We start from the raw sequence: 57,671 nt of genomic DNA, 5'->3' as shown, positions 1-57,671 counted from the left end.
TCGAGTCCCGTCTTCCACCCCAGTCCCAAGTTGCGGCACAATACGCAGCTTGAGCCGTGACGAGCGGCAAGAAGTTAATGAAGTGGGCCGTTAGCTCAGTTGGTAGAGCAGCTGACTCTTAATCAGTAGGTCCAAGGTTCGAATCCTTGACGGCCCACCACTTCTTCCTCCCTCCCATCGTGGGCGGACCTCTCCGGGGATCAAAGCCGAGCGAAAGTGGCGGAACTGGTAGACGCGCTGGATTTAGGTTCCAGTGGGGCAACCCGTGAGAGTTCGAGTCTCTCCTTTCGCACCAGCTTCGATCACCTCGCGCTGAGGTTCCGTGTTTGAGGTGGACTTCGATTCGCTTCGTCCGGCAACGATTTTCGTGTCGATCCATCGCAATGGTTCGACGGTTGCCCCAGGAGCTGTCATGCAAGTTTCGGTTGAACACCTCAGCAATCTCGAGCGCAAGCTCACCGTCAGCGTTCCGGCCGATCGCCTGGAATCGCGAATCAGCGAGCGTCTGCGCGAGATTTCCCGCACCGTGCGCCTGAAAGGCTTCCGTCCCGGCAAAGTGCCGGCGAAGGTCGTCGAGCAGCGCTTTGGCGCCCAGATCCGCAACGAAGCCATGTCCGAGGTGATTCAAGACAGCTTTGGCGAAGCGCTGCGCCAGGAGAATCTGCGTCCGGCCGTGCCGCCTTCGATCCAGACCGATGGCAAGCCCAAGGATGGCGAATTCAGCTATGTCGCCACCTTCGAAGTGATGCCGGAACTTGGCCCGATCGATGTGTCGAGCCTGAAGGTGAAGCGCCCGACCGCTGAAGTTGCAGACGCCGACATCGACCAGATGATCGAGACCCTGCGCCTGCAGCGCCGTACCTGGAACCCGGTGGAGCGGGCGGCCAAAGACGGCGATCTGGTGATGTTTGAGTCCTTCGTCACCGTCGGTGAGACCCGCGTGCCCGCCGAGGGCATGGAGCGTTCTGGCACCGTGCTGGGCAGCAAGGCGATGATGCCCAAGGTCGAAGAAGCCCTGGTCGGCATCGCCACTGGCGATGAACGCAATGTCGAGATCGACTTCCCGGCTGAGCATCGCAATGCTGACCTGGCCGGCAAGACCGGCACCATGACGGTAAGGGCCGTGCGCGTGTCGGAGCCGGTGCTGCCGGCCGTAGACGATGCCTTCATGGCCAGCTTCGGTGTCGCCGAGGGCGGCATCGAGAAGTTCCGGCAGGAGGTCAAGGCAAACCTGGAGCGTGAGCTGAAGGGTGCCCTGATGGCGCGCTTGAAGAATGACGTGGTCAGCCGCTTGCTGGAGAAGTTCAGCGAGCTGGAACTGCCCAAGCGTATGGTCGAAGCCGAAGCCGTTGGCCTGGCCAATCAGGCCGAGCAGCGCGCCCAGCAGCAGGGTCAGAAGGGCGCCAAGGTAGCGCCGGAAGCGTTTGCCGGCGTGGCCAAGCAGCGTGTCGCTGCGGCGGTACTGCTGGGTGAGCTGGCGCGTCAGAACCAGATCAAGCTGGATCAGGGACGCGTGGCCGAGATGATGGCCAGCATCGCCTCGACCTACGAGGACCCGCAGCAAGTGTTCGAGCTGTATCGCGGTGACGAGCAGCTGATGCGCAGCCTTGAAAGTCGCGTGGTTGAGGACCAAGTCATCGATTGGATTGCCGATCACGCCGACCTTACCGAAGAGGCGTTGAGCTTCGCCGAGGTCATGCGCCCCGGCAACGCCCTGTAAGCTAGCGTTTGGCAGCACCCCGGAGCCGCCCACAGCGGTTTCAGGGCTGCTGGATGTTGCCCTCACGCCGCTTGCCGCCAAGTCGAGCGGTGCGCGGCTGATCCGGCGTAGCATGCTGACAGGCCTCACCCATAACGGACCCAACGCCCATGACGATCAAGAACCTCAACCTCGTGCCGATGGTGGTCGAGCAGACCAGCCGCGGTGAGCGGGCTTACGACATCTACTCGCGGCTGCTGAAGGAGCGGGTGATCTTCCTGGTCGGGCCGATTGACGACCACATGGCCAATCTGGTGGTGGCGCAGCTGCTGTTCCTCGAATCGGAGAATCCCGACAAGGACATCAGCCTGTACATCAACAGCCCAGGCGGTGTGGTCACGGCCGGCATGGCAATCTACGACACCATGCAGTTCATCAAGCCCGACGTGGCGACCATGTGCATTGGTCAGGCCGCTTCCATGGGGGCGCTGCTGCTGGCTTCAGGCACCAAGGGCAAGCGCTATGCGCTGCCGCATTCGCGGGTGATGATTCATCAACCGCTGGGTGGCTATCAGGGTCAGGCCACCGATATCGAGATTCACACCCGTGAAATCCTTACCCTCCGCGACCGCCTGAATCATGTGCTGGCCAAGCATACTGGGCAGCCGGTGGAGCAGGTCGCCAAAGATACCGATCGCGACTACTTCATGAGCGCTCTGGATGCGGCCAACTACGGCCTGATTGATCAGGTGCTGGAGCGGCGCCCGGAAGAGTCGGTCAAGCCGGCCTAAGACCGGCACTCCCCCATTTCACGCCGCTCTTCCGAGGGGCGTGGTATCCACGGGCCCTGTGATATTCTCGGGCCGTCCCCCGGCTTTTCCGGGGCATTGGTAGGCAAGGCAGCATGACTGAAGAGCGTTCTGGTCGCGGCGGTGAAAGTGCCAAGATTCTGTACTGTTCCTTTTGCGGTAAGAGTCAGCACGAAGTCCGCAAGCTGATCGCTGGCCCCAGCGTGTTCATCTGCGATGAATGCGTGGAGCTGTGCAACGACATCATTCGCGAAGAGTTGGAAGAGAAGGTCGCCAGTTCGCGCAGCCATCTGCCGAAGCCGCGCGAAATTCTGGACGTGCTCGATCAGTACGTGGTGGGACAAGCGCGGGCCAAGAAGACCCTGGCCGTCGCTGTGTACAACCACTACAAGCGCATCGAGACGCGCGGCAAGAGCGATGAGGTCGAGCTTTCCAAGAGCAACATCCTGCTGGTGGGCCCCACCGGTTCGGGCAAGACCCTGCTGGCTGAGACGCTGGCACGACTGCTGAATGTGCCGTTCACCATCGCCGACGCCACCACGCTGACTGAAGCGGGCTATGTCGGCGAAGATGTCGAGAACATCATCCAGAAACTGCTGCAGAAGTGCGACTACGATGTCGACAAGGCGCAGCAGGGCATCGTCTATATCGATGAGATCGACAAGATTTCGCGCAAGAGCGAGAACCCGTCGATCACGCGTGACGTATCGGGTGAGGGTGTGCAGCAGGCACTGCTGAAGCTGATCGAAGGCACGGTAGCCTCGGTGCCGCCGCAGGGCGGACGCAAGCATCCGCAGCAGGAGTTCCTGCAGGTCGATACCAAGAACATACTGTTCATCTGTGGCGGCGCGTTCGCCGGGTTGGAAAAGATTATCCAGCAGCGCTCGGTGGATGCCGGTGGCATCGGCTTCTCGGCCGAGGTGCGTAGCAAGAATCAGAAGGCCAATGTCGGCAAGCTGCTGGCGGAAGTCGAGCCTGAAGATCTGATCAAGTTTGGCCTGATTCCCGAGTTCGTCGGCCGTCTGCCGGTCGTGGCTACCCTGGAAGAGCTCGATGAAGAAGCGCTGGTGCGGATCCTCACCGAGCCGAAGAACGCCATCACCAAGCAGTTCAAGAAGATGTTCGATATGGAAGGGGTGGAGATCGAATTCCGTCCCGAGGCGCTGAAAGCGATCGCTGCCAAGGCGCTCAAGCGCAAGACCGGTGCACGCGGTCTGCGCACCATCATCGAATCGGTGCTGCTCGACACCATGTTCGAGCTGCCTTCGCTCGACAACGTCAGCAAGGTAGTGGTCGACGACACGGTGATCAGCAATCAGGCCGAGCCGTATCTGATTTATTCGACCCCCGCTCCCGCCACCAAGGCCGCGGGCGGCGAGTGACGCGGGCGGCAGTGCGAGCTGCCTGCCCCCTGCTCAAGACTGAACGCCGGTTGCCGGTCTTTTCTCGGCAAGTTCTCAACTTTGTGGCGCAAGCCCCTGTTCGGACGGCCTCGAAGTCGGCACAGGCGTTCGCCCTTCCAGGGGCGGTGCGGCCCTCGCCGGGGTCAAGTCTGAATACCTGTCACGGGTTCCTTGATGCTGCCTTTGCTTGGGAGCATGCTGGGCTTGAGCCGTTCCCGCTCGCCCCCATGTTGAGAGTTCAGAAGCGAGACCCCGTAATCATCAGTCGGGGAGATGGACCCCCCGAACACTCTGGAGTACGCGATGAGCGATGAGCGCAAGCAAGTCCTGAAAGGAATCCCCGTCCTGCCGCTGCGGGATGTGGTGGTGTACCCGCACATGGTGATTCCGTTGTTCGTCGGCCGGGAGAAGTCGGTCAAGGCGCTCGATGTCGCCATGGAAAAAGACAAGCAGATCCTGCTGGTCGCTCAGACCAGTCCGGATGTCGATGACCCGGCACCGAAGGATCTGTATCCGATGGGGGCGCTGGCCCAGGTGCTGCAGTTGCTGAAGCTGCCGGACGGCACGATCAAGGTGCTGGTTGAGGGCTTGTCGCGAGTCGAAGTGCATGGCATGCAGGACGACGACGGCGCCTTGCTGGCCGACGGCGAAGTGGTGGAATCCGAATACGGCGTGGAAGAGCGTGAGATCGACATCACGGTGCGCTCATTGCTGTCGCTGTTCGAGCAGTACGTGAAGATGAATCGCAAGATTCCACCGGAGCTGCTTTCTACCCTGTCGGGCATTGATGATCCCTCGCGCATCGCCGATACCATCGCCGCCCATTTGGGCATTCGTCTGGCTGACAAGCAGCAGCTGCTGGAGCTGGTGGATGTGGCGCAGCGCCTGGAGCGTCTGATTGGCTTCGTCGACGGTGAGATCGACGTGCAGCAGTTGGAAAAGCGCATTCGCGGCCGGGTCAAGTCGCAGATGGAGAAGAGCCAGCGCGAGTACTACCTGAATGAGCAAATGAAGGCCATTCAGAAGGAGCTCGGTGAGATCGACGAGGCCTCGAATGAGGTTGAGGATCTGGCTCGCAAGATCGCCAATGCCGGGATGCCGAAGGCGGTTGAAGCCAAGGCGAAGACCGAACTCAACAAGCTCAAGCAGATGTCGCCGATGTCGGCCGAAGCCACCGTCGTGCGCAACTACATCGATTGGCTGGTCGGTGTGCCCTGGCGCAAGCGCAGCAAGATCCGCAAGGACCTGAAGTCCGCGCAGGAAGTGCTGGATACCGATCACTATGGCCTGGAAAAGGTCAAAGAGCGCATCCTCGAGTACCTCGCAGTTCAGCAGCGTGTTAAGACGATGAAGGGACCGATTCTGTGCCTGGTCGGGCCGCCTGGCGTGGGTAAGACCTCGCTCGGACAATCAATCGCCAAGGCGACCAATCGGCGCTTTGTGCGCATGAGTCTGGGCGGCGTGCGAGATGAGGCCGAGATTCGCGGCCACCGGCGTACCTATATCGGCTCGATGCCGGGACGCATCGTGCAGAACCTGTCGAAGATCGGCACCAAGAATCCGCTGTTCGTGCTCGACGAAATCGACAAGATGAGCATGGACTTCCGCGGTGACCCAAGCTCAGCCCTGCTCGAGGTGCTCGATCCGGAGCAGAATCACAGCTTCAACGACCACTACCTGGAAGTCGATCTCGACTTGTCCGATGTGATGTTCGTTGCCACCGCCAACTCGCTGAATATCCCAGGCCCCTTGCTCGATCGCATGGAAGTGATCCGCATTCCCGGCTATACCGAGGATGAGAAACTGAATATTGCAATGCGCTATCTGGTGCCCAAGCAGGTCAAGGCCAATGGCCTGAAGGAGACCGAGCTGGCGATCAGCGAAGCGGCATTGCGCGAAGTGGTGCGCTACTACACACGTGAGTCCGGCGTGCGCGGACTGGAGCGTGAGATCTCCAAGATCTGCCGCAAGGTGGTGAAAGAGATTGCGCTGGCCGGACCGCAGAAGGAGAGCAAGAAGGCCAAGAAGGCGCCGCGGGTCAGCGTTTCGCCGAAGAACATCGACAAGTATCTCGGTGTGCGGCGCTTCGACTACGGTCGCGCCGAAGCAGCCAATGAGGTGGGATTGGTCACTGGCCTGGCCTGGACTGAAGTAGGCGGCGATCTGCTGCAGATCGAGGCCACCCTCGCGCCGGGTAAGGGCGGACTGCAGTACACCGGCCAGCTGGGCGAAGTGATGCAGGAATCGATCAAGGCTGCGCTGAGCGTGGTGCGTGCGCGTGTCGAAGCCCTGGGCATCGAGGCCGATTTCCATCAGAAGTACGATCTGCATGTGCACGTGCCGGAGGGCGCCACGCCCAAGGACGGCCCGAGCGCAGGCATTGCCATGGTGACCGCCCTGGTGTCAGCCCTGACCAAGGTGCCGGTGCGCTCGGATGTGGCGATGACTGGCGAGATCACTCTACGTGGCAAGGTGCTGCAGATCGGTGGTCTGAAGGAAAAGCTGCTGGCGGCCCTGCGCGGCGGCATTCGCACGGTGATCATTCCGGAAGAAAATGCCAAGGACCTCACCGATATTCCGGAGAATGTCACCAAGGGCATGAAGATCGTGCCAGTGCGCTGGATCGAACAGGTGCTGGATCTTGCTCTTGAACACCCTCTTTCACCGAAGTCCGAGGCGGCGGCGGAACTGCCTGCTGAGTCGTCGGCGATCAAGGGTAAGGAACAGGAGGGCGGTGCGCGTCGGGCGCATTAGATCCTTGGCCTGAGCGGAGTATGGTGACTGCTGCCGGTGCAACGGCAGCGCAGCCGTTGTCGGTTGAAAGAAGCGACTTTTTTCCTTCTGACCGGCTGAAAACCGCATGTTTATTGGATTTTTTCGTTGCGTAGCTTTTCTGGCACTGGTATAAAACCGCGGTCTTTCTCACGATGCCCTGCACAAGAGGCATGGTTGGGAGGGGGCGGGTAGAAGGGTTCATTGAATCCGGGGCCCTTACAAGCTGACAACCGAGAGCCGGGTGGTCCGGGCTTACCATTGGGAGTGACAAGAGAATGAACAAAGCTGAATTCTGTGCCGCGGTGGCGGAAAAGTCTGAGCTGTCGAAGGCCGATGCCGGCCGTGCAATCGACGCTGCCATCGAAGTGATCAAGAAAGCGCTGAAGAAAGGCGATACTGTGTCGCTGGTCGGCTTCGGTACCTTCCAAGTGCGCAAGCGCGCTGCCCGTCAGGGCCGTAATCCGCGCACCGGCCAGACCATCAAAATCAAGGCTTCGAAAGTTCCTGCATTTAAGGCTGGCAAAGCGCTCAAGGATGCAGTAAACTGAGCGACTTCGCCGGGTGCTTAGCTCAGCGGTAGAGCGTCGCCCTTACAAGGCGAGGGTCGGGGGTTCGAAACCCTCAGCACCCACCAAGCAATATCGTCGTGCGGCATAATGTCGTACGGCTAAAAGAACAGCGGAGTGGTAGTTCAGTCGGTTAGAATACCGGCCTGTCACGCCGGGGGTCGCGGGTTCGAGTCCCGTCCACTCCGCCATCTTTCCAAGGGCGCCGCACTCCGGCGCCCTTGTTTTTTGTGCCTTTTGAAGCGGCTTCTGGGCCGTGCTTACACGAGGATTGCGGTTACATGTTGACTGCGTTGCGAGAGAAGACTTCGGGCTGGATCGCCACGATCATCATCGGATTGCTGATCGTGCCGTTCGCCTTCTTTGGGGTGAACAACTACTTCGATAGTTCGATTGAAACCTGGGTGGCGAAGGTCGGCGAATCGGAAATATCGCAGGACGACTTCCGCAGTCGGTTCGATCAATATCGGCAGCAGATGCGCCGAATGCTGGGCGACAACTACGATGGAGCCAGCATCGAGTCGGCTGAGAGCAAGTCGCGTCTGCTCGACAACATGATCGAGGCTGAAGTCCTGCGGCAGGTGTCGCAGGAACTGGGCCTGGTGGTCGGCCGCGGCGAGCTGCAAAAGGAAATCTCCCAGATGGAGGTATTCCACACCAACGGCAAGTTCGATCCACAGCAGTACACCCTGCTGCTTGCCAGTCAGGGCATGACGCCGCGCGGCTTCGAAGCGCGCATGCGCGAAGACATGACCATCCGCGCCTTGCCCACGGCCTTGAATGACAGTGCGCTGGCGACGACGAGCGAAGTCGACAACTATTTCCGTCTGCGTGACCAGACCCGTGATCTCAATGTGTTGATGCTCGAGGCGCCGGCTGCTGACGCTGTTGCTGATCCCAGCGAAGAAACTCTGCAAGCCTACTTGACCGAGCACAGCGATCGCTATGTAAGCGAAGAGCAGGTGGCGATTGAGTACGTCATCGTCGACGCCAGCGCCATCGATGTGCCGGCGCAGGCGTCGGAGGAATCGCTGCGCGAGCGTTACGAGACGCAGAAGTCGCGCTATTCGCGTCCGGCTCAGCGCTTGGCCTCGCACATACTCGTCAAGGTGGCGGCCGATGCGCCGGCGCAGGCGCAACAGGACGCTCAGGCGCGGGCTGATGAACTGGCCAAGCAGGCACGTGGCGGCGCTGATTTCGCCGAGTTGGCCAAGCAGCACAGCGACGACATCGGTTCGAAGTCTGCGGGTGGCGATCTGGGTTGGTTGGAGCCTGGCTTCCTCGATCCGGCCTTCGAAACCGCTTTGTTCGCCATGCAAAAAGACGCGATCAGCGATCCGGTCAAGAGCTCGGAAGGCTGGCACGTGATTCAGCTGCGCGACGAGCGTCCCGGTGAAATCAAATCGTTTGAAGAAGTGCGCGCCGAGCTGGAGCAGGACTACAACCAGAACGAGCGCGAGCGGCGGTTCAGCGAATTGGCCGGTCGCCTGGTCGACGAGGTGTTCCAGAATCCGACTGAACTGAAGGCGGCAGCCGACAAGCTGGGATTGCAACTGCAGACAACGGCAACATTTGGTCGCGCAGGTGGCGCTGATCCGATCACCTTCAACCGCGATGTGCTGAACTTCGCGTTTGCGCCGGGCTCGATCGAAAAGGGAGAGGGTTCAGATCCGATCAAGCTCGACGAAGCACGCACCGCCGTGGTTCGGGTGGCAGAACACAAGCCCTCGGTGCCGTTGAGCTTTGCTGAGGTGCGTGATCAATTGCTATCCGACTGGCGCCGTGAGCAGCGGCAGAATCTGGCGGACAAGCGTGCTGATGATCTGCTGCAGCGGTTGAACAACGGCGAGTCGCTGGCTGATCTGGCCGCGGACGTGGGCGTTGAGCTGCGCAGTGAGGCCGGTGTGGGTCGCGGTGCGGTCAATCTTGATCGGGAAGTGGTCAGCAAGGCGTTCACCTTGGCCCGTCCGGCAGAGGGGAGTCCAAGCTTCGCCAAGGTCGACCTGCCTGCGGAACGTCGTGCCCTGGTTGAGGTGACCAAGGTAAATGATGGTGATCCCAATTCCGTGCCGGCGATGGAACGCCAGGCGGTGAGCCAGCAGATTGCGCAGACCAAGGCGGCGATCGAGATGCAGGACATGATCGACAAGGCCAAGCAAGGCATAGAGATCCAGCGCGCAGTGGATCGTCTCTGATCTGATCGCGCGCAGCGTAGAAAAAGCCGCCCCCTGGGCGGCTTTTTCTTTGGCGACGCACTCGGAGCTGGTCGAAGGGGGCCTGTTGCGTACTGTCTGCAGGTCGGGTGTTGCAGGCCGAATGAGCTCAGCCAGCGTGGAAGTGCGCAGCCTGAGCTAGTAGTCGAAGGGTGCTGGGCCGAAGCGAGCAGCTCAAGGTTGCACTGAGAACCGCACCGTTTCGGCCAACCACCCGCCTTCGGTCCGCGCGATGCATTGTCGAGGCGCGCTTCGACACGCCTCGGCGAAGTGTTGCGCGGTTTTGCCGCGGTCGGCGGCGCTGAAAGCCTCCCGACGGAAGCTTTCAGAGACCTTCTGGTTAATGCCCGTCTTCCAGACCGGTCATGCCGAGAATGTTGTAGCCGCCATCGACATAGGTCACTTCACCGGTGATTCCGGCGGCAAGGTCAGAGCACAGGAAGGCGGCGGCATTGCCGACATCCTCAATGGTGACCGTACGTCGCAGCGGCGCTTCGGTCTCCACGTGGGTGAGCATCTTGCGGAAGTTGGAGATCCCCGCCGCAGCGAGCGTCTTGATCGGTCCGGCCGAAATGGCGTTGACGCGAATTCCTTCGCGGCCCAGATTCAGTGCCAGATAACGCGTGCAGGCCTCCAGGCTGGCCTTGGCCAGACCCATCACGTTGTAGCTGGCCAGTGCGCGCTCGGCACCCAGATAGCTCAAGGTGAGCAAGGCGGCATTGCGGCCCTGCAGCATCGGACGTGCTGCCTTGGCCAATGCAGCAAAGCTGTAACTGGAAATATCATGCGCAATGCGGAACGAGTCACGACTCAGCCCTTTGAGGAATTCGCCCTCCAATGCTTCGCGCGGCGCAAAGCCCACCGAGTGCACCAGGATATCGAAGCCATCCCAGTGTTTGCCGAGCTGCACGAAGGCCTCATCGATCTGAGTATCGTCAGCCACGTCCAGCGGAATGACGATGCTGGAACCGAATTCCGCCGCCGCATCTTCGACGCGCGATTTCAGCTTTTCGTTCTGATAGGTAAAGGCCAGCTCGGCGCCCTGCTGATGCATTGCCTGGGCAATGCCCCAGGCAATCGAGCGCTGACTGGCGATGCCGACGATGAGGGCGCGTTTGCCTTGTAGAAATCCCATGTGCTTATCCAGCGGTTCAAAACCGGGCAAGTTTGCACGTGAATCGCTCAAGGCGCCAGACGTAGCACTTGACCTATGCGTAGGGTGGCTTCGCGGCGCAGTTGGTTCCAGCGCAACAGGTCTTCAATCGAAACGCCGATTTTGCGGGAAATGCTCCACAGGCTGTCACCGGCTCGAACCCGGTAGCTCCGAGCGCCATCGCCGCTCTGTGACTCGACCATTCGCTCCGTCAGCCAAACTGATGAACAGCCTTGCGAATTGCTGATCAGCAGGCGGAAATCTGCGGGCAGGCGCGCAGGCTGGCGTAGCAGTGGATTCAACTCGGTGGCCGGCTCCACCGAACGCGCCGGCGTGCCAGCGGTTGCTGCAGCCCTGCAGTCGGTGATCGATAGAGCTTGCAAGCGCCGTTCAACAGGCAGTTGCATCGATATGCCGAGTTCCTCCTGCTGCTTGATCAGGCAGGCAAGGGCGCCTATCCGGTTGATATACCCCAGCGTGTGAGCGGGCAGCCGCAGCGCGTGCAGATTTTCTGCTGCCGATCGACTGTCGGGGAATGTCGATATCGCCCGTTGTACCCGGTATGGGCCGGCGTTGTAGGCTGCCAATACCAGACGCCAGTCACCGAACTGCTCATGCAATTGTTGCAAGTGGCGGCGCGCAGCGATCGTGGCGGCCACCGCATCCAGACGCCGATCGACACCGGACGGCGGCAGCAGGTCGTACAGACGGGCGGTATCAGTGGAAAACTGCCACATGCCACGCACGGCGCCTCGGTTGCCCGGGTCGGTCTGCAGCTGACTCTCAATCAGCGGCACCAGGGCATATAGGCTGCTGAGCTGCTCGGTCTCAAGTTCGCGCAGAACGTAGTCGAGCATCGGCAAACGCTTGGACAGGGTGGTGCCGAGAATCTTGACCGTGTATGGGCGCGCCTTGGTGGCCGGGAACGCTTGACAGTCAAGGGCCGCCGGCAGCGAACTCAGCAGTGCAGCGCGCAGGTCGATCGTGCTGGGCTCAGCGACAGGCGGCTCGGGAGTGGGCGCGGGGCTGATCGGTGTCGCGTCGGTCGCCGGAATTGATTCGGCCGTGGGTTGGCTGCGCACGCTGGCGGCCGGAGGAATTGGCGGTGGCACGCTGACACAGCCAACCAGCGCCATCAGCAGGGTGAACAGGCCGGCACGCCGGATCCATGCGTGGCCGATCAAAACACGTCTTTCCATTGGCGAAGAGCGGCAAACACCTCGAGTTCGGAGATCAGTTCGTGGCCTTGTCTTGCCTCAACTGATTGTTTCACCGAGTCGCTGTGGCAGCGCAGGAATGGGTTGCAGTCGAGTTCCACCGCAAGGCTGGTGGGTAGGCTTGCTTCTTCGCGCTGTCGTTTCGACCTAACGGATTGCAGATAGCGTTGGAGATCCTGATTGCCGGGGTCGACCTCAAGGGCGAAGCGTCCGTTGGCTTCGGTGTATTCGTGCGCCGGATAGAAGCGCGTCGTACGCGGCAGACTGGCCAGTCGCGTCAGCGAGGCGTGCATCTGGGCTGGGCTACCTTCAAACAACCGGCCGCAGCCCAGGCTGAACAGGGTGTCGCCGCAGAAAACGATATCGGTGGCCAGGAAGGCGATATGGCTGCTGGTGTGGCCGGGCACCTCCCAAACATTGAAGCGCAGACCGCCACAGTCCACTTCATCGCCCTCTGCCACCCGTTCGCTCGCGCGACCGATACGCGGATCGTGCGGGGCGATGACGCGAACGCTTGAGTCGATCGGAAGCGCCGCCAAGCCACCGACATGGTCGGCATGGTGATGGGTGATCAGAATGCCGGCCAAGGCCGGGCTGTCATGCAGCGCCGATGCAACCAGGCGCGGCTCCCCTGGATCGACCAGCCATGTGCCGTCGGCGGAGGTGAAGCGCCAGACGTAGTTGTCGCTGAAGGCCGGCAGGGCGTCAATCTGGGGCTGCACAGGGTTCACGTGGACTTCCATGAAGAGGACGCGCGCCGACAGCGCACGCCAAATACAAGTGTCAGGGCAATGGGTGCTCGGGCACAATAGAGCGCAAATGCCGCAGGTACCCCCCTCCTCCAAGCCATGCCCGGCGCACTGGTTTCAATCGACCGCCTGCCAACGAGTGCTGGCGCTCGAGCAGCGCGCGATGACGCCCTTGCTCACCGCACACGCTGGCGTGCGCGGCCTGTTCTTGCGAGCCTCGGCGTCGTGTCCGGGGGAATTGTCCGGCAACATGCTGCAGCATGTCTGCCGGCTGTATCCTCGGGAGGGGCAATTGGGTGGCGACTTCGATTGTCAATCGGAGCGCTTGCCCCTGGCCAGTGAGTCCCTGAGTCTGGTGTATGTGCAGCACGCGCTTGAGCAGTGCCAGGACTGGCCAGATCTGCTGGAAGAAGTCGCCCGCTGCCTGCAGCCCGAAGGAGTCTTGATGCTGACTGTGTTTTCCCGTTTCAGTCTATGGCGTAGCCGCTGGCAAGGGCTGCTGCCGATTGATCGCTCTCGCGTGCTGCGCTGCTGTGAATCGGCCGGTTTGGTCATTGAAGAGCGGCGTCCGATCGGGCCGCTGTGGCCCTTGCCCTTGGGTGAGTCCTTGCATGGCCTGCAGTTTGCTCCGTGCAGAACCTCCTGGGCCCTGGTGGCACGCAAGCGTCGGGCGGGCATGACGGCGGTGGGTGCGCGGCGAAACGTCGTGTTCAAGCCGACGGCGCGGCCCACCTGATGCGGGTCGAGATCTTTACCGACGGTGCTTGTCTGGGAAATCCTGGTCCGGGCGGTTGGGCTGCCCTGCTACGCTACTCCGGGGCCGAGAAGGAACTGGTCGGCGGCGAGCCGCAGACCACCAACAACCGGATGGAGATGATGGCTGCGCTGGCCGCCCTTGAGGCGCTGCGCCGGCCCTGCCAGGTTGATCTATATACCGACTCGCAGTATCTGCGCCAGGGTATGACCGAATGGCTGCTCAATTGGAAGCGACGTGGTTGGAAGACGGCTGCCGGTGATCCGGTGAAGAATCAGGACCTGTGGCAGCGGCTGGACGAGGTGCGGCTCAAACATGAAGTTCAGTGGCACTGGGTTCGCGGCCACGCCGGGCACGCTGAGAATGAGCGGGTCGATGGTCTGGCCCGCATGGCAGCGGAAAAACACCGCGGAGTTGGGTAAATGCGCCAGGTAGTGCTGGATACCGAAACCACCGGTCTCGCGGTGGAGAAGGGCCATCGGCTGGTGGAAATCGGCTGTCTTGAACTGCTGGAGCGGCGGCCCTCCGGTCGGCGCTTTCAGCGGTACCTGAACCCTGAGCGGTCCATGGACATCGGCGCCAGTGAGGTAACCGGCCTGACCGATGAATTTCTGGCCGACAAGCCGCTGTTTGTCGATGTGGTTGAGAGCTTCCTGACCTTCGTTCGTGGCGCTGAGCTGATCATTCACAACGCCGCGTTCGATGTCGGCTTCATCGATGCGGAATTGGCCAGGGCCGGCCGCAGCGAGCGACTTGCCGACATCTGCACGATCACCGATTCGCTTGGTCTGGCGCGCGAGAAGTATCCCGGGCAGCGCAACAGCCTTGACGCCCTGTGCAAACGGCTCGGGGTCGACAACGCACACCGCAGCTTGCACGGCGCCTTGCTCGATGCCGAGCTGCTGGCTGAGGTCTATCTGGCGCTGACATCGGGGCAGACCGCCTTGTTTCTCGACCCGACCGAGGAGGCCGAGGAGGCGGCAATGGCAGCCAACGATGCACCAAGAGCAAGGCCGCCGGGCATTAAATTGCGCCTGCTGCAGGCCTCTGCCGACGAGTTGGCAGCGCATCGGCGCAGCCTGGCCGGTCTGGCCAAAGGGGGGCGTTGCTTATGGGCAGCCGAAGATGAAGACTCAACTGCCGTGCTGAGCGTGGCATAATCCAAGCTCTTGCGGCGTCCGATGCACTCTTTGGGGAGGAGGCGAGGATGGTAAAGCAACTCTCAGCTTGGCTCTTGGTACTGAGCAGTGGGGCTGTCTCCGCTGCGTCGGTGGTTGAGCAAATCAATCAGAATGCGCACATGGGTGTGGCGACCTGCGCCAGTAGCGTGTGCCATGGCTCATCGCAGCAGTTCAAGGAGTCCAACGTCTGGCAGAACGAATTTGCCCGTTGGCAGGAGTACGATCCGCATGCCAACAAGGCACTGCAGGCTCTGCGCTCGGCGGAGGGGCAGGCGATGGCTCGGAAGCTGGGCCTGGGCGATGCCACTCAAGCCAAAGTCTGTCTCGACTGCCATGCTGACAATCCACCGGCAGACAAGCGCGGGGAGCGCTTTCAAGCCAGCGATGGTGTCGGCTGCGAGGCCTGTCACGGCGGCGCCGAGCAATGGCTGACATCGCATGCCGACAAGGGTGTGCCGCATGCCGACAATGTCGCCAAAGGTTTGTATCCGACCGATGATCCGGTCAAACGTGCCGAGCTTTGCCTGTCCTGCCACATGGGTACTGCCGACCGCATGATCACTCATCGGATCATGGGCGCCGGTCATCCGCGCCTGAGCTTCGAGCTCGATACCTTCACCTGGCTGCCCGAAGTCACGCATTATGAAATCGACGAGGACTACATCGCGCGCAAGGGCGACTTCAACGGCGTGCGCGACTGGGGTATTGGACAAGGTGTGGCAGCGGCCAACCTGCTCGACACCCTGACCGACCCGCGTCATGGCTGGGACGGAATATTCCCCGAGTTGGTGTTGTTCGACTGCCACGCCTGCCACAAGCGCATGGACAGCAAGCGTTGGGCGGCTCGGCCGGGGACGGGCCTGGGCCCGGGCGTGGTCCGGCTCAACGATGCCAATCTGGTCATGTTCCGTCACGTGTTGGCGGCGGTCGATGCCTCAGCCGCTTCGCGGATCGGCACCATGACCCGCGGCTTGCATCAGGCCACCACCCAGAGCCGCGATGCCACCGCCGCTGCCGCACGCAGTCTCAGTGCTGAAATTCGCCGCCTGTTGCCGCGGTTGGCGGAGGCGAGCTGGGGTGGCGATTCCCTGATGCCGATTCTGGACAGCCTGCTGGCCGATGGAGAGCGCGGGGAATTCGTTGACTACGCCAGCGCCGAGCAGGCCGCCATGGCGGCCTCCAGTGTCATCGTTGCCTTCGAGACAGCCAAGGCAATCGATGCTGCCAAGGCCGAGCAGCTGCGTGCCCGGGTCGATGCTGTGTACGAGCGCGTGAAGGATGAGAACGCCTATCAGATGGGAGCCTTCGTCAACGCCTTGCGTGAACTGCGGCGGGCGGCGGCACAGGGCTGAGTTTGCATGCCGACGGTGACCCGGGTCTTGCGGTCATCGTCGGGTTCTTGCGCTGGCAGCTGCGCCGGCGCGCGTTGCGTCGGCGTGGTGTCAGTCGATTGTTCTTCGCAAGTGCCCAACCAAGTCATACAACAAGCGGCCGTGGGTGTTTGCAGATGATAAGCTCAGGGCGAGATCGGCCGACGCATTGCAGGTTGGCTGATGCGTATCGAATTCCATCACATAGAGTTTGCGCGTGTCTGCCACTGTCTTACTGAAATCAGTCGACATCCATATCCCGGGCTACAAGATCCTGCGCCCGTTGGGCGAGGGCGGCATGGCGTCGGTGTTTCTTGCCATGCAGGAATCACTGGATCGCGAAGTGGCGCTGAAGGTCATGGCGCCAGCGCTGGCTGCCAACTCTGAGTTCACTGATCGCTTTCTCAAGGAAGGCCGCATCACGGCCAAGCTGAGTCATCCGAACCTGGTCACCGTGTTCGACATCGGCTCGCACGGCAGCGTCTATTACCTCGCGGCCGAGTACATTCCCGGCGGAACGCTGCGTGAGAAGATCAACCTGGGGTTAAGCATTGCCGAGACACTGGACATCGTCTGCGATGTAGCCCGTGGGTTGCACTTTGCACATCAGAAGGGCTTTGTGCACCGCGATGTCAAGCCGGGCAACATCCTGTTCAAGTTGGATGGCACCGCCGTGCTGGCGGATTTCGGCATTGCCAAGGCGATGGATGCGAAATCCGGCGCCACAATGGCCGGCGCGTCGATCGGTACGCCGGACTACATGAGCCCGGAGCAGGCCCGGGCGGAAACCGTCGATGGACGATCGGACCTCTACAGCATGGGCGCCATGTTGTACGAGATGCTCACCGGCGAGCCGCCTTATCAGGCCAGTGATCCGTTCACCGTTGCATTGATGCACGTGACGCAGCCGGTACCACAGCTGCCGGCGGAAAGTGCCTGGCTGCAGCCGCTGATCGACAGCCTGATGGCGAAAACGCCTGAGAATCGCCCGGAGTCTGGGGAAGCGTTCATCGGCGAGGTCGAAGGATTACTGGCCTCGTCGCCAGAGGCAGCGGGGATTCAGCAGCGGCCTGGCGCCAAGAAGAAGGCTGGCGGACCGCGCTTGTCCGGCTCCACGACGCGCGTCAGTGTCGCCACCCCCTCGCCGCTCGCTTCACCGATGGTCATCGGCGGCGGCCTGGCCGCCGTGCTGGCAATCGCCGTCGCCGGATATGTGCTTTGGCCGAAGGCCGACCCGACTATCACGACCGCGCCTGATCCGACCAGCGTCGACCCCAGTCAGTTGCCGCCTGAGGTGTTGATTCCATCGCCGACCGTGCCGACGGATGAGCTGGATGTCGGCCTGCTGCTGGAGCAGGCCGATGGCTTCAAGCAGCGCGGACTGGAAGGTCGCGACGGCCGCTACCTGACCTTCCCCGACGACGAGAACGCGGTGGCTCTGTACAAGCGAGTGCTGGACAAGGAGCCCGGCAACGAGCGTGCAAGCAGTGGTCTGGTGGAGATCCGCGATTTCTTTGAGCGCGGTGCACGCGGCCTGTGCGATCGGCAGCTGTACGACCCGTGCATCACCATCGCAGAAAAGGGATTGCTGGCCGATCCCGACAGTCAGGCGCTCAAGCAACTGATCGAGGACGCCAATAACAAGCGTCTGGGCAATTAATGCAGGGTGGCGCCGGGCTCGTTCCGACTTTGATTTGGCAACGTGCTCAGAGATCGACGTTGTTGCGTTCCCTGAGTGGCCAAGCTTCCTTGGTGGAAGCCTATTTCGGCGTGTTGTGGGTGGGGGCGACTGTGCTGGCCGTTATCTTGGCTGGTTTTGGTTTTGCGTTGGGTGGCGAATCACTTTCGCCCTTGACGGCGCTGACTCTGTCGTCCCTGATGGGCGTGTACTTGCTGGTCGGCGCGGTCGGCGTCTGGCGTTGTGCCTTCAACACTCGATATTGGGGCGTGGGTGTGGGAGCCCGGGTGATTGCACTATGCTACGGCCTCGCAGTCACGTATGCGTTCTATGTGGAAGCGACCTTTGCTTCGCAGCCGATGCCTTGATGGTTGCCCTTATCGGACTCGCGGGGCTTGCTGTGGGGCGGGAGGTTCAAGTGTCAAGCCGCCGCATCGACCACCTCGAATTCCACCTGTCTCCTTGAATCAGGCCCGCAGGGCCACGTTCGCGGCATCAGCCGCATTGAATCGCAGATGCACATGAGCCGACTTCTTCTTATCACCCTGTTTCTCGCGCTCTCGTTTCCCGCAGCGGCCATTGTCATCCGGCACGACGTCGACGATTCGAAGTACCGAATTCCGGTCGCGGATTTCCCTGCGCTGGCCGACATGCCGGGCGAGGGTCACGGCGTCTTGATTGCGCCGCAATGGGTTGTTACCGCCGCCCACACGATTCCGCAGCATGCTGAGTTGAAGCAGGTGCTGATCAACGATGTGCCTCGCGATGTTGAGCGCGTGGTGATACACCCGGGCTACAAGACGCTGCCGCAGGAACTCATTGATCAAGCAATGGCCAGCGGTGAAGCCATGCTGATCGTGGTGTTTCTTGCCTCATCGGACGACATCGCCTTGATCAAACTGGCTCGGCAAGTGGACGATGTCGCGCCTCTGAACCTCTACCAACACAGCGATGAACCCGGTCAGATCATTCAGCTGGTAGGCAAGGGCGCGACTGGCACGGGAGCGAAAGGGCACGACCCTGGTGGTCCCAATCGGACCGAGCTTCGTCGGGCCTACAACAAGGTCACCAGTGCCTATGACCGCTGGTTTTGCTATGTGTTCGACGAGCCTGCGTCGGCCTTGCCGATGGAGGGCGTTCTGGGCAATGGCGACAGCGGGGGGCCGGCGCTGATTCAGCAGCAAGGGCAATGGCAACTGGCGGGCTTGGCTGCCTGGAAGGTGGTTGAAGGCCACGTCATGAAGGCTTGGCCGGGGCGCTATGGCCAAACCACATGCAATGTTCGGCTAAGTCATTACCGGCAGTGGATCGATGGCGTGATTTCTTCCGCCGGCTAGACAAGGCATCCAATCGCCGGATCGATAACTAACGAGATCGAATCAACACCACTGTGACGTTGTCAGAGCCGCCACCATCGAGTGCTGCCAAGATCAGCTGCTCGACGCATTCCTGCGCGGTGATGTCGGTTTGTCCCATCAGTCGTCCGATTTCGTAGTCATCCACTTCTTCGGTCAAGCCGTCGCTGCATAGCAAGAGCTGCATGCCGGGCTTGAACTCGCCGGTGATCGATTCCACTTTCAGGCTATGTGGGTCAGTCACCCCCAATGCCTGGGTGACCACATTGCGATGTGGATGGTTGCGCGCCTGTTCCGGCGTGATGGCGCCTTGTTCGATCAGTTCCTGCACATAGCTGTGATCTTGTGAGACCTGACGTAACTGGCCATTCCACAGGTAGGCGCGGCTGTCGCCCACCCAGGCCACCTCAAAGCGACCATCAGCAACGCGTGCCGCCGCGATCGTGGTGCCCATCGGCAACGCCTCGGAACGGCGCTGAGAATGGCGGATGATTTCTTCGTCGGCGGCCCTGATTGCGTCCACCAGCGTCCGGCCCGCCTTGACCTCGGCGACGATGGTCTCGCGCGCCAGGGCGCTGGCAACCTCCCCAAACTCGTGTCCACCCATGCCGTCGGCAACCAGCCAAAGACCCAATCCGGCATCGCCGTAGTACGTGTCTTCGTTGTGCTCTCGGCGCAGGCCGACGTGACTCAAATGGCCGAACTCGATCATGCAAGCATCCTTTGCTGCCCAAATCGACGGGTGGTAAAGCGCTTGGCGCAGTCAGGGCGGTCCACTCCGCTATGCCCCCCTGTGCGGGCAGTCCGGCCTCCAGGCCGCGACAGTTCAAGCATGCCGCGGTCTGGGTCGGCACCGCAAGGCGCCCCGGCGGGGGCGGCTGCCTTGGGTGGAAACACGTAGCTCATGGTCGGGCTCAGAATTCGACTCGGACACCAAGTGAAAGCACGCCCTGCCGCAGCCTCGACGCGCCGACCAACTCCTCGTAGTAGAGATACGCCGTCTTGCCACCAGGGAACAGCGCCGAGACGCCAACGCCGACATTGAAGTAACTGTTGTCGATGTCGTCACCAATGTCGACGAAGCTGGGGCCATTGGGATCAGCGGCGAAACGCGCGGTGACCCGGGTGGGGTCATCCTCGTACTCTCGCTGCCACTCCAGGCTGGCGCTCGGCATCAAGATGCCCCAGTCACGACTTAACACATAGGTTGCGCGAGCCCCAAGTGCCGAGGTAATCGAATTCTGCGAACGGCCATCGACCTGCAATGCCAGGCCTTGTCCCGGGCGTCCTTCGATCATTCGTTCGGTATAGCTGTCGTACTCGACCCGTGCGTAGCTGCCGCGCAGGTATGAGTTGATTGTCCACGGGCCTTTCTGGAAGTCACGTCCCAGCGCCACTGAAGCTGCCGTTTGGGTGCCGTCGGTATCTGCAGTCGCGACCTGATCAATGACTGTGCGGCCGCCGCTCAGGGAGCGGATCGAATAACTGAGGCGACGCTGGAGGTCATAGCTGTTGCGTCCGTAACTCAGCATCGAGTCGACGTACCACTGACGCTCGGAGAACCACGACAGGTAGGCGCTGGTGCTCCAACCCTTGGTTTCCAGCGAGCCCAGATCGTCCGCGAGATCGGCATCGTTGTTGGTGTAGCCGAAGGCCAGTCCGCCAATCAGATTGTCGCGGAAGCGGTAGTCGACACCGGCCGTGAGGCCGGCAATGTCATAGTCAAACTTCGCGCGGCGCGAGGTGCCATCGTATTCGCCGCGGCCGATGGTGCCGGTGGCGAAGAAGCCCCATCGACCGAAATCGGCGCCCACCTCGTCTTGCTCATCTTCGGCTGCGCCGACGGCTGACATCATGTTGGGTGCAATCACGCCATCCGGCGTCCAGAAACCAACGTTGAAGCTGTTCTTGGCGCCGCCGGACTGCGCGTAGCGAAGCATGTCAAAGCGCGTATTGATATTGGTCATCTGCGCGCCGATGGTGTCCTGGCCCGACTGACCCACGCCGCCACCCACGGGTGTGGGCAGTTGGTCGAAGGCGTTGCGCACTTCGTCCTGATTGTCGCCCGAGCTGTCGGCAAACTCGCGACAGCGGTTGAGCAGGTCGTCCTGCGCGGCGGTGCGGTTGGGCGTGTTCTGCAAATTGTCGCAGCTGGCATCCAGGGTGCCGCCGACATCGCGTCCATCTGGGCTCAGTCCCGGCAAGTTGGCCAGTGCACCGTTGAGCTGGAACACTACCGGGTCCACCGAGACCGCCTCGCTGGATACCGTCACCGTGGCCGGACCCGAGAGCAGCACCATCGCAGTGGTTTGCGCATTGCCCTGGGCGTCGGTGGTCACGCTGCTGTCGGCGACGCTGGCGTTGTCGCCGACAAAGTTCAGCGCGATGCCAGACAGCCCTTGGCCGGCCGCGTCGACCAGACGAACTGCCAGCGGTGCCGACGCCGTGTTCGGCGCAAGGGTCTGACTATTGCCGGAGACAATACTGAGCACGGCCGTGTTGTCCGAACCCTGGGCGGTGAAGATGAACTCCTGACCACCGGGAATGGTTGCGCGAACTGTATTGACGCCCGGCACCGGTCCCAGGGTGAGGAAATTCTGGCTGCGTCCCTGGTCGTCGGTGGTGGTGCTGTTGCTCTGCAAGCTGCCACCGCCGGCGATCACTTCCCAGGCGACAATCGCACCGCTCAACGCCTTGGCCACTTCCGGGCTGATCTGCACCACCAGTGGTTGCTCCAATGGCTGGCCGGCAATGCCGGACTGACCATTGCCGGACGTGCTCTGCACGTTGGCGCCGATTGCCGAATGCAGGCTGTCGATCGAGGAACCGAGCAGTGCATTGGAGGCGCGAATCTGTACTGCTCCCAGCGTGTTGCCGAAGCGGAATCCGATCTGTGCCATGCCTTGGGCGTCGGTGACCGACGATGCATTGTCGAGCAGGGCTTCGCCGGTCAGTACGGTCCAGTCGATTTGTTGGCCTGCCACCGGCAGACCGCTGGCGTCACGCTGCACGACCACGATCGGTGCGTCGGCACGGGTTCCGATCACCCCGCGCTGACTATTGCCGGACAGTAGTTCGAGGTAGGGCTGGTCGCGCGGGATCACACTCAACACGAACGAGGTGACCGCGCTCAGTGCATCTTCGCGGGTCGCCACCACGCTTACGGTGCCGGCTACCGTTCCCGGGTTGATGCCGATGCTGGCAATGCCGTCGGCATCGGTTACCGAGCGCGAAGCCGAGAGCGTGGCCGGTCCGCTGACGACCCAGGTGATGCCCACCCCAGGCGCGGGTGCGCCGTTGTTCTGAGCCACCACTTTCAGCGGGTTGAAGGCGCCGCCGATGATGCTCGATTGACCGTCGCCGGAGTCGCTGGGCTTGGACAGGGACAGAACCGGGCCGGCGGTAACCGTAATGCTGAAGGTCACCGGACTGCTGTCCGGATCATCCGCTCGAGAGGCGGTGATCTGCACGGTTCCTGCCGCCGAGGCCGACAGGGTGGCGGTGATCGACGCGCTGCCGTCAGCGCCGGTGGTGGTGGAGTTGGCAGACAGGGTTGCCGCGCCCAAGGGCGAGACAGTGAACGAGATCGGTACTCCTGGTGCGGCAATACCGTCATTGAGCGCGGTGACCACCAGCGGTGCCGGAACGGCCTGGCCGGGTTGGGCGCTTTGACCGTCGCCCGAGGTGCGTTGCAGTGAGCGAATGATCTGCTCGGTCACCGTGATCGAGAAGGTCTGCTCAGTAAAGGCGCTGCTTTGGTCGGTGGCGCGCAATATAACGGTGTTAGGCGCGCCGATATCGGCAACGCCGGGAGAGCCCAGCAGGGTGCCCGTGCCGTCACCATTGTCGGTGAGACTCAACCACGAGGGCAGGCTGGCGGTGAAGGTGATCGGCTCCATTTCGGCGTCGCTGGCGCTGAAATCGTAGCGATAGACTTCGGCCGGCGCGCCGACGGTGGGAGGCGAGGTATCGAACGTTGGTGGCGTGCTTACCACCGCCATCGGCATCAGGCCGATGCTCTGGCCCATCGGTGTGCCGGTGACCGGCGCACCGGTGGGGGGCGGCGTATGGTTGACTTGCGTGTTGTAGTTGCCGACCACTGGCGCCACGAATTCCAGCCGAGCAACGCCACCGGTGTCGGTGGTCGCTGAACTGGTCGGTGAGCCGCCGCCCAGCGGTTGGAAGAAGCCGGTGCCGGGACCGCCCACCTGGGCGAAATCAAGGGTGGCACCGGGCACCAGGTTGGTTGAAATGCCGACCCGCTCCAGTCGTACTTCGTGCACGATGCCGCTGTTGACTGCTCCGCTGGGATTGGGTCCATTGGGCAGACTGAGCTGGTAGGTGTAGTTTTCAAGGTTGAAATCGACGAAGCCGGTCGGATCGCTGGCGCGGGCGCCGCGAATCACTACCGGGCCGCCGCTGGCACCAAACGAGAACACATTGCTGGCCACACCGGCCGTCGTTACGGTGGATGGTTGTGCCAAGGAGCCGCTGCCACTGACGATCGACCAGTCGATGGTGTCGGTTGTGGGGGCGCCGTCATCCAGGGCGCGAACCGAGATCGAGACACTTTCGCCCGGTTGACCGGACAAACCATCGCCCGCATTGATCACCGCCGTGCGATTGATGCGGATATCGACCGTGTAGACCTGCACGAACAGGGGGAACGCGCCCTTGGCGCTGCCGCCCTTCCTCGGCATCGGCACCATTGAGCTGTCGCCGGTCGCTTCAATTGTGTACGTGCCTTCCACCGGCGCTTGAAAATCGATCTGCACGCCGCCGCTGCCATCGGCATTGACGACGCCGGTGCCGGGCATGGCCCCTGCAGGATTAAAGGTGCCGGTGGCCGGGCCGGAAACCACCTGAAAGAACACTTGCCCTGAGGTGGCGAAGGGCATGCCGTCGACCTGGATCTCTCCGCCCAGGGTTACGTCGGTATTGACTGTCTCGGTGGCAAAGCCACCTGGCGTGGGTGCCGCATAGGCGAGCTGGTAGTCCTTGACGTCAACCTGGAAGGTGACCGGTGGTGACGGTGAGACGTCGCAACCGGAAATGCATTGCACCTCATAGATCACGGTACCGGCGCCAGGACCGCTGAAGGGCATGTTGACAAGCACCGGCTGGGCGGTGCCGGCCGAAACGCCGCCGGGGCTGGGCGTGGTGGCGCCCGGGCTCAGGGTGCTGTCGAAGATCTTGTTGACCTGAAAGCCGGCGCCTAAGCAAGTCTCCATGGGGTCCGGCCCTTCATTGGCGCGGACGTTGAAGACCGTGCTGCCGGCCGGATCGACCCGCACCGGGCTCGATTCGTCGATGCTCAGTACGCAGTCTGACGAGGTCATCGCCGGAGCCGATGCTGGCAAACCGGCCCATACCAGGGCAGCTGCCATCACGCCCCTCAGCCACCGCGCGCGAGCGCGAATCCGTACTGCCTGCCCCATACGTATCCCCCGTAGAGTGTCGATCAGTTCGCACTATCTGGGGCGAGTATACTCGTCTGAGTCGTTCACAGCGCTTTATCCGGGAGGTGGAAGATGGCTGCCGAGGAAACATCGCGACAGAGGCAGGGGCAGCGGATGGCCGCGCTCTGTCTGGGCTTGCTGATCGGCGCTGTAGGCTCGATGACTCCACCGATCGCGGACGCCCGGTCCGGGCCGAAGAACGCGGAAGACCTGCTGATCGTCGATTGTTTGCTGCCAGGGCAGGTTCGAAAGCTGGGTGCGGCCGCCACCTTCATGTCCGCTCGTCGGCCGATCCGCACCACTCAGGCAGACTGCGAGATTCGCGGCGGCGAGTACGTCAGTTATGACCGCGCCAACTATCAAACGGCGCTGCAGGTCTGGATGAGTCAGGCCTTGGCCGGCGATGCCGATGCGCAGAATTATGTCGGCGAGATCTATCTCAAGGGGCTGGGCACGCCGCCCGATTTCGGTATGGCCGCACAGTGGTTTCAGAAATCGGCCGATCAGGGTAACAAGCGCGCCCTGACCAATCTCGCCTACTTGTATGAAGAAGGGCTGGGCGTCGCGAAGGACGAGCTGAAGGCACTTAACCTGTATCGCCAGGCATCCGGCGCCAACGGTGACGAACTGCTGTTTGCTTCGGAAGTAAAGGTGCAGCTGGCCGCAAAGGACGTCGAGATCGGTTCGCTGAAACAAACCGTGGCCGAACAGCAAGAACAGGCCGAAACGTTGCGGTCCCAGGTTCGTGATCTGCAAGGTCAGCTGCAGAGCCGTCGTCGAAGCTTGGACAGCGCTCAGGCTGAACTGCAGGGATTGCGCGACCAACTGGCCGAGACGCGACGCAATGTTGGCGTGGATCTCAGTGCGCTGGACCAGCAGAAGGTGCAGATGGATACGCGGGAAGCGGGTCTGGTCGAACTGGCACGTCAATTGGAAGCCGAGAAACTGGCCGTTGAGCGGCGTAAGGAGCAGCTTGCCGAGCAGCAGGCAGCGCTGCAGGCGCGTAGGTCACAGTTGGCCCAGAGCGGTGCATCGGCTGGCGAGGATGCTGCAGTCAGCACGCTCGAATCGCAGGCGGATCGACTGAACAGGTCGTTGCAGGATGCGCTGGGTCGCGCCGAGAAGCTGCAGACCCAGCTGGCGCAGAGTCAGGCCCTGCTCGACAAGGAACGCGACAGCTATCTTGCTCGCATTTCCGACCTTGAGTCGCAGGCCGAAGGGCGCAAGAAGGACGATTGGGAACTGATGAAGCTGCTGGAGGGGCAACTGGCCGAGCGCGAATCGCAGCTTCGCGATCAACGCATGCAAATCGTCCAGCTCGAGCAGCAGGTCAACCGTGGCGGCGGCGCCTTGTTGGCGGCCGTGCCGACGCTGGAGATCATCGACCCGCCCCTGGTGGCCACGCGCGGACGCCCAGCAGCCACCCTACGCTCCGGGCCGGGCCGACAGAGCGTGGTGGGCCGGGTGTCGGCGCCGCAGGCGATACAGACCATCACCGTCAACGGCACACCGGTGATTCTGGGTGACAACGGCCTATTCCGCGCCAGTGTCGACGTGGCGGCTGGCGGCTCCAACATCGAAGTCGCGGCAGTCAGCAAGATGGGCGATGCGGCTTCGCTGGAGTTCACCCTCCTGCCCAATCCGGGCGCAAGCGCCAGCAGCAGCTCGCACGGCGGCTCCGATGCCTCAAGCGGATTGCCTTCAGGCGTGCGCCTGGGGACCTTTCATGCCTTGGTGATTGGCAACAACGACTATCAAAGCGGCGGCTTCGCCAAGCTGCAAAGCGCCGTCAACGATGCCACTGCCGTGTCGAAGGTACTGAAGGAGCGTTACGGTTATCAGACCCGCCTGCTGCTCAACGCTACCCGTTTCGACATCCTGTCGGCGCTGAATGATCTGCGCGAGAGTTTGAAGCCCGACGACAATCTGCTGGTGTATTACGCCGGTCATGGTGACCTCAGTGATGACGGTAAGCAGGGCTATTGGGTACCGGTCGACGGACAAGCCAAGGTTCCGGCCACCTGGATATCGAATGCCGCGGTATCCGACATTCTCGACACCATGGAGGCCAAGCATGTCCTGGTGGTGGCGGACTCCTGCTATGCCGGTGCCCTGGCCGGCGGCAGCTTGCCGGTCTACGACGCCAGCAGCTCGAAGCGCTGGGGCGATTGGGTGAAGACGATGTTGGACGGTCGCGCGCGCATCGCCCTGACCTCGGGCGGCGTGCAGCCGGTGCCGGATCTTGGCTCGGGCAAGCACTCGTACTTCACCCGCGCCCTGCTCAATGTGCTAGAGGACAACAACCGCCTGCTGGAAGGTCAGCGCCTGTACCGGGAAGTGGCCGCGTCCTTGGCTTTGAGCTCGTTTGACGCACCGATTACCCAGGTGCCGCAGTACGCGCCGATTCAATTTGCCGGCCATGAAAGCGGCGAATTCTTCTTTATGCCGCGCGGCGCCGGCCGCGCGCCCTGAGGAATAAGCCCGCCCCGATGCGATAGTGTCGGGGCGGGGCTTGAGAAACAGGTGCCGGCTGGCGTATGATCCCGCGCCTTCGCTGCCGGTGTTCGACCCCGGTGCGAGTAGTCTTCAACCGTCCCTAACGGTTGCGCCGCGGAGAGGTGGCAGAGTGGTCGAATGCGCCGGATTCGAAATCCGGTTTACGGGTCTCCCGTAACGAGGGTTCGAATCCCTCCCTCTCCGCCATTATCCGATAGCCCTCGGAGGCGCCGAGGCATGCCGTTGGGATTGAGGCTTGCCACGGCTTGTCCATTGCGTTCCGGCACCGCTGAGATGAGTATTCCAGCTGCCTGTTAAGCTTGGCGCTGCTGCAAGACAAGGCATCTCCTGCGTGCGAATCGATGACTGACGCCGGCACCCGATCGGAAACGAATGCGCCGGCTCGGCATTACCCGCGTCTGGACGGCGTGCGCGGCATTGCGGCGCTGATGGTGGCGGCCTCGCATGCCGCCTTGCTTTGGACCCCCAACGGCAGCTGGGAACGCTACTCGATGGATGCCTGGGTCTTCGGTCTGATGACCTACGGCTGGGCCGGCGTGGTGCTGTTCTTTGTGCTGTCCGGCTGGTTGATCAGTCAGCCGTTCTGGCGGCATGGGGTGAGTCATCTGGATGACTACGCGCGGCGCCGTGTCGGGCGCATCGTGCCCTTGTTCTGGTTGCAGATTGCCCTGTTTGCCGGTCTGATGAGCTGGCTCGATTCGGTGCCCGGCCTGCACCCGCGCGCGGAACTTGACGAGGTCGGTTGGCAGGCCTTCATGGCGTTTCGCCTGTGGCCTGGTGCGCCCGTCCCCTGGCTCAGCGTCTGGTGGACTCTGCCTCTCGAGCTGTCCTTCTACCTGCTGTTGCCGGCGCTGTTCTGGCTGCGCCCGGCATGGCGATGGACCTGCATGTTGGGGTTGGTGCTGTTTGCTCCCGGGCTGCGCGCTGCCATGGCTCTGGGCTGGGTTTCGGCGCCGTGGTCGCGAGTGTTGATCGATCACTTGCCGTCGCGCTGTGATCTGTTTCTGATCGGGGTAGTGGCCGCCGGGCTCTGGCTACAGCCCAACAGTTGGATGCGCCGACTGCCCGCTTCCGTCTGGCGCTGGATCGGCGTGTTGGGGTTGTGGGCATTGCTGGCAGGGTCGGTGGCGATAGGTATTGTCAGCCCGGCGGCGGTCCCACGCAGTCTGCCGCTGGCCTTCTGGCAGTCGGTGTTCGCGTTGTTGGCGACCTGCTGGGTGGTGGGCTGCAGTGAGCTGCATTCGCCGACGGGTGGTATGCGCGCTGGCCTCACCGGCGCACCGATCACACGCTGGCTGGGGCGGCTGAGCTACGGCATCTATCTCTGGCACTACCCAGTGTTCAACATGCTGCAGCCATGGATGCGCAGCTGGATCGAGGCGCCATGGCAATTGCCCGTTGGTCTGGTGCTGGCCTTGTTGCCGGTGATCGCGCTGAGCTACCTCAGCTGGCGCTGGGTCGAGGCGCCCGCCGGGGCCTGGTTTCGCCGAGGCTGGCCAATCATTGGCAGCAGGGCGGGGCGGGCCGAGGCCGGGTAAACTGTGCGCGGTCGCTGGCATGGGGTCGGCGCAAACCTGATGGAGTGCACCTTGTCTGAAATCCTAGTACCGGTGTCGTTCGGCGAGTTGCTGGACAAGATCGCCATTCTCGAAATCAAGAGCGAGCGCATCCAGGATGCGTCCAAACTGGCCAACGTGCGCAATGAATTGGATGCCCTGCGTCAGACCTGGTCGAATCATCCAGCTTCCAAGACACCGATCGATACCCTGTTGGCGGGATTGAAGCAGGTCAACGAACGCCTGTGGGTTATCGAAGACGACATCCGACTGAAGGAAAAAGCGCAGGCCTTCGATCAGGAGTTCATCCGCCTCGCCCGCGCGGTGTACTTCGAGAACGACGAGCGCGCCAAGCTCAAGCGTGAGATCAATCTGGCGCTGGGTTCGGCCTATGTTGAAGAGAAGAGTTACCAGGACTACGGCAGCAAGCCGGCTGAGCTCGGTCTCTAGTCCTTTTTGATTCGGTGACTTGAAGTTTGAACATCCTGTTCGGTATTAAGTCCCGTGCGTCCGATACCTGCCCGTACGCGCGGGCGCTTCAGAGCGACTGCGTCGCTGCGCGCGAGCTGTCCCTACAGGGACTGCTCTACTGAACCGGCCAATTGAACATCATTTAGCCGGTTCAGAAGTGTCGACGTGGCTTTTCCCTTGGGCCGCGACGAAACGATCGAAGGCCTTGACTACGTCTTCGATCGAGATCAGGTCCATTACACCCTCGAACTCGATTTTCTTACCCCAGGGCAGCTGCGACACTGACTTGCCGAGAAATTTCTCAGCTGCGTGTGGATAGCGGTCGACGCAGTAACGGGTGTCCGAGTAGGGGCCGCTGCGCTGAGGATTGCTGGCGGCATGCAGGCCAATCACTGCGGTGCCGACCGCGTTGGCCATGTGCATCGGGCCAGAGTCGGGTGTGAGCACGAGGTCGGCACGTTGGGTCAGTGCCAGCAGCTGCTTCAGGGTGTCCTTGCCGACGATGTCGATCACCGGGGCCTCGGCGTGCTGCAGGATGGCATCAGCCATCTCACGCTCCAACTGACTTCGGCCGCCGCAGAGCAGTACTCGATAGCCTTGGCGGTGCGCATGATCGGCCACCGCAGCATAGCCGGCGGCGTGCCAGTTGCGGCGAACGTGGCTGGAGCAAGGTGAGATCAGCAGGGTGGGCTGGCTACCCGGCAAAGTCTGCTCGGCAAAGCGAATATCGTCCGGGCTTAATGGAATATCCCACCGTGGGGCGCTAGACGCGACGCCCAGGGCATCGCCGAACGCCGCCATGGCATCGAGCACGTGACGTCGACCGACATCAGCGATGCGCTCGTTGATCATCAGCCCGTGCAGATCCTTAGAGCGAGAACGGTCATAGCCGATTCGCCGTTTGGCGCGAATCAGACACGACAACAGGTTGGCTCGGGCGGCGACCTGCATCTGCAGCAGCACGTCGAAACGGCGGCCGTCCAGCTGGCGACGCAGCTGAGCAACACCTGACCAGCCCTCACGCTTGTCGAACACAATGAACTCGACGCCCGGCAGATCGCCGATCAGCTTGTGCTCCAGCTTGCCGATGATCCAAGTCAGCCGACAATCGGGAAAGGCGGCTTGCAGGCGGTGCACCAGGGGAACCACGTGGGTCACATCACCCAGCGCGGACAGGCGCAGGATACAAATCGACGCCGGTTTGGCTGCACTCACGCTACACTCCTTTGCGGCTCTTCACTGGCAATCCATCTGACGGATGTGCGCTGACAAGACGGACATTACCCATAGTGTAGATCGCAACGCCGGTCTGCTGTTCGATCGCTGCCTGTTGCCGCGGGCGGTCTTCGAGATGCTCAGCCCGGACTACTGGCAGGCACAGGCCGAGCATGCCCGCGGTGGACGTGGAGCGGTGTGGATGGTGCAGGGTGAATTCGGTACCGCGGTGCTGCGTCACTACCGACGCGGGGGTATGGCGGCGCGAGTAAGTCGCGACACCTATCTCTGGCGCGGTGCATCGAGAACACGCAGTTTCGCTGAGTTTCGCTTGCTGCTGCGGCTGCGGGAATTGGGCCTCCCGGTGCCACGTCCGATTCTGGCTGGCTATCGACGACGAGGTCTGTTCGGTTACAGCGCCGATCTGCTGATGAGCAGGATCGAACAGGCCTGCAGTCTGGCCGAATTGCTACGTGGCGATCAGATTGCCGCCGATGCGATGCACAACCTGGGCGATACCTTGGCGCGCTTTCATCAGGCCGGCGTGGATCATGCCGATCTCAACGCGCACAACCTGCTGCGTGACTCGACAGGGCGCTGGTGGGTGATCGATTTTGATCGTGGCCGACTGCGCTCGCCGCACTCAGGCTGGATCGATCAACGCCTGCAGCGGCTGCGGCGCTCGATGTGCAAGGTGCGCGGCGATGATCGAGCCGGCGCAGACCAGGCCTGGAACGAGCTGCGTGCCGCCCATGATCGGGCCGCTCCCGAGTTTGCCAGCGCGGCCCTGGGATGAGCGGTGTACAGATGAGCGCCGGCACGATCCATGATGAAATCTCGCGTTATGCGCTGCGCTTTCTTGGGGTGGGCTCGTCGCAGGCAGTGGAGCTGGGTTCGCCCTCGGCGGTGCTCGAGCGCGATGGTCGGCCGCTGTTGATGATCGACTGTGGTGGCGAAGCGCTCACCGCCTATCTGGCGCATTACAGTGGCCTGCCGCCGGCAATCTTCATCACCCACACGCACTTTGATCATATCGGTGGCATGGAGCGGCTGTTTTTTCGCAGTTACTTCGATCCCGAGCTGCGCGGCCAACTACGCCTGTTCGTTCCGGCCAGTGTGGTGCCCTGGTTGCAGGGGCGGGTGGCTGACTACCCAGGCGTGCTGGCCGAGGGTGGGGTGAACTACTGGGATGCGTTTCAGTTGGTGCCTTGCAATCGCGGTTTCTGGTGGCAGGGCCTGTGGTTCGAAATTTTCCCCACCCGTCACCATCAGCCGGGCACCTCCTATGGTCTGGCCTTGACCGGCAGTTTTGTCTTCAGCGGCGATACCCGGCCAATTCCCGAACTGCTGGAGCAGCGTCCGGGCCAGGAACTGGTCTGCCATGACTGCGGTCTGGTCGGCAATCCTTCGCACACCGGTATCGACGACATCGAGCGCGAGTATTCGATCGATCTGCGCCAACGTTTGTTGCTTTACCACTATGGGTCAGCGGCCGATGGCGAGTCCCTGCGCCAGCGCGGCTATCGCGTGGCCACCGCTGGCGCCGCATTTGCCCTTCGGTCTCCGGTCGAGGACCATCTCCCGCTGCCCTTATCACAAAGTTCAACCGAGCAAGGTTCACATGAGTGAGTTAAGTCACATCGATCCCGAACAGCGACCCGCCATGGTCGACGTCGGCAACAAGGCGGTGACCCGTCGCGAAGCGATTGCCGTGGCACATCTGCGATTTCCTGCCGAGGTGGCGCGTACCCTGCACGACGCGCACTATCAGGTGGCCAAGGGCTCGATCATCGACACCGCTATCATTGCCGGCACCATGGCGGTGAAGCGGACTCACGAGTTGATCCCGTTCTGCCATCCGGTGCCGATCGACGCCTGTCGGATCGAGATCGACTGGCAGGAGCCGACGCGTCTGCGCATTCGCTGTACCGCACGCGCCGAGTATCGAACCGGCATCGAGATGGAAGCGTTGACCGGTGCCGGCCTGGCGGCGCTGACCGTGTACGACATGTGCAAGGCGCTTTCACACGAGATCGTGATAGAAGACATTCGACTGCTGGCCAAGTCGGGTGGCAAACGCACTGTGGCCGAGGGGCGTACGCTAGCCTGAGAGACCCTTGAAGCTTGGTCGAGGTGGCTCTGCCGGCAGCCCGGTGTCAAAGGCTGGGTATCGCTGGCAACGGGCCGCTGAGATGAGCCGCCAGTCAGACACGGAGGGGGCATGTTGATGGGGTGGCGCAGGGCTCAATCGGGCGAAACCTTTGCTGCCATGCGCATCCGCATGTTGCACAACGTGACCTTGCTTTTTGCGCTGATGGCGACTCCGGCGGTGCTGATCTCGGTTTCTCGGGCGCCAAGCCTGGGCTGGCGCCCATTCATGGCTGCCCATGTCGGCCTGCTTCTGGCCGCCTGGGGCCTGGTCTGGTTCAGCGGGCGCATCGCCTACCTGCGCCACGTCGGCACTCTGCTGCTGATCAGTCTGCTGGCCAGCCTGATCGGTTACGTCGAGCTTGGTCCGGCGGCCGATGGCAAGGTCCTGTTGATCTCCACCGCCATGCTGGCGGCCTTGTTTCTCCCAGGCCGCAAAACATGGCTGGTCTGGTGGACGGTGGTTCTGGCTGTGCTGGCCCTGGCCGTGGCCTCGATTCTTGGCTGGGTGCAGTTCGAGATCGACTACCCGGCGTACGCGCGAAACCCCGTTGTGTGGCTCAACAGTCTGTGGTCGATTGCCTTGCTGGCCGGTGTCGTCGTGTACGTCGCCGGCGAGATGGTTACCGGCTTGGCAAGTAACGATGCCCGACTGCGGGCCATGTTCAACTCGATGAGCGAGGCCATTGTAGTGCAGGATGCCAGCGGCGCCGCTATGCAGGCCAATCGCGCGGCGCACCAGCTATTGGGTCTTGAGTCGCAGCTGCGTCTGCACGATGCCTCGGCACGCACCTCGCTGGCCGACAGCAACGGCCGCCCGCTCGCGCTGGCCGATTTGCCCGGGCGCCAGGAGGCGCTGTTGGACAAGCCCGAGCCCGGCTGCGTCCTGCGCTTGCAGCGCAATGATCAAGTCTTGCACCTGCGCTTTCAATCGACGCCGATGCGCAGTGTTAAAGGCGGTCCGGTGAATGCCACTGTGACCACGGTGCAGGATGTCACCGAGCAGGTTGAAGCGCAGGCGGTGACCGAACACGCGCTGCATGCCACTGAAGCGGCGAGCCGCGCCAAGAGCGATTTCCTGGCCAACGTCAGCCACGAGATCCGTACCCCGATGAATGCCGTGATCGGTATGAGTCACCTGTTGATGGGCAGTACGCTCGATGCGCGCCAACTGGGACAGGTGCGCAAGATCCGCTCGGCAGCTGAGGGTTTGTTAGGGGTGCTTAACGATGTGCTCGACTTCTCCAAGATCGAAAGCGGCCACTTGCAACTGGAACTGTCACGGATTTCGCTCGACCACATAGTCGAACGCGTACTGTCGGTGGTGGCGCCAGCGGTCAACGAGAGTTCGCTGGAATTGACTGTTGAGATTGAGCCGGCGTTTCCGCCGGCATTGATCGGTGACTCCTTGCGCCTGACCCAGGTGCTGGTCAACCTGCTGAGCAATGCGATCAAATTCACCGATCAGGGCGGCGTGCATCTGGCTCTGCGCTGCGAGTCGCTCGATGATGATCGCTGCGAAGTGCAGGTCAGATGCGAGGATACCGGTGTCGGCATCTCCAGCGATCGCCTGCAGAGCATCTTCCAGCCGTTCACCCAGGCTGATAGCTCGATCACCCGACGTTTCGGTGGCACCGGGCTTGGTTTGAGTATCTGTGCGCGGCTGATCGAGTTGATGGGCGGAGAGCTGCAGGTGTCGTCGCAGCCCGGTCACGGCAGCTGCTTTTCGTTTCGACTGCAGATGGCGCGCGATCCGCAGTCGGTGGAGTCGAACGTTGCGCAATCCCTGCCCTCGCACGATGCTGTGCTGATCGCCGGGCGCGCCCGGCAAGACGACATCGTCCAGCGCTATCTGGATCAGATCGGCCTGACGGCGCAACGCACGCCAGCAGGTGCCAAGGAGGCCGCGGAGGTCGTGGCGACACGCCACCAGCGGCCAACTCTGTGGCTGATGAATGATGAACTGGAGGATCGCGGTGGGCGCAGCTGGGCCGAAGCCGTGGCCGATCTTCTGCAGCAGGAACCCGATTGGTATCTACTGCTGATCAGTCGCTCGGGCGAGCGACTCAGGACGCATCAGCTCAGTCCGCGGCTGGCGGTTCTGGAGAGTCCAGTGCTGCCCTCGGCGCTGCGCCGCACGATCGAAACAGTGGCCAACGCATCGATACTTGCGCCGATCCAGGCGTCGATGCCTGATCTCAGCAAGCAACAACTACTGGTGGTTGACGACAATGCCATCAACCGCGAAGTTGTGGGTGAAGTGCTGCGTCGGGCGGGCGCGTCGGTCACCTATGCCGGCAATGGTCTGCAAGCGGTGCGCAGCGTGCGCGCGTCGACGCCGGCGACCTTGCCGTCGCTGGTGCTGATGGATCTGCAGATGCCGATCATGGATGGACTGCAGGCCGCTCGGTGTATCCGCGAGCACTATTCTGCCGAGCGCCTGCCGATCGTTGCCCTGACTGCCCATGCCATGGATGAAGAGCGCGAGCGGGTGCTGGCCTGCGGCATGCAGGAGCGACTGACCAAGCCGGTTGATCCCGAGCTGCTGTTGCAGCGGATCGCCTTCTGGCTGGGCATTTCTGCCACCCGCGACGCGACCGCCACGGAAGGGCCGCAGGCCGTTGCCAAGGCGGAGGCTCCGGAGGCGAGCAGCGCTCCCGCCGGTCTGCGCGGTCTGCCCGGCCTTAACTACGCCTTTGGTCTCAAGCAGGTACTGGGCAACGAGAAGCTGTATCGGCAGATGGTCGGACGATTCGTCGAGCGTTACGCGGGCACTGCGAAGGAGTTGCTGGATGCCGGCCCAGCGCTGCGCAGCCAGGACAATCGACGACTGATCCATTCTCTGAAAGGCATGGCGGCGACCTTGGGCATGGAGTCGATCGCCGAGCAGGCGCGGCAGCTGGAAATCGACCTTGATCGATCAGACTCCGAGGTAGCACTGGTGGCAGGGCTGCAGGGATTGGACCAAGGGCTCGCCCTGTTGGCCGCCGCCTGCCGACAGGAGTCGATGCCGGATAGGGCCTAGCCCGGATATTTCATGAGGGGGCGCGGATGAGTAAGCTTGGCGCAGCGCATCTGCCTGGATAAGGGTGGCAGCCCCGCCGACGGATCTCCGGCGCCCGAGTCGATCAATACCGTTGCTCCCTTTCGGGCCTGGCGGGGTTTTCAATCTATCGTCGCGAAGGCGCCGACGGGGCCACCGTCGATGCTGATTGGCGCACATGATGCGCTGGGAAGTGGCGGAGAGGGAGGGATTCGAACCCTCGGTACGGTTTGAGGCCGTACACACACTTTCCAGGCGTGCTCCTTAAACCACTCGGACACCTCTCCTGGTCGCTTCCCTGTTTGCTCACCGAGGCCGGCGGCAAACAAGCGCGAAAGCATACCTCGACTGGCTGCAGGCGACAAGGCCGTCGATCGGCCAACAACGGCGCCGGTGTTGCGGCCGATCTGCATGAAATGTTGCTGCTGGCTTGGCACAATGCTCAGTCTGTTTCCTAGCAAGGCACGCAATGTCTTATCTGGTGCTGGCGCGCAAGTGGCGCCCGAAGCGATTCGCCGAACTGGTCGGCCAGGAACACGTCGTACGCGCGCTAACTCACGCCCTCGATAGCGGTCGTGTGCATCATGCGTTTCTGTTTACCGGCACGCGCGGCGTCGGCAAGACCACCATCGCCCGGATATTTGCCAAGAGCCTGAACTGCGAGCGTGGCGTAGGTGCCGATCCCTGTGGCGAGTGCCCGGTCTGCACCGCGGTAGATGCCGGTCGCTTTGTCGACCTGATCGAAATCGATGCCGCCAGCAACACCGGCGTCGACGATGTGCGCGAGCTGATCGACAACGCGCAGTACATGCCGACGCGCGGGCGCTACAAGGTCTATCTGGTCGACGAAGTGCACATGCTGTCGCGTAACGCCTTCAACGCTCTGTTGAAGACCTTGGAAGAGCCGCCCGAGCATGTGAAGTTCCTGCTCGCCACCACCGATCCGCAAAAGCTGCCGGTCACGGTGTTGTCGCGCTGCTTGCAGTTCAACCTCAAGCGCCTGACTGAAGCGCAGATCGGTGAGCAGATCTGCAAGATTCTCGCCGCAGAAAGCATCGACGCCGATGAGACTTCGATCCGCCTGCTGGCGCACGGTGCCGACGGCAGTCTGCGCGATGGCCTGTCCTTGCTCGATCAGGCGATCAGTTATGGCGCAGGCGCCTTGCGCAGTGCCGAAGTGGCGCAAATGTTGGGCAGCGTCGATCGCGGTGAAGTCGAGCACCTGCTGGCGGCCCTGAGTGACGACGATGGCCAGGCGCTGCTGGCGGCAGTCGACTCGATGGCCAGCTACTCGGCAGATTTCTCCGCCGCACTGGATGCGCTGGCCAGCGCTCTGCATCAGGTGCAGATTCGTCAGCTGGTGCCGACGGCGGCCGCTGCCGGCGACAGCGAGGTGCTGATCAAGGCCGCCGAATTGCCGCCGGAACTGATTGCGTTGTGGTACCAGATGGCGGTATCCGGGCGTCGAGAGTTACCCCTGGCACCGTCTGCGCGGGTCGGCATGGAGATGATCCTGCTGCGCATGCTGGCGTTTGCCGATCGGGACGCGCCGGTCGGCGGTGGAACCACAGGTTCAGGGGGCGCTGATCGCGCTGCGAGCAGCGGCGCCAGCAGTCGCGCAGCGGCGGCCGCGGCCATAGCATCACTGGCGCCCGCTGATGCATCGCCGCGGCCTGCGCTACCGACACCATCGATGCCTGCGCCACCAGCAGCGGCGCCGGTCGTCGCGAGCAGCGCACCGTTCACGGCGCCACCCGTCGCCCTCGACATCCAGTTTGATCGGCGACCCTCATCCTGCGCCGACTCGGGGCAGGCGCAAGCGATCAGCCCACCGATCGACACGGTGCCTTCGATTGAGCCGATGCTGTCGGCGAGGCCTGTGTCGGGTCGATCAGCCAGGCGTCTGATCGTCGACAGCGAAGACTGGATCGAGTGCAGTCGAGGCCTGGGCTTGCGCGGTCCGGCGGGCCAGTTGGCGGCTCACGCGCAGTTTCTCGCCGACGACGGCGAAACCCTGCGTTTGGCACTGCCCGAAGTACACGACATGCTGAAAATGCCGGAACTGGTTCAGCAGCTTTGTCGCGCCTTGCAGGATGTGCTGGGCGGCATGCCGCGAATCGAGTTTGGTTCGGTCAAGACCGGCCGACAGACCCTGCACGCTCGCCTGCAACAGGAATCAGCAGAGCAGCAAAGCGAGGCCGAACGCAGTTTCATGAGCGACCCGACGGTGCAGTCCCTGATCCAGGACTACGGTGCCCGCGTGGTGCCAGGTTCGATTCGGCCGCATTGATCAGAGCCAGGCATCCCTGGCCGTTACGCATCGTTTCACTTGAGAATGGAGATTCACCATGTTGAAGGGACAACTGGGCAACCTGATGCAGCAGGCACAGCGCATGCAGGAGAACCTGAAGAAGGCGCAGGAGGAACTGGCCACGTTGGAAGTGACGGGACAGTCCGGTGGTGGCATGGTGCAGGTCACGCTGAGCGGCAAGATGGAATGCCGCAAGGTGCGCATCGAGCCGTCGGTATTCGGCGATCCGGAAATGGCTGAGGACCTGATCACGGCTGCCTTCAACGACGCGGTCAACAAGGCCAATGCCGCCTCGCAGGAGCGTATGAGTCAGGCCACCGCCGGCATGCCATTGCCGCCGGGCATGAAGCTGCCGTTCTGATCGAGGCCGGGGCGTGAGCGAAAGTGGGCTGCTGGAACGCTTGATCGAGGCGCTGCGCGTGCTGCCGGGCGTGGGGCACAAGTCGGCGCAGCGCATGGCCCTGCATCTGCTGGAGCGTCAGCGCGAGCGCGGCCGTCATCTGGCCGCTATGATGGCCGAAGCCTTGGACAAGATCGGCAACTGCCAGCAATGCCGCAATCTTACTGAGCATGCCGTTTGCTCTATCTGCCGCAGCGCTGCGCGCGATGCCACGTCGATTTGCGTAGTCGAGTCGCCGGCCGATCTCTCCGCGTTGGAAGTGGCCACCGGCTACCGCGGACGCTATTTCGTGCTGCATGGCCGGCTTTCGCCCATGGATGGGCTCGGTCCGCAGGAGTTGGGCTTGAACCTGCTGGCAGAACGCCTGGCTGCGCCCGGCCTGCAGGAAGTCATTATCGCTACCAATCCGACCGTGGAAGGTGAAGCCACGGCGCACTACCTGACCCAGATGGCGCGCAAGCACGACCTCAAGGTCAGTCGGCTGGCGCACGGTGTGCCTTTGGGCGGTGAGCTCGAATACATTGATCGCGGCACACTGGCTCACGCCTTTGGGCAGAGGGTCAGGGCTTAGCAGACTGATTCGACTTGTTCCTGGCTGTGTGCCGGACTGAGTCACCGATGCCTTTCACTAGCGATGCTGCATGTTAAGGAGATGAGGATGAACGACACTCTGTTTGCCAAGATCATCCGTCGTGAGATTCCGGCCGACATCGTTTACGAGGATGACGATGTGTTGGCGTTTCGGGATATATCGCCGCAGGCGCCGATCCATGTGCTGTTCATTCCCAAGCAGCCCATTGCCACCCTCAATGAGCTCGATGCCGGCACCGCACCCTTGATCGGCAAGCTGGCCTTGGCCGCCTCGCAGTACGCCAAGAAAGAGGGCTTCGCTGACAACGGCTATCGTCTGGTGATGAACTGCAACCAGGACGGCGGTCAGTCCGTCTATCACATTCATATGCATCTGCTGGCTGGCCGGCAAATGGCCTGGCCGCCGGGGTGATGGGCGGACAGTCGAGCTCGACTGGGGTGCGACTGCTGGAAGCGCGCGGCAGCGAGTTGCAACCTTGGCTCGATGCGGTGGCAGCGCTGCGGATCGAGGTGTTTCGTGATTGGCCCTACCTCTATCGGGGTAGCCTTGACTATGAGCGCAGCTACCTCAGCACATACTCGTCTTCGCCACGTGCATTCTTCGTATTGGCCGTGGATGGCGACCAGGTGGTCGGTGCTTCCACCGCCATTCCTTTGAGCGATGAGGCCGAATCGTTTCATCGCGCCTTCGTTCAACGCGGCATTGCGCTCAATCAGGTGTTCTACTTTGGCGAGTCGGTGCTGCGGAATGCCTACCGCGGACGCGGTCTGGGTCACGCGTTCTTTGATGCCCGAGAAGCCGAAGCGCGTCGCGGTGGCTTCCGGATGACCGCGTTCTGCGCGGTGGAGCGCGAGCAGAACGATCCACGCAGGCCGCTCGACTATCGACCGAACGATGCGTTCTGGGCCAAGCGCGGCTACCAGAAGCAATCGGACATGCACTGCGAGATCGAATGGCCAGAGACGGACCACGGCCCCGGCCTGAGTCACCGTCTGAGCTATTGGCTAAGGAACGCTGCGTAGCCCGAGGCCGGGAAATAGGCCGCTTCGGCCGATTCAGCGCTGCTTCGGCGGGCCAGCGGCCCACCGATTGTGCAGTCAGTTATTGGCACGCCGGTGAGCCAGCGGCCCACCCTGCGTGCAGGTCATCCGACCTCGGCTGCTCAGGAATGAGGCGCGGGCGGCCGCATCACGATGGTGTCGAGTGCCGATTGCGGTACTTCGCAGGCGCGATCTTCTTCCATCGAGAAACAGATCGGCACCTGCACCCATTCAGCCACCGGCTCACCGTCGCGGGTCGCCGGATTGAAGGTCCAGGCTCTTACCGTATCAAGTGAGGATTGCTCGAACACGCCGGAGGGCGAAGCGTTCTGAACCTCGGCTTTGTGCACCAGGCCGTCCTTTCCCACCAGGGCCCGAACCACCACCCAGCCGGAGACACCGGCGTCAATCGCCTCCTGCGGATAGCGCGGTGGTTTCAGTCGCCGATAGGTCGCGGTCTTGCCGTCCAGAAGGTTGGTCATCGCAGGATCGAATGTCTCCACTCGCCCGCTCAGGCTCAACTTGGACAGCGGAGAGCCGGCCGTGGCGCTGACGCTGAATGGGTCGCCCAGCTTGACTTCAAAGCGTTGCGTGGTGACTGCTTGGCCCTGATAGCTGAGCTGCAGAATCAAGTCTTCCCCGGCACGATCGGGGTGGTAGCTCCCGTCGATGCGCCAGTTGGCGGTTTCGACAACAAAGCCTGCGTGTTTGCTGAAGCCGAGAATTGGGCCAGTTGATTGGCCGTCAATCTCCAGTTGCAGCATGGCCGCAAACTCGGGCGTTGACTCAGCCTCGACCGCAGCCGGTTGCGCCGGCTTCGAGGCCCAGACCACACCTGCCGTTGCCAGAAACAGAGCGCTGGCCAGGGCGGTGGCAATGACATTGCGTGTTTTGCTGCTTGGTGTTGCTCTTAGCATGGTGATACGTTCCTTCAACGGGTGGCTGGACTGCCACAAGCAGCCGACTGGCAGTCCAGGAACAGCCAGCTGCACTTTCAGAAGGGTTTCTGCATAGGTCTTGCGGTGTTGCGGGAAACGCGAAACGACGGCGGCGTCTGCCGCAAGTTCATGATCGTGGCGCAGCCGATCCGCCGCGAAGTGCACCAGCGGGTTGAACCAGTACAGACAACGCAGCGCACTGGCCAGCGCATTGGCGGGCACATCACCGCGACGGGCATGACTTTGCTCGTGGCACAGAATCATCGATTGCTGGGTGCTGTCGTAGCGATGTTCGAAGTCTGCCGGCAGCACCACGCGCGGGCGCCAGAGTCCGATCACGGCCGGACCGCAGTGGTTGGAGCTGGCCAGATAACTGCCATCGGCGCGTGCGCGCAAGGTGCCGAGAGCACGCAGGAAATTTCGCTGCTGGCGGATCAGAAGCAGGGCCAGCAGGAGGCAGCCCAATCCCCATAGCCACCAGATCCAGCGCGTGCTGAAGGTCTCGACCGACGTCTCGGGCGTCGGTGTCGGCAGGGTTGCCGCGGCCTGCGCGGGCAGCCAGCCGAGCAGCAGGGTGCTGGCCTGCTCGGGTTCGGGGCCGGGTAGCAGTAGCGCCAGCAGGGAGGCCGGCACCAGCGCCCAAAGCAAGGGTGCGTGCTGGGCGCCGAAGGTGGTTCGCCAGACGCGCCGCAGCGCCAGCACCAGGACGATCGCCGCCGAACTGCAGACCAATCCGCGCAGCAGCAGGTCGGGCAGGGCGCCGACCAAGGTCGACAGCCAGGAAAGCGCGGCGTCAATCATCACGTTCACCGGATTCGAGTTGATCGATCAGGCGTTTGAGCTCGGCCACATCGCGGCCGCTCAGCTGACCGTGTTTGCTGAAGTAGGCCACCATCGGCGCTACCCGGCCATTGAACAGTCGTCCGAGCAGGCCCTGGCTTTCTTCCAGCACCCAGTCCTCGCGTTTCAGCAGCGGGTGGTAGCGATAGCGTCGGCCTTCGGCTTCGGCGCGCACCGCCCCCTTGCCGAGCAGCCGGTTGAGCAAGGTCTTGACCGTCGGCTCCTGCCAGCCTTCCTGCGCACCAATGGCTTGGAAAACCTCATCGGCGGTGGCGGCGCCGGACTCCCAGAGTACGGACATGACGCGACTTTCTGCTTCGCTGATCTGCACAGTGATTACCCGTGTAATCGGTGTCTGTAGATTACACGCGTAATTCGTTAGGTCAAGATGCCGTCTAGACGCATTCAGCTGTCGGTTCAGATTGACTGTGCACTCAGTCGGCTGGCCCGAACGCCAGCTCAATGCCGATCTCGGCCAGATAGGATTGTTCGGCTTCGAGGTCGTTGCGCGTCAATGGATGCTTGTCCAGCCAGGAGCGTGGCAGGTCGACCTGCAGCTTGGGCGGCGTGCCGAGTAGCTGCAGGTCGGGCAGGGTGTGCGGGTCATGGCTGCGATGCAGCAACACTGCCAACCTTAACAGCATGATGCCCTTGATAGTTGCGTAGGCATTGCGTTCACTTAGCTCATTGATCAGTCCGGAAGGCAACGAGCGGCGCTGACACCGAACCAGGGACGAGAGCAATTCCTGATCGGTGGTGGAAAAGCCAGCAATGTCGGAGTGACGGATCAGGTACGCGCCATGCACATGGTATTGGCTATGCGCGATCGACAATCCCAATTCGTGGATGCGTGCAGCCCAGCCGAGTATCAGACGATCTTCGTCGCTGAGCAACCAACGACGCGCCACTTGATCGAACAAGGCCAGGGCGGTTTGCTCGACTCGGCCGGCCTGATCGCGATCGACGCCGTAGCGTTCCTCCAGTGCGGCCACTGAGGCGTCGCGCGGGTCCTGATTGGTGACGCGGCCCAGCATGTCGTACAGCACACCTTCGCGCATGGCCGTCTCGGCGACTTGCATGCGCGACAATCGAAGCTCATTGAACGCCGCCTCCAGCACCAGCACGCCGCCAGCGATCACTGGTCGACGCTCATCGCTCAGGCCGGGCAGCTTGATGTCGTCGATGCTGCTGGCCTTCAACAGCTCATCACGAAGTTCCCCCAGCGCGTCCGGCGTAATCGCGCCACGCGTTAGCTTCATCGCCGACAGGACTTCACCAACCGCCTTGATGGTGCCCGAAGAACCCAGGGTTTCCTGCCAGCCGCGGGCGATGAAGGTGGTGGTGAATTGCTGGAATTCGGCTGAAACATCGGTTAGCGCTTCGCGCCAGCGCTTGTGCGAGAGCTTGCCGTTGGCAAAGAAACGTCGCGTGCTGGCGATACAGCCCATCTGCAGGCTCTCGCGCTCCAGCGCGTTGAAGCCCTGGCCGATGATGAATTCGGTCGAGCCGCCACCGATGTCCATGACCAGGCGACGTCGGCGTCCCGGCGGATGGCCATGTGCCACGCCGAGATAGATCAGGCGCGCTTCCTCGCGCCCGGACACCACTTCGATCGAGTGGCCGAGTGCTGTTTCGCCCGGCACCAGAAAACTTTGCGGGTTCTTCAGCTGACGCACGGTATTGGTGGCGATGGCCCGCACCCGATGTTCGGGCAGGGTGCGCATGCGTTGCCCCAGCCGGGCCAAGGCATCCAGGGAGCGCTGCAGCACCTCTTTCGACAGGCCGCCCTTGCCATCCAGCCCGCTGGCCATGCGCACGGTTTCTTTCAGTCGATCCACCACCCGCAGTTGCCCGAGCACGTAACGAGCCACTACCAGATGAAAGCTGTTCGACCCAAGATCGACTGCCGCGAGCAGGTCCCCTTCCTGCAAACGATCAGGCATGAGTGAGCTTCCCGCGGCTAAACATGATGCTCAGGTGGTGTGAAAGCAGACTCATTCGCAGATCCTTGCTAGCAGGGCGCGCTGCGCTGAATGCGGCATGGCATCGCCGGTGGGTGAGATGCGCACATAGCTGCCGTCAGACTGCAGTTCCCAGCTCTGGGTGTTGTCTTCCAGGTAGTTGCCGATCTCTTCCTCGTACACTCGGGCCGCCAGATCCGGGGCGAGAATCGGGAAACAGGTCTCGATGCGGCGCATCAGGTTGCGTTCCATCCAGTCAGCGCTGGAGCAGTACAGCAAGGGCTCACCGTCGTTGTGGAACCAGTACACGCGGGTGTGTTCGAGAAAGCGCCCAACCAAGGATCGGACCCGGATCCGTTCCGAAACACCCGGCACGCCGGGCCGCAGACAGCAGGCGCCGCGCACGATCAGGTCGATTTCGACGCCAGCGCAGGAGGCCTCATACAGGGCCTTGATCACGCTGGGCTCGTTCAGCGCATTCATCTTGGCGCGAATCATTGCCGGTCGTCCGGCGCGGGCGGCGTCTGACTCGCGCTGAATCAGGTGTAGCAGCTGCTTGTGCAGGGTGAACGGCGACTGCAGGATGCGCTTCAGCTTGACCTCGCTGCTAAGTCCGGACAATTGCTGGAACACCAGATGGACATCGTTGCCGAGATCCGGGTCGGCTGACATCAGACCGATATCGGTATAGAGCTTGGCGGTGCCCGGATTGTAGTTGCCGGTGCCGAGATGAACATAACGGGCCAGCTTGCGGCCTTCGCGGCGCACGATCAGCAGCATCTTGGCGTGGGTCTTGTAGCCGACCACGCCGTATACGACCTGCACGCCCGCTTCCTGCAGGCGATCGGCAAGGCGAATATTGGCTTCCTCGTCGAACCGCGCACGCAGCTCTACCACCACGGTGACGTCCTTGCCATTGCGCGCGGCGGAAATGAGGTGTTCAACCATTGGCGAGTCACTGCCGGCCCGATACAGCGTTTGCTTGATCGCCAGTACTTCGGGGTCGTGGGCCGCCGCCTTGATCAGATCGACCACCGGCAGAAAACTCTCGAACGGATGGTGCAGCAGCACATCATGTCGTTTCAGCGAGGCAAACGGTGTCTCACTGGCGAACCTTGGCATGGCCGGCACGAAGGGACGGAACTTGAGATCCGGCCGATCGACCATGTCGTACACGGCGGTGACCCGGTTCAGGTTGACCGGGCCATTGATGCGGTACAGCGCACTCTCGGTGAGGTCGAAGTTCTGCAGCAGGGTGCGCACAATCGGCGTCGGGCAGTTCTCGGCAATTTCCAGCCGCACGGCGCGGCGGAAACCACGGCCGGCCAATTCGTCTTTCAGGGCGTGCGCGAGGTTTTCGACTTCTTCCTCATCGACGAATAGTTCGGAGTTGCGGGTGACCCGGAACTGATAGGCACCCTTGATCCGCATGCCGGGAAACATTTCCTCGACAAATGTGCTGAGAATGGCTGACAGCAGGATGAAGTCATTTTCGCCGCCACCGATCTCCTTCGGCACCCGCACAATGCGCGGCAATGAGCGCGGTGCGCGGACGATGGCCATGCCACCAGAGCGGCCGAACGCATCGCGGCCTTCCAGTATCACCACTACGTTGAGCGACTTGTTAAGAATGCGCGGAAATGGGTGCGAGGGGTCGAGTCCCAGCGGCGACAACACCGGCAGGATCTCATCGATGAAGAATTGATGCAGCCAGCGTCGCATGCGTGCCGTCCAGGCCTCGCGCGGCATGATGCGGATGCCGGCGGCGTTCAGCTCCGGGCGCAGACTGTCGTTCCAGAATCGATACTGTGCCTGCACCAGCTTGGCGGCTTTGTCGTGGATGGCTTCCAGTGCATGCGCCGGGCTGAGGCCGTCGGCCGGCAGCGGGCCGCCGTACTCCAGGGTGGTGCGCACCGAGGCCACCCGCACTTCGAAGAATTCGTCAAGATTGGTGCAGGAAATGCACAGGTACTTCAGCCGCTCTAGCAGCGGCTGCGTCGGGTCCATGGCCTGCGCCAGTACCCGCATGTTGAATTCAAGCTGGGACAGCTCGCGATTCAGGTACAGGGTGCTATCGCTCAGGTCGCGCGTCGTGGTTGCCTGAGTCTTGCTCTTGCGTGGTGGGTTCATGGACATAGCTTAGCCTTTCTACCGACGGCCGGTGGCATGCCGCCGTGGCTGTCGCGTAGGGTCGACTGCTAGGTGGTGGCGGATGGCTGTCGTTCCGCGACGTGCTGCGGATCGAACACACAGCTGAACTGGGTGCCCTTGCCGAGCTCACTGCGAATGTCGAGCTGGGCGGAATGCAAGGCCAGGGCATGCTTGACGATGGCAAGGCCAAGACCGGTGCCACCGGTTTCGCGCGAGCGGCTGTTCGACACCCGATAGAAGCGCTCAGTGATGCGCGGGATGTGTTCGGCGGCAATGCCCGGGCCCGTATCGCTGACACTGAAGCAGGCGCCGCGTTGTCGGTCGCCGTCAAAACGCAGTGCAATGGTGCCACCTGCCGGCGTGTAGCGCACCGCATTGCTGACCAGGTTGGAGAACGCGCTGTGCAGCTCTTTCGGCGATCCCAAAAGATCCAGCTGCGTGTTGTCGTGCAACTCGATGTGATGGCGACCGGCGCTGAGCGCCTCGGCTTCGCGGATCAAAGTCTGCAACAGCGCTGCGACGGGTACTCGCTCCTGTGTCGATGTCTGCTGCGATTCGAGTCGCGACAACGTGAGTAGATCCTCAACAATGCGTTGCATGCGCTCTGACTGTCGACTCATCTCGCCGAGCAACTCAGCCAGCTCGGGGTGGTCGTCGGCATCGATGGCGCTGAGGTAGCCGTGAATGACGGTCAGCGGCGTGCGCAGCTCATGACTGACATTGGCAACGAAGTCGCGTCGCACCTGCTCCAGCCGAATCAGCCGTGAGATGTCACGAACGATCAGCAGCCGCTGCAGTTGCGTGTACTCCACCATCCGCATCGACAGGCGGATCGACGCATCTCGCGGTGAGGGCACATCCCAGAGCACTTCGTGCAAGGGGTCGGAATCCTCTGCTGTCAGCCAATCCATGATGCGCGGGTGGCGAAGCAGGTTGTTGATGCGCATACCTATGTCTTTCTGGCGGCGCAGACCGAGCAACTCGACGGCGGCATCGTTGAACCAGGCAATCTTGTGGTCGCGCGCGGCGACCACCACGACGGCATCGGGCAGGGCCGCGGCGGCTTCGCGGAACGCCCGCAATACCAACTGCAGACTTTGCTTGCGCCGTCGCGATTCCAATTGGCGGCGATAGATGCGGTCCTGCACTTCGCTCAGCAGGCCGGAGGATTCTGCTGGTGGCATGGCGCGCCGCTCAGCCAGTCGTCGCAGTAGCTGTGCAATGTGGTAGTAGTGCCAGGCAAGGGCACCGGCCAGACCAAAGCTGAGCCCGGCCCAGACATGTCCCAGCGCTGCGCCAGTGATGGTGCACACGGCGACCCAGGCCAGCAGCCTGGCCATCGAGATCTGCCAGGCACGATAGCGGGCGCTCATGAACGGGATTCAGCGTGCGGCTTCATGCTGCAAGCTTAGCTGAGCGACCCGGTGCGCCGGTCATTGCAGGCGAACGAGCTCAGGCCACCGCCGAGAAGCGGTAGCCGGCACCGCGCACAGTCTGAACCAGTGAGTCCGCCTGGCCTTTCTCCAAGGCCTTGCGCAAGCGTCGAATGTGCACGTCGACGGTACGTTCCTCAACATACACATTGCTGCCCCAAACCTGATCGAGCAGCTGGGCGCGTGAATAGACGCGGTCGGTATGGGTCATGAAGAAGGCCAGCAGACGGTACTCAATCGGCCCCAGGTGCAGTTCGATATCACCAGAGCGGACCCGGTGCGCGGCGGTATCCAGTACCAGTGGACCGACCAGAACAGTGCCTTCGCCATCGTCGCCGTGGCTGCGGCGAATGACTGCCTTGATGCGGGCCAGCAGCTCGCGGGCCGAGAACGGTTTCACCACGTAGTCATCAACACCGGACTCCAGCCCGCTGACACGATCATTCTCGTCGCCACGGGCGGTGAGCATGATGATCGGTACTTCGCGGGTCATGTCATCGCGGCGCAGGCGGCGCGCGTACTCGATGCCGCTGGTGCCAGGCAGCATCCAGTCGAGCAGGATCAGGTCGGGCACCCGCTCGGCAATACGCGTCTGTGCCTCACGAACGTCGGCAGCGCCGACCGGCTCATAGTCTGCCTTGCGCAGGGCGAATGCCACCATGTCTCGAATTGCGGCTTCGTCGTCAACGATCAGAATCTGCTTGTTCACCGGGCCAGCTCACGGGCTTGATGGATACCTCCCGCTGAGTAAATAGCAGAAATGTTACCAATCGGTGACGCTTTGCCGATCGTTTGTCACATTGCGCTCGGTCTGGCCGGGGCGAATGCCGCGCTTGCGCAGCTCCAACACCACCGGAGTCATCTCGGCCATGCGCGCGTCGACCCGGGCGCGCTGCACATAGTCGAGGTCTTCCCGTTCTTTCAGGCGGGCCAGCTGATTGAGTGCATCTTCGGCGCGCCCGGAAAGGAAGGCCGCCTCGGCGTGTGCCTCGGCCGCACGCACGGTGTCGCCAGCCAACTCGCTGGCGCGAGCGAAGCTGGCCTGCATGAAGGCATCATCGAGATCGCTGGCCAGCAGCGGCCGCAGGATACGCTGGGCGCGCTGACCGGTTTCCCGCGTGTTCTGCTCGATCAAGACCTGCGCATAGCTGAGGGCGACCGCGCGGTTGCGTGGGAACTGCACCAACAGCGATTCAAATGCCTGCTCGGCCTGATCGAAACGACCGGCACGGAACTGCGCTTCAGCTCGCGGAATGGCGAACCATAGTCGGTGCGAATCGCTCGACGCCAAGGCGCCCTGATACAGCGCATCGAGCAGTTGAAACGCCTCATCTGCTTTGCCATTGCTGAGCAAGGCCAGCGCCCGGCCGTAGCGCTCGGCTTCCGATGCTAGCCGGTCTTCGTTGTGATGCTGATAGGCGCTCAGGGCCTCGCTGGCGGTGGCCGCACTCAATACCCGCAAGCGTTCGCGTGCCAGCTCGAACAATGCAGGGTTGGGGCCCGAGGCCAGGTCCAGGCCTTCGCGCCATTGGCCGGGCAACATCGGATTGATGGCCCTTCCCAGCGGCAGCGTTGAGCTGGCCGGTTCCATCTTGGCCGCACGGTCCTTGGCCTCGCTGATGCGGGTGGTGGTGACTGGATGGGTGCGCAAGTAGTCGGGCACTGCATCGCCCTGGCTTCGAGTAGCGCGCTGCAGCCGGCCAAAGAAGTCGGCCATGGACAGCGGATCGAATCCGCTGCGGCTGAGAATCTGAATGCCGATTCGATCGGCCTCATGTTCATTGCTGCGGGTGTAGTTGATCTGCCGCTGCTGCATCAGGGCGAGGCCGCCGGCAATTGCCGCCTGACTGGCGTCGCCGTCACCGCCGGCCGCCTGGGCCGCTACCAGGGCCCCGAGCATGGCCAGAGTGATCGGCAGCGCATCTTTCTGCGCAGCTTCCACCGAGCGCACGATATGGCGTTGGGTGGCATGGGACACCTCATGGGCCAGCACGGCGGCGACCTCATCTTCACGCTCGGCCAGCAGCACCAGGCCGGCGTTCATGCCGACATAACCACCCAAGGTGGCGAAGGCGTTGATCTGCCGCGACTGCACCATGAAGAAGCGGAAGTCCTGCTCTGGGCGGTCGCTGCGCGCTGCGAGTCGGTGACCGAGCTCCTGCAGCCATGACTCGACCAAGGGATCGTCGACCAGATAGCCGTAGCGACGAAACTCGCCCAGCAACTCGCGACCGTAGCGCGCCTCTTCGGCAGGCGAGATCAGGGTTGCCGCCGAAGAGCCAATCTCAGGCAGCTGATTGCCGTCGGCCGCAACGGCTGGCCCGGCGCTGAGAGCCAAGCTCAGCGCAATCACAATTGGCTTCAAGGTGCGCAACGGCATTCCGACTCTCCGCATACATTACGGCTTTGATTTCAAAGGGTGGAAAAAGTTCGAACCGTCACCATATACCGAAGCAGGCGAGTCGGCTCGCGGTGGCGACACCCGGGCGAGTTGGCGTTCAGCCAAGCCGCTGGTCCGGATGTTGCGACAGCCGAATCCACAACGAATTGCGAACCGGCAACCTCTGCAGGCAGGATGTTGCCGCCACTGTGGGAGATCCTGATGCGTGACGTGCTGATGTATACCACCGCCATATGCCCGTATTGCGTGGCGGCGAAGAATTTTCTCAAGCACAAGGGCTTGAACTGGACCGAAGTGCGGGTGGATATCGACCCGGTGCAGCGAGAAACCATGCTGCAACGCGCACGCCGCACCAGCGTGCCGCAAATCTTCATCGGTGACACCCATGTCGGTGGTTATGATGATCTGGTCGCGCTGGATCGTGCCGGTCGACTGCAAGGCCTGCTGGAGGAGCCAGCATGAGCCACATCGATGCGGAGGCCGGCGCCGACCGGGTGCAGGCATTTACCGAGTATCGGCAGCGCATGAATGAGCGCATTCTGTCGCAGGACAATCAGGTCGTGCGGCGCTTCTTTGCGCTGGATACGCAAACCTACAAGCCCGGCGCGCTGGATCTGAAGACCAAGGAGCTGCTCGGCCTGGTGGCCTCGATGGTGCTGCGCTGCGACGATTGCATCAGCTACCACGTGGCGCAGTGCAAGCAAGCCGGAGTGAATCGCGACGAGCTGTTCGAGGCGTTCAGCGTCGGCCTGGTGGTGGGCGGCAGCATCGTCATTCCGCACATGCGTCGCGCCGTGGATTTTCTCGATCAGCTGGAAGCCGGTGAGCCGAACGCCGCCGCGCAGGCGTAAGTCCGCGCGCAACGACTGGCGGTAACGATCGGGCCGCCGGGTCAGTGTCGGCGGCTGCGCTTCCCGCCAGCCCGGCTAAAAGCCATCCTCGATGCGGCTCAAACGCAGGCTCTGGCCGCTGCGCGAGACGCCTTGCAAGCGAGTCAGGCCGATGTCGACGAAGTCGCCGACCAGGGTGTTGCCGTTGAGGAGGGTGCAAGCGGTGGGAGGGCTGTCCGGGCGTTCGCGGTCGATTTCGCAGCGCAGGCGCCAGTGGTCGCCTGCGCGTAGGTCGAAGCCGTTGTCATCGGCCTGAAACGCGTCGAAGCGCAGCGCGTTGGCACCGACTTCGCCTTCGGCCCCACGCTGCAACAGCACCCAGTCGCCTCGCCAGCTGTCACCGGCGCGCAGGCCAAAGGCGAAGCGGGTCATCGAAATCGGCCGGACCTCAAGCCCTTCAGATTCGCTCAGTGGGTCGCGCACGAACCAGAAGACCGCGCGGGCCGAGCTCAGCCATTCGATATGCACCGTGCCGCCGGACAGCGCATCGACCGGTGCGGCGTACTTGGCGAATGGGCCGCTGCCGCCCTTCAGAGCCGTCAGCGGGAGGGATTGCGGCAGGGCCTGGCTGGCGCCGGCAGCAAACCACCAGAACGGGGTGCCGGCGTTGTCATAGCCGGAAAGATTCAACGCCAGGGAGTCGCCCTGAACCTCGATCTGCACGCCCAGTCCCGGCCCGCTGGTGTCGTACTGGCCGCCACGCTCCGGCCACCAAAGGCCGGATTCCGGTGTGTACAGCTCGACATCGCCGACCGCCGCGAGACCAAAAGCACGGGTTCGTTCCGGGCTGCCGCCCAGTACGCGGATCTGGAACGTACCGGCACGATCGACGCTGAGCGGGGTGGCGCTCGAGCTACGCAGCACCAGTGGCGCCTTGGGTTGGTCAGCGCATTGCTTTTCCGAATCAAGCAGCTTGACCACGATCTGATCGTCTTCAAGCCAGCTGTCACCCACTCGAGGAGCACAGGCAGGTGCCCATTCACCGAGGATTTCGACTTGAAACGGCTGCCCCACCGCGGGGGACTCCGGCCACAGCGTGACCTGCGGTGCGGCTGCAGCGCAGATCGGCGCCAGAGCCAGCGCCCCGGTCAGCAGGTGGCGCAGCGCAAATGTGATGGGCGTATTCATGGCGCGTAACTGTACCCGTTTCTCAAGCCGGGCGATAATGCTGGGTTTACGCACGCGCTCGGCCCGGTAGGGTGGAGTTGCCCAGGAAGAGGATCCCTCATGACGCAGACAATTGCCGTAATCCGTGGCGATGGTATTGGCCCGGAGATTATGGACGCCACCTTACTTGTGCTCGATCGCATGGGCTGTGGATTCCAGTATGAATTTGTAGAGGCCGGTCTCGGCGCCTACAACAACTGCGGTGAACTGCTCCCCTCGGCCACGCTCGACGCGATCCGCAAGCATCGGGTGGCCCTGAAGAGCCCTCTGACCACGCCGGTGGGCGAAGGTTTCAGTTCGATCAATGTCGAGTTGCGCAAGCGCTTCGACCTCTATGCCAATGTGCGCCCGGCGATTACCTTCCCGAACACCAAGTCGCGCTACACCGGCGTCGACCTGATCACGGTGCGTGAGAATACCGAAGGCGCTTACATCGGCGAAGGCCAGCAGTTGTCGGCCGATGGCGAAGTCGCCACGCTCACGCAGAAAGTCACCCGCCGTGGCAGCGAGCGCATCGTGCGCTACGCCTTTGACATGGCGCGCAAGCTGGGCCGCAAGAAGGTCACGGTGGTGCACAAGGCGAATATCCTGAAATCGACCTCGGGCCTGTTCCTGCATACCGCGCGCAAGGTGGCGGCTGACTACGCCGACATCGAGTGTCAGGAAATGATCGTCGACAACTGCTGCATGCAGTTGGTGATGCGACCTGAGCAGTTCGATGTGCTGGTCACCACCAATCTGTTCGGCGACATCATTTCCGACCTCTGCGCCGGTCTGGTCGGCGGTCTGGGCCTGGCACCGGGGGCCAACATCGGTACCGAAGCGGCGATCTTCGAAGCGGTGCACGGCTCGGCGCCGGACATCGCCGGTCAAGGCATTGCCAACCCCTGTGCGCTGTTGCTGGGTGCCGCGCAAATGCTCGGTCACTTCGGCATGGAGCAGGATGCGCGTCGACTGCGTCGCGCCATCGTCAGCACGATGGAGGCCCGCGATCGGGTCACCCCGGATCTTGGCGGCACCGGCACCACCGAGACCTTCGCCGAGGCAATCGCCGAGCGGGTCAACGAGCAGTAGTCGACGCTTCGCTGAAAGTACAGGTTCGGTGAATTTCAGCGGACGAAAAAAAAGCCCCGGCATTGCCGGGGCTTTTCGTTCATTGCTCGGGGCGAGATCAGAACTGTGGTTCGCTGCCCGGCACGATCGGTGAGTCGGTGCGGGTGAAGCGCCCGCCCTCGGCACCGGGGTAGGTCACATCGAGTGACACGGTGCTGTCGGCGCCGCCATTGCCGGTGCTGAGGTTGACCCGGATGGTGCCGATCTGGGTGAACTCAAGCTGGTCCGGGGCCGGACAATCACGGCAATAGCCATTCGAAACCTGCATCACCGGAATTTCGTCACCCGGTACATAGGTGGCGGTCTGGAAAGTTGCCCAGCGACCACGACCGGTCGAGTCGGGGTAGTAGATCTCAGCCGCCAGGCCGTCGCCACCGACGCCGGGGAAGCTGAGGAAGGTGATGCCCCAGCCCGGGTCGGCCGGATTGAACCAGATGCCGCTGTAATCGGTGGTGACGCCTTCACGGCCATCCAGCAGCAATTGTGAGCACCAGCGCAGGCTGGCCGGATCATCACTGAACAACAAGGTCAGCTGGCCTAGGCCGGTGTCCGGGCGCAGCTCCGGGCTCTGCTGGCAGGCCGGCGAGTCCGTCGCCGAATTGTCGAAGTCAATGCGTACCTGTCCGTTGAACGTCGGCGTGTCGTCCTCCACCGTCTGCGGCGTTTGTCCCGGTCGGAACAGGTTGCGGGCAAGACTGTCGCCAAACGGGTTGGGCGGCGGCAAATACAGACCGTCGACCACTCGGCCCAGGGTGCTGAACCACTCAGGATTGCCGGCGGCGTCGAAGCTGTAATAGATCATGAAGTACAGATCGGTGGTGCCCGCAACGCGCCGGAAATCGAAGCCGTGTCCATTGCGCAGGGGGTCAAAGTACTGGCCTTCCTTAACTACCGGTTCCGGTGCAGAAGTTGGGTTCGGGCTCCAGCCTAGGTCGTAAAGCATGTCCAGCGCCAGGCCCATGTTGCGCGGCGCGTTGGAGGAAACGGCAGCCGCCATCATCTGATTCGGGTAGGCCACGCTGATATGCGAGTAGGTCGAACCCGGGGCAATGGTTTGCGGCGTATGCAGCGCGATGTATTGCTCCGGTGCCGGGAAGTTGATCAGCGGGTTTTCCACCGAGACGATCGCGCTGGGGCCGGCGAAGCGCGCCTGATTCAGGCCCACCAGGGCTGCAGCGCGTTGCTCGTCGGTGCCGCGCAGGAACGGCACACTGCCGTCCTCGGTCATCCGCACCCAACGGCCGTAGACATCGTCATACGACGACAGCTTGCCACCGACCGGATCACCATCATCGGCTCGCAGGTCCACCAGACCGACAAAGCCCAATCCATGGATGATTTCGTGCATCGCAGTGGTGATGAAGCTGGAACCGACGCTGCCTTCCGCAGTAAAGCCGTAGTCGAACCTACGGTTGGTTTGCGCCGACTGATCGGGGGCCAGATTGAAGGTGATGCGGACATCGTAGCTGCTGCTGCAGGAATCGCTGAACACGCCACAGGAGGGGGTGCCCGCCTGCTGAGCGATCGCGGCTTTGGAGTAGATCGACTGCCGATGACGGACGAACTTCAGCTCAGTACGCAATCCACCGGTGGCCGGAGTCCCGGTGGCAAAGGTGTCGGAGACGAACAAGCCGGTCGGTCCGGCCTGTGCCAGCACGCCGCCGGTAGCGCCGAAGTCCAGGTTGTCCCAACAGGCCTGGATACGAATCGGCACTGACGGGCGCAATTGCAGCCCCAACAAGCGGGCCGCTTCGGCGATGGCCTGCTGGCGCTGCTGGCCCAAGGTCGTGCCGCTGTTGCCGCGAATCGGCGTGCGGGCAGTGCTGTCGCTGAACCCGCTGACATTGCAGGTCTCGTCGCTCGATCCATTGCTGGAATCGTTGGTGACGATGGTGATCGGGACAAAGTCGTTCTGCGCCCCGATGCTGGCTGACACCGTGGTCTGCGCCGTGCTGCCGGCATAGTTGATCAAGGACAGGTAGAGTCGGCCAGCGCGAATCGGCTGCCAGCTCGATTGACTGATGGTGATCGATTCATTCGCCAGCGGCGATACCGCGAGATACTGCGCATGATCCGTCAGCCAGCCTGCTTCAGGCGGCCGATTGTCGAGCGTGGTAGCGGGAAAGGCGGATTCGAAGCGCGCCAGCATATCAATGTCGATGCTGCCATCGGCTGCGCTGGCATTGATGGTGATGCGTTCGGCGCCTTCCGGAATATCGATGTAGACATCGTTGGTAAAGCTCTGCGCCGGAATCGCGACTGACACATTGCCGCCGGGCTGCAATTCCGTTGATTGCGCCATGGCCAAGCCGGGCAGGGTGAGTACGCCCAGGGCAAGGGCAAGGCTTGTCTTCAAGGTGTGGTTCATCACTTCTGTCGCTCCGTCCCGTTGCGTCCGTTATCAACCTCGGAGGCTTCGTGCACCTGCGAACAGCTGTGTTCAACGCGGCCGTCCGCGTGGTAATGAACGCGCATTTCAAATGAAACGTCAGGCAACTGTGTTGCCTCCGGGGCGCTCTTGGCCGCAGCGCCCGGCTTCTTGCTCGAGGCAAGCGGGTGATAAGTAGCGGTTGACTCAGCATGTGCGTTGAAAGCGAAACAGCTGAGTAGGGTCAACAGGGCCATCGGGCCTCGGCGCTGGGACATCGGCGCGTTCCTCGGTTCAGGGAAAGAATGCAGACGCGATCTGCGTTGAAATGTGATCAAGCCGTTAAAAGTAGCAGAAGCCTGATCCAACGTCAGCTTGTGCATTCAGCCGCCGGTGAGGCAGGCGGGTGGTTGCCCTTGGCGCAGAGCGGCATGTAGTTGATCGCCGGCGTCGACACAGGCTTGGCGCAGGGTTTTCCCCAGCGCCAGCCGGGCGGCGATAGCGCTGGCCAGGTAGCAGCCGGTTCCGCGGGTGGCGACCTGTACCCGGGGGCGCGAAAAGCTCAGTTGATCGGCGCCCTCAATCAAGGTATCGGTCAGCAGCTGACCCGCACCGTGGCCGCCCTTCAGCAGCACGTGCGTCTGCAGGCGTTCGGCAAGGGCGCGTGCGGCCAGCGCAGGGCGCTGAACGACTTGGGCCAGGTCGACCTGCAGCAGCCAGGCTGCTTCCTGCAGGTTGGGAGTGACCAGATCTGCCAGCGACAACAACTGCCACCAGACGGCGCGCGACAGCGATGACAGTCCGGAAGCGGGCGATGCGGCGCTCGAATGCATTACCGGATCGATGATCATCGGGCAGTGGAGCGCCGGCCCAAGGTGCTGCCTGAGCGCGATCAGCGCCTGTGCGGCCGCTTCGCTGCCGAGCAAGCCGACCTTGATCGCTGCGGGCGGACCCAGCTGTAGGGCGGCGTCTAGTTGCTGCTCCAGCAAGGCCGTAGAGGCCAGCAGCGCGCTGGGCAAGCTGCCGATCGGCTGCGCGGTGATGCAGGTCACCACCGAACTGACCTGCAAAGGAAAGCCGTGCAGGGCGCGCAAATCGCTGTGCAAGCCGGCGCGGCCTTGGCTTTCAGTGCCAGCAAACAGCAAGACATGTGGACGAAGCATTGTGGTGTTTTCGCAACAGGAATGGGGTGGTGGGCTGAAAGTCTTGATTTGAGTGACTTTGTTACGCGGCATTTTTGCAACAACTGCTTGACCAGGGCAGTCGCAGCCCGGATACTTCGCCGCGCAAGCCCACATTACTTTGGCTTAACTCAAATCACCTCCCTCATGCGCAGCCAACCGTTGATTTCTGCACTTCTGCTCGCCGGCGTCCCGACCGTGGCTTCGGCAGATGCAATGGAGCAATGGCGTGACTATGCCGCAGCCTTGGTCGCCCCGTCGTTCGACTGGTATGCCGATCAGGCCCAGGTTGAGGCGCCGACTGTACTGTCGACCTCGTTGTCGGTCCTGCCGTCGGCAGCGGTGGAAGGCCACTTGAGCCTGGCCAGCGCAGCATCGGCCAGCACCACCATCGCTGACCGCTTCGGGCCGCAGTTTGCCCCGCGAGGATTGTTCGCTGGCAACGCGCTGGCAGGTCACGGAATAGCCTCCGATTTTGCCGGCACCCGCCTCAGCGTCAGCGGCAGCGGGAACCGCGAGTTGGGCCTGTCGGCCATCGTGGCTCGACAGCAGTACTCCACGCTGGGTTTTGGTAATGGCGAATGGGATGGCAGCAGCGCCGGCAGCCGCCGAGTGGGCGCCAATGGCAGTCTGTACGAGTCGGCTTCGGGCAGCGGTGTGCGTCTCGATGCCAGCACGGCCCTGGGCGAATCCGCCTGGACCTTGCAAACCGCTGTGCAGTCGCGCATCGAGATGGATGCGTTCAAGGCCTACCGCGGTGTCTTTTCCGAGGCCGGTGACTTCGATATTCCGGGCTTTGTCAGCTTCGCCGCCAGTGCCCCTCTGGGCCAGCGGTTGAACGTGTCGGCCGAAGTACAGCGCGTGTTCTACAGCGATGTGCAGACCTTCAGCAGTTCTGCCCTGCCGACCAGGTTCCTGGCGCTGTTGGGCGATGCCGGTTCGCCGGAATTCGCTTGGCGCGACCTGACCGTGTATGCGCTGGAAACCAGCCTGCGTGATGACTACCGTGGCACCTGGACCTTGCGTCTGACCAGTCAGCAGCAGCCGCGTCCGACTTCGCAGCTGCTCGACCGCGCGTTGAACGTGCTGTATTCCGACACCAACGTCGAGTTCGACTATCGTCGCGCCAGCGTCGGCTTTGGCGAGTTCCGCCTCGCGGCCAGCTATTCGCCGGTGACCTATTTCCTGGGCTCTTCGCCCTACGTCCGTCGTGGCTTTGAAACCGGCAGTCAGGTCGAGTTCGAAGCGCAGTGGATCCTCAGTTTTTAGCAGTACTCCGAATCAACAGGGCATTGTTCGAAGGCTTCCGCAAGGAAGCCTTTTTTTTGGTGCGCCCGGCACGGGCGCACTCTTGGAGGTGCAAGTCCTCCCGTTAGCCCGGATATTTCATGAGGGGGCGCGGATGATCACCGAGCACTTTGCGTCGAGTGTAAGGCGCGACGAGCCCAAGTGGTGGGCCCACTTGGGCGAGATCGGGACGCAGTCCCGCGTAGCTGCGACAGCAGCCGACCGAGCATAGCGAAGGCGCAGGCTACGAAGTAGCCGTTGCTGCGT

Annotated in this window: 45 protein-coding genes, 7 tRNA genes and 1 other RNA gene (1 of these 53 running past the window's edge); 35 read left to right on the top strand and 18 right to left on the bottom strand. The window is 62.4% G+C overall.

Going from position 1 to position 57,671, the window contains the following annotated elements; translation table 11 throughout:
- The 11 genes from IFO71_RS09920 to IFO71_RS09870 all read left to right on the top strand — a co-directional run.
- Window positions 1-22 (top strand) — tRNA-His (locus tag IFO71_RS09920); it begins 55 nt to the left of the window's first position.
- A gap of 62 nt (window positions 23-84) precedes the next feature.
- Window positions 85-160: transfer RNA gene (locus IFO71_RS09915), tRNA-Lys, on the top strand.
- Window positions 161-210: 50 nt separating this feature from the next.
- A tRNA-Leu gene (locus IFO71_RS09910) sits at window positions 211-295 on the top strand.
- A gap of 117 nt (window positions 296-412) precedes the next feature.
- The gene (gene tig, locus IFO71_RS09905) at window positions 413-1,720 is read left to right on the top strand and encodes a trigger factor (RefSeq protein WP_192029476.1); all 1,308 of its coding nucleotides are present in this window, start codon (window positions 413-415) and stop codon (window positions 1,718-1,720) included.
- Between the two features lie 149 nt (window positions 1,721-1,869).
- Entirely contained in the window at window positions 1,870-2,490 is a 621-nt protein-coding gene (gene clpP / locus IFO71_RS09900) for an ATP-dependent Clp endopeptidase proteolytic subunit ClpP (RefSeq protein WP_192029475.1), read from the top strand.
- Window positions 2,491-2,603: 113 nt separating this feature from the next.
- A complete protein-coding gene (gene clpX, locus IFO71_RS09895) occupies window positions 2,604-3,890 on the top strand; it encodes an ATP-dependent Clp protease ATP-binding subunit ClpX (protein ID WP_192029474.1) in 1,287 nt (428 codons plus the stop codon).
- 324 nt (window positions 3,891-4,214) lie between these two features.
- The gene (gene lon / locus IFO71_RS09890; RefSeq protein ID WP_192029473.1) at window positions 4,215-6,665 is read left to right on the top strand and encodes an endopeptidase La; all 2,451 of its coding nucleotides are present in this window, start codon (window positions 4,215-4,217) and stop codon (window positions 6,663-6,665) included.
- A gap of 296 nt (window positions 6,666-6,961) precedes the next feature.
- Window positions 6,962-7,234, top strand: a complete 273-nt coding sequence (locus IFO71_RS09885) for an HU family DNA-binding protein (RefSeq protein WP_192029472.1) — start codon at window positions 6,962-6,964, stop codon at window positions 7,232-7,234.
- An 11-nt stretch (window positions 7,235-7,245) separates the two neighbouring features.
- Window positions 7,246-7,320 (top strand) — tRNA-Val (locus IFO71_RS09880).
- Window positions 7,321-7,366: 46 nt separating this feature from the next.
- Window positions 7,367-7,443: transfer RNA gene (locus IFO71_RS09875), tRNA-Asp, on the top strand.
- Window positions 7,444-7,533: 90 nt separating this feature from the next.
- Window positions 7,534-9,447: a SurA N-terminal domain-containing protein gene (locus IFO71_RS09870; RefSeq protein WP_192029471.1), complete on the top strand. Its 1,914-nt coding sequence runs from the start codon at window positions 7,534-7,536 to the stop codon at window positions 9,445-9,447.
- A 358-nt stretch (window positions 9,448-9,805) separates the two neighbouring features.
- Here the strand turns inward: IFO71_RS09870 and IFO71_RS09865 are convergent, their stop codons facing one another.
- Genes IFO71_RS09865 through gloB form a run of 3 tightly spaced genes read right to left on the bottom strand, consistent with a single transcriptional unit; the run spans window position 9,806 to window position 12,566 of the window.
- Window positions 9,806-10,600, bottom strand: a complete 795-nt coding sequence (locus IFO71_RS09865; protein ID WP_192029470.1) for an enoyl-ACP reductase FabI — start codon at window positions 10,598-10,600, stop codon at window positions 9,806-9,808.
- A 47-nt stretch (window positions 10,601-10,647) separates the two neighbouring features.
- Window positions 10,648-11,817 (bottom strand): lytic transglycosylase domain-containing protein, encoded by a 1,170-nt coding sequence (locus IFO71_RS09860; protein ID WP_192029469.1) that lies wholly within the window; start codon window positions 11,815-11,817, stop codon window positions 10,648-10,650.
- Entirely contained in the window at window positions 11,799-12,566 is a 768-nt protein-coding gene (gene gloB / locus IFO71_RS09855; protein ID WP_332309356.1) for a hydroxyacylglutathione hydrolase, read from the bottom strand. Before gloB ends, IFO71_RS09860 begins: the two co-directional genes overlap by 19 nt.
- An 88-nt stretch (window positions 12,567-12,654) precedes the next feature.
- Between gloB and IFO71_RS09850 the strand changes: the two genes are divergently transcribed.
- The 7 genes from IFO71_RS09850 (at window position 12,655) to IFO71_RS09820 (ending at window position 18,904) form a co-directional block, all read left to right on the top strand.
- Window positions 12,655-13,320: a class I SAM-dependent methyltransferase gene (locus tag IFO71_RS09850; RefSeq protein WP_192029467.1), complete on the top strand. Its 666-nt coding sequence runs from the start codon at window positions 12,655-12,657 to the stop codon at window positions 13,318-13,320.
- Window positions 13,317-13,760, top strand: coding sequence for a ribonuclease HI (gene rnhA, locus IFO71_RS09845; RefSeq protein ID WP_225444529.1), 444 nt, complete (start codon window positions 13,317-13,319; stop codon window positions 13,758-13,760). Before IFO71_RS09850 ends, rnhA begins: the two co-directional genes overlap by 4 nt.
- Window positions 13,761-14,498, top strand: a complete 738-nt coding sequence (dnaQ, locus tag IFO71_RS09840; RefSeq protein WP_192029465.1) for a DNA polymerase III subunit epsilon — start codon at window positions 13,761-13,763, stop codon at window positions 14,496-14,498.
- 47 nt (window positions 14,499-14,545) lie between these two features.
- On the top strand, window positions 14,546-15,871 hold the full coding sequence (locus IFO71_RS09835) for a multiheme c-type cytochrome (protein WP_192029464.1): 1,326 nt from the start codon (window positions 14,546-14,548) through the stop codon (window positions 15,869-15,871).
- Window positions 15,872-16,106: 235 nt separating this feature from the next.
- On the top strand, window positions 16,107-17,549 hold the full coding sequence (locus IFO71_RS09830; protein ID WP_192029463.1) for a serine/threonine-protein kinase: 1,443 nt from the start codon (window positions 16,107-16,109) through the stop codon (window positions 17,547-17,549).
- A 59-nt stretch (window positions 17,550-17,608) separates the two neighbouring features.
- The gene (locus IFO71_RS09825) at window positions 17,609-17,935 is read left to right on the top strand and encodes a hypothetical protein (protein WP_192029462.1); all 327 of its coding nucleotides are present in this window, start codon (window positions 17,609-17,611) and stop codon (window positions 17,933-17,935) included.
- 153 nt (window positions 17,936-18,088) lie between these two features.
- On the top strand, window positions 18,089-18,904 hold the full coding sequence (locus tag IFO71_RS09820; protein ID WP_192029461.1) for a S1 family peptidase: 816 nt from the start codon (window positions 18,089-18,091) through the stop codon (window positions 18,902-18,904).
- 28 nt (window positions 18,905-18,932) lie between these two features.
- On the opposite strand, the gene IFO71_RS09815 is transcribed toward IFO71_RS09820, so the two are convergent.
- Window positions 18,933-19,634 carry a PP2C family protein-serine/threonine phosphatase gene (locus IFO71_RS09815; protein WP_192029460.1) on the bottom strand — a complete coding sequence of 234 codons (702 nt, stop codon included), beginning with the start codon at window positions 19,632-19,634 and terminating at the stop codon, window positions 18,933-18,935.
- A 202-nt stretch (window positions 19,635-19,836) separates the two neighbouring features.
- Entirely contained in the window at window positions 19,837-24,309 is a 4,473-nt protein-coding gene (locus IFO71_RS09810; protein ID WP_192029459.1) for an autotransporter domain-containing protein, read from the bottom strand.
- Between the two features lie 144 nt (window positions 24,310-24,453).
- On the opposite strand from IFO71_RS09810, the gene IFO71_RS09805 reads away from it, so the two are divergent.
- From IFO71_RS09805 to IFO71_RS09790, 4 genes are all read left to right on the top strand, one after another.
- Window positions 24,454-26,853 (top strand): caspase family protein, encoded by a 2,400-nt coding sequence (locus tag IFO71_RS09805; RefSeq protein ID WP_192029458.1) that lies wholly within the window; start codon window positions 24,454-24,456, stop codon window positions 26,851-26,853.
- A 140-nt stretch (window positions 26,854-26,993) separates the two neighbouring features.
- Window positions 26,994-27,084: transfer RNA gene (locus tag IFO71_RS09800), tRNA-Ser, on the top strand.
- A 155-nt stretch (window positions 27,085-27,239) separates the two neighbouring features.
- Window positions 27,240-28,436, top strand: a complete 1,197-nt coding sequence (locus tag IFO71_RS09795; RefSeq protein WP_192029457.1) for an acyltransferase family protein — start codon at window positions 27,240-27,242, stop codon at window positions 28,434-28,436.
- Window positions 28,437-28,487: 51 nt separating this feature from the next.
- Complete coding sequence (locus IFO71_RS09790) at window positions 28,488-28,904, top strand: DUF6165 family protein (RefSeq protein WP_192029456.1); 417 nt, start codon at window positions 28,488-28,490, stop codon at window positions 28,902-28,904.
- A 159-nt stretch (window positions 28,905-29,063) separates the two neighbouring features.
- On the opposite strand, the gene IFO71_RS09785 is transcribed toward IFO71_RS09790, so the two are convergent.
- Window positions 29,064-30,140 carry a glycosyltransferase family 9 protein gene (locus tag IFO71_RS09785; RefSeq protein WP_192029455.1) on the bottom strand — a complete coding sequence of 359 codons (1,077 nt, stop codon included), beginning with the start codon at window positions 30,138-30,140 and terminating at the stop codon, window positions 29,064-29,066.
- Between the two features lie 43 nt (window positions 30,141-30,183).
- Here IFO71_RS09785 and IFO71_RS09780 point away from each other — a divergent pair, with 43 nt between their 5' ends.
- The 4 genes from IFO71_RS09780 to IFO71_RS09765 all read left to right on the top strand — a co-directional run bounded on the left by IFO71_RS09780 (window position 30,184) and on the right by IFO71_RS09765 (window position 35,313).
- Window positions 30,184-30,936 (top strand): 3-deoxy-D-manno-octulosonic acid kinase, encoded by a 753-nt coding sequence (locus IFO71_RS09780; RefSeq protein ID WP_192029454.1) that lies wholly within the window; start codon window positions 30,184-30,186, stop codon window positions 30,934-30,936.
- Window positions 30,937-30,947: 11 nt separating this feature from the next.
- Window positions 30,948-31,769 carry an MBL fold metallo-hydrolase gene (locus IFO71_RS09775; RefSeq protein WP_192029453.1) on the top strand — a complete coding sequence of 274 codons (822 nt, stop codon included), beginning with the start codon at window positions 30,948-30,950 and terminating at the stop codon, window positions 31,767-31,769.
- Complete coding sequence (gene moaC / locus IFO71_RS09770) at window positions 31,762-32,250, top strand: cyclic pyranopterin monophosphate synthase MoaC (RefSeq protein ID WP_192029452.1); 489 nt, start codon at window positions 31,762-31,764, stop codon at window positions 32,248-32,250. Before IFO71_RS09775 ends, moaC begins: the two co-directional genes overlap by 8 nt.
- A 111-nt stretch (window positions 32,251-32,361) precedes the next feature.
- Window positions 32,362-35,313 (top strand): hybrid sensor histidine kinase/response regulator, encoded by a 2,952-nt coding sequence (locus IFO71_RS09765; protein WP_192029451.1) that lies wholly within the window; start codon window positions 32,362-32,364, stop codon window positions 35,311-35,313.
- A gap of 71 nt (window positions 35,314-35,384) precedes the next feature.
- Here the strand turns inward: IFO71_RS09765 and ffs are convergent.
- An RNA gene (gene ffs / locus IFO71_RS09760) (signal recognition particle sRNA small type) lies at window positions 35,385-35,481 on the bottom strand.
- Between the two features lie 44 nt (window positions 35,482-35,525).
- A tRNA-Ser gene (locus IFO71_RS09755) sits at window positions 35,526-35,618 on the bottom strand.
- 182 nt (window positions 35,619-35,800) lie between these two features.
- On the opposite strand from IFO71_RS09755, the gene dnaX reads away from it, so the two are divergent.
- The 5 genes from dnaX (at window position 35,801) to IFO71_RS09730 (ending at window position 39,656) form a co-directional block, all read left to right on the top strand.
- Window positions 35,801-37,621, top strand: a complete 1,821-nt coding sequence (dnaX, locus tag IFO71_RS09750; RefSeq protein WP_192029450.1) for a DNA polymerase III subunit gamma/tau — start codon at window positions 35,801-35,803, stop codon at window positions 37,619-37,621.
- A 58-nt stretch (window positions 37,622-37,679) separates the two neighbouring features.
- A complete protein-coding gene (locus IFO71_RS09745) occupies window positions 37,680-38,003 on the top strand; it encodes a YbaB/EbfC family nucleoid-associated protein (RefSeq protein ID WP_425502887.1) in 324 nt (107 codons plus the stop codon).
- 13 nt (window positions 38,004-38,016) lie between these two features.
- On the top strand, window positions 38,017-38,613 hold the full coding sequence (gene recR / locus IFO71_RS09740; protein ID WP_192029449.1) for a recombination mediator RecR: 597 nt from the start codon (window positions 38,017-38,019) through the stop codon (window positions 38,611-38,613).
- A gap of 87 nt (window positions 38,614-38,700) precedes the next feature.
- On the top strand, window positions 38,701-39,045 hold the full coding sequence (locus tag IFO71_RS09735) for a histidine triad nucleotide-binding protein (protein WP_192029448.1): 345 nt from the start codon (window positions 38,701-38,703) through the stop codon (window positions 39,043-39,045).
- Window positions 39,045-39,656, top strand: coding sequence for a GNAT family N-acetyltransferase (locus tag IFO71_RS09730; RefSeq protein WP_192029447.1), 612 nt, complete (start codon window positions 39,045-39,047; stop codon window positions 39,654-39,656). Before IFO71_RS09735 ends, IFO71_RS09730 begins: the two co-directional genes overlap by 1 nt.
- 140 nt (window positions 39,657-39,796) lie before the next feature.
- Here IFO71_RS09730 and IFO71_RS09725 read toward each other — a convergent pair whose 3' ends face one another.
- The 7 genes from IFO71_RS09725 to IFO71_RS09695 form a co-directional block, all read right to left on the bottom strand.
- On the bottom strand, window positions 39,797-41,413 hold the full coding sequence (locus IFO71_RS09725) for a TonB family protein (protein ID WP_192029446.1): 1,617 nt from the start codon (window positions 41,411-41,413) through the stop codon (window positions 39,797-39,799).
- Window positions 41,406-41,783, bottom strand: coding sequence for a BlaI/MecI/CopY family transcriptional regulator (locus IFO71_RS09720; RefSeq protein WP_192029445.1), 378 nt, complete (start codon window positions 41,781-41,783; stop codon window positions 41,406-41,408). The genes IFO71_RS09725 and IFO71_RS09720 overlap by 8 nt, the downstream gene beginning before the upstream one ends.
- A 103-nt stretch (window positions 41,784-41,886) precedes the next feature.
- Window positions 41,887-43,395 (bottom strand): exopolyphosphatase, encoded by a 1,509-nt coding sequence (gene ppx, locus IFO71_RS09715; RefSeq protein ID WP_192029444.1) that lies wholly within the window; start codon window positions 43,393-43,395, stop codon window positions 41,887-41,889.
- 51 nt (window positions 43,396-43,446) lie between these two features.
- Window positions 43,447-45,543 (bottom strand): polyphosphate kinase 1, encoded by a 2,097-nt coding sequence (gene ppk1 / locus IFO71_RS09710; protein ID WP_192029443.1) that lies wholly within the window; start codon window positions 45,541-45,543, stop codon window positions 43,447-43,449.
- 68 nt (window positions 45,544-45,611) lie between these two features.
- A complete protein-coding gene (phoR, locus tag IFO71_RS09705) occupies window positions 45,612-46,937 on the bottom strand; it encodes a phosphate regulon sensor histidine kinase PhoR (RefSeq protein WP_192029442.1) in 1,326 nt (441 codons plus the stop codon).
- Window positions 46,938-47,016: 79 nt separating this feature from the next.
- A complete protein-coding gene (phoB, locus tag IFO71_RS09700; RefSeq protein WP_192029441.1) occupies window positions 47,017-47,706 on the bottom strand; it encodes a phosphate regulon transcriptional regulator PhoB in 690 nt (229 codons plus the stop codon).
- 54 nt (window positions 47,707-47,760) lie between these two features.
- Window positions 47,761-49,377 carry a M48 family metalloprotease gene (locus tag IFO71_RS09695; protein ID WP_192029440.1) on the bottom strand — a complete coding sequence of 539 codons (1,617 nt, stop codon included), beginning with the start codon at window positions 49,375-49,377 and terminating at the stop codon, window positions 47,761-47,763.
- Window positions 49,378-49,572: 195 nt separating this feature from the next.
- Between IFO71_RS09695 and grxC the strand changes: the two genes are divergently transcribed.
- A complete protein-coding gene (grxC, locus tag IFO71_RS09690; RefSeq protein WP_192029439.1) occupies window positions 49,573-49,860 on the top strand; it encodes a glutaredoxin 3 in 288 nt (95 codons plus the stop codon).
- On the top strand, window positions 49,857-50,249 hold the full coding sequence (locus tag IFO71_RS09685) for a carboxymuconolactone decarboxylase family protein (protein WP_192029438.1): 393 nt from the start codon (window positions 49,857-49,859) through the stop codon (window positions 50,247-50,249). The genes grxC and IFO71_RS09685 overlap by 4 nt, the downstream gene beginning before the upstream one ends.
- A gap of 75 nt (window positions 50,250-50,324) precedes the next feature.
- Here IFO71_RS09685 and IFO71_RS09680 read toward each other — a convergent pair whose 3' ends face one another.
- Window positions 50,325-51,416, bottom strand: coding sequence for a hypothetical protein (locus tag IFO71_RS09680; RefSeq protein ID WP_192029437.1), 1,092 nt, complete (start codon window positions 51,414-51,416; stop codon window positions 50,325-50,327).
- Between the two features lie 99 nt (window positions 51,417-51,515).
- Between IFO71_RS09680 and IFO71_RS09675 the strand changes: the two genes are divergently transcribed.
- Entirely contained in the window at window positions 51,516-52,529 is a 1,014-nt protein-coding gene (locus IFO71_RS09675; protein ID WP_192029436.1) for an isocitrate dehydrogenase, read from the top strand.
- A gap of 97 nt (window positions 52,530-52,626) precedes the next feature.
- Here IFO71_RS09675 and IFO71_RS09670 read toward each other — a convergent pair whose 3' ends face one another.
- Together IFO71_RS09670 and thiD are read right to left on the bottom strand one after the other, a co-directional pair.
- Window positions 52,627-54,936 carry a hypothetical protein gene (locus IFO71_RS09670; protein WP_192029435.1) on the bottom strand — a complete coding sequence of 770 codons (2,310 nt, stop codon included), beginning with the start codon at window positions 54,934-54,936 and terminating at the stop codon, window positions 52,627-52,629.
- Between the two features lie 383 nt (window positions 54,937-55,319).
- Window positions 55,320-56,099: a bifunctional hydroxymethylpyrimidine kinase/phosphomethylpyrimidine kinase gene (gene thiD / locus IFO71_RS09665; protein ID WP_192029434.1), complete on the bottom strand. Its 780-nt coding sequence runs from the start codon at window positions 56,097-56,099 to the stop codon at window positions 55,320-55,322.
- Between the two features lie 180 nt (window positions 56,100-56,279).
- Here thiD and IFO71_RS09660 point away from each other — a divergent pair, with 180 nt between their 5' ends.
- Window positions 56,280-57,386 carry a hypothetical protein gene (locus IFO71_RS09660; RefSeq protein ID WP_192029433.1) on the top strand — a complete coding sequence of 369 codons (1,107 nt, stop codon included), beginning with the start codon at window positions 56,280-56,282 and terminating at the stop codon, window positions 57,384-57,386.
- Window positions 57,387-57,671 lie beyond the last annotated feature (285 nt).

Origin of the sequence: Pseudomarimonas arenosa, assembly GCF_014841215.1 — a bacterium.
Lineage (GTDB): Bacteria > Pseudomonadota > Gammaproteobacteria > Xanthomonadales > Xanthomonadaceae > Pseudomarimonas > Pseudomarimonas arenosa.
Note: the sequence above shows the minus strand (reverse complement) of the source record. Positions and strands in the feature narration are given on the sequence as shown.

Excerpts from the sequence above, each read along its gene's own strand:
- tig (WP_192029476.1), top strand. The coding sequence starts at position 413 with ATGCAAGTTTCGGTTGAACACCTCAGCAATCTCGAGCGCAAGCTCACC.
- clpP (WP_192029475.1), top strand. The coding sequence starts at position 1,870 with ATGACGATCAAGAACCTCAACCTCGTGCCGATGGTGGTCGAGCAGACC.
- clpX (WP_192029474.1), top strand. The coding sequence starts at position 2,604 with ATGACTGAAGAGCGTTCTGGTCGCGGCGGTGAAAGTGCCAAGATTCTG.
- lon (WP_192029473.1), top strand. The coding sequence starts at position 4,215 with ATGAGCGATGAGCGCAAGCAAGTCCTGAAAGGAATCCCCGTCCTGCCG.
- IFO71_RS09885 (WP_192029472.1), top strand. The coding sequence starts at position 6,962 with ATGAACAAAGCTGAATTCTGTGCCGCGGTGGCGGAAAAGTCTGAGCTG.
- IFO71_RS09870 (WP_192029471.1), top strand. The coding sequence starts at position 7,534 with ATGTTGACTGCGTTGCGAGAGAAGACTTCGGGCTGGATCGCCACGATC.
- IFO71_RS09865 (WP_192029470.1), bottom strand. The coding sequence starts at position 10,600 with ATGGGATTTCTACAAGGCAAACGCGCCCTCATCGTCGGCATCGCCAGT.
- IFO71_RS09860 (WP_192029469.1), bottom strand. The coding sequence starts at position 11,817 with ATGGAAAGACGTGTTTTGATCGGCCACGCATGGATCCGGCGTGCCGGC.
- IFO71_RS09850 (WP_192029467.1), top strand. The coding sequence starts at position 12,655 with ATGCCGCAGGTACCCCCCTCCTCCAAGCCATGCCCGGCGCACTGGTTT.
- dnaQ (WP_192029465.1), top strand. The coding sequence starts at position 13,761 with ATGCGCCAGGTAGTGCTGGATACCGAAACCACCGGTCTCGCGGTGGAG.
- IFO71_RS09835 (WP_192029464.1), top strand. The coding sequence starts at position 14,546 with ATGGTAAAGCAACTCTCAGCTTGGCTCTTGGTACTGAGCAGTGGGGCT.
- IFO71_RS09820 (WP_192029461.1), top strand. The coding sequence starts at position 18,089 with ATGAGCCGACTTCTTCTTATCACCCTGTTTCTCGCGCTCTCGTTTCCC.
- IFO71_RS09815 (WP_192029460.1), bottom strand. The coding sequence starts at position 19,634 with ATGATCGAGTTCGGCCATTTGAGTCACGTCGGCCTGCGCCGAGAGCAC.
- IFO71_RS09810 (WP_192029459.1), bottom strand. The coding sequence starts at position 24,309 with ATGGCAGCTGCCCTGGTATGGGCCGGTTTGCCAGCATCGGCTCCGGCG.
- IFO71_RS09805 (WP_192029458.1), top strand. The coding sequence starts at position 24,454 with ATGGCTGCCGAGGAAACATCGCGACAGAGGCAGGGGCAGCGGATGGCC.
- IFO71_RS09795 (WP_192029457.1), top strand. The coding sequence starts at position 27,240 with ATGACTGACGCCGGCACCCGATCGGAAACGAATGCGCCGGCTCGGCAT.
- IFO71_RS09780 (WP_192029454.1), top strand. The coding sequence starts at position 30,184 with ATGTGCGCTGACAAGACGGACATTACCCATAGTGTAGATCGCAACGCC.
- IFO71_RS09775 (WP_192029453.1), top strand. The coding sequence starts at position 30,948 with ATGAGCGCCGGCACGATCCATGATGAAATCTCGCGTTATGCGCTGCGC.
- moaC (WP_192029452.1), top strand. The coding sequence starts at position 31,762 with ATGAGTGAGTTAAGTCACATCGATCCCGAACAGCGACCCGCCATGGTC.
- IFO71_RS09765 (WP_192029451.1), top strand. The coding sequence starts at position 32,362 with ATGTTGATGGGGTGGCGCAGGGCTCAATCGGGCGAAACCTTTGCTGCC.
- dnaX (WP_192029450.1), top strand. The coding sequence starts at position 35,801 with ATGTCTTATCTGGTGCTGGCGCGCAAGTGGCGCCCGAAGCGATTCGCC.
- IFO71_RS09745 (WP_425502887.1), top strand. The coding sequence starts at position 37,680 with ATGTTGAAGGGACAACTGGGCAACCTGATGCAGCAGGCACAGCGCATG.
- IFO71_RS09735 (WP_192029448.1), top strand. The coding sequence starts at position 38,701 with ATGAACGACACTCTGTTTGCCAAGATCATCCGTCGTGAGATTCCGGCC.
- IFO71_RS09730 (WP_192029447.1), top strand. The coding sequence starts at position 39,045 with ATGGGCGGACAGTCGAGCTCGACTGGGGTGCGACTGCTGGAAGCGCGC.
- IFO71_RS09725 (WP_192029446.1), bottom strand. The coding sequence starts at position 41,413 with ATGATTGACGCCGCGCTTTCCTGGCTGTCGACCTTGGTCGGCGCCCTG.
- ppx (WP_192029444.1), bottom strand. The coding sequence starts at position 43,395 with ATGCCTGATCGTTTGCAGGAAGGGGACCTGCTCGCGGCAGTCGATCTT.
- ppk1 (WP_192029443.1), bottom strand. The coding sequence starts at position 45,543 with ATGAACCCACCACGCAAGAGCAAGACTCAGGCAACCACGACGCGCGAC.
- phoR (WP_192029442.1), bottom strand. The coding sequence starts at position 46,937 with ATGAGCGCCCGCTATCGTGCCTGGCAGATCTCGATGGCCAGGCTGCTG.
- IFO71_RS09695 (WP_192029440.1), bottom strand. The coding sequence starts at position 49,377 with ATGCCGTTGCGCACCTTGAAGCCAATTGTGATTGCGCTGAGCTTGGCT.
- grxC (WP_192029439.1), top strand. The coding sequence starts at position 49,573 with ATGTTGCCGCCACTGTGGGAGATCCTGATGCGTGACGTGCTGATGTAT.
- IFO71_RS09685 (WP_192029438.1), top strand. The coding sequence starts at position 49,857 with ATGAGCCACATCGATGCGGAGGCCGGCGCCGACCGGGTGCAGGCATTT.
- IFO71_RS09680 (WP_192029437.1), bottom strand. The coding sequence starts at position 51,416 with ATGAATACGCCCATCACATTTGCGCTGCGCCACCTGCTGACCGGGGCG.
- IFO71_RS09675 (WP_192029436.1), top strand. The coding sequence starts at position 51,516 with ATGACGCAGACAATTGCCGTAATCCGTGGCGATGGTATTGGCCCGGAG.
- IFO71_RS09670 (WP_192029435.1), bottom strand. The coding sequence starts at position 54,936 with ATGAACCACACCTTGAAGACAAGCCTTGCCCTTGCCCTGGGCGTACTC.
- thiD (WP_192029434.1), bottom strand. The coding sequence starts at position 56,099 with ATGCTTCGTCCACATGTCTTGCTGTTTGCTGGCACTGAAAGCCAAGGC.